The organism is Fibrisoma montanum (assembly GCF_003583365.1).
Lineage (GTDB): Bacteria > Bacteroidota > Bacteroidia > Cytophagales > Spirosomataceae > Fibrisoma > Fibrisoma montanum.
In genome coordinates this window covers 1,095,567-1,153,237 of sequence record NZ_QXED01000001.1, presented here as the reverse complement: position 1 = coordinate 1,153,237, position 57,671 = coordinate 1,095,567, and the positions used below count along the sequence as shown (strand labels likewise).

At 49.6% G+C, this 57,671-nt stretch carries 56 protein-coding genes and 2 tRNA genes (1 of these 58 only partly in view); 39 read left to right on the top strand and 19 right to left on the bottom strand.

What is annotated here, in order from left to right; all coding sequences use genetic code 11:
- The gene (locus tag DYU11_RS04960; RefSeq protein WP_119666496.1) at positions 1–3,063 is read right to left on the bottom strand and encodes a serine hydrolase domain-containing protein; all 3,063 of its coding nucleotides are present in this window, start codon (positions 3,061–3,063) and stop codon (positions 1–3) included.
- A gap of 262 nt (positions 3,064–3,325) precedes the next feature.
- On the opposite strand from DYU11_RS04960, the gene DYU11_RS04955 reads away from it, so the two are divergent.
- A complete protein-coding gene (locus DYU11_RS04955; RefSeq protein ID WP_119666495.1) occupies positions 3,326–3,826 on the top strand; it encodes a rhodanese-like domain-containing protein in 501 nt (166 codons plus the stop codon).
- Between the two features lie 40 nt (positions 3,827–3,866).
- On the opposite strand, the gene DYU11_RS04950 is transcribed toward DYU11_RS04955, so the two are convergent.
- The gene (locus DYU11_RS04950) at positions 3,867–4,130 is read right to left on the bottom strand and encodes a hypothetical protein (RefSeq protein ID WP_119666494.1); all 264 of its coding nucleotides are present in this window, start codon (positions 4,128–4,130) and stop codon (positions 3,867–3,869) included.
- A gap of 146 nt (positions 4,131–4,276) precedes the next feature.
- Complete coding sequence (locus tag DYU11_RS04945; RefSeq protein WP_119666493.1) at positions 4,277–5,104, bottom strand: T9SS type A sorting domain-containing protein; 828 nt, start codon at positions 5,102–5,104, stop codon at positions 4,277–4,279.
- A gap of 177 nt (positions 5,105–5,281) precedes the next feature.
- Here DYU11_RS04945 and DYU11_RS04940 point away from each other — a divergent pair, with 177 nt between their 5' ends.
- The 5 genes from DYU11_RS04940 (at position 5,282) to DYU11_RS04920 (ending at position 10,597) form a co-directional block, all read left to right on the top strand.
- Positions 5,282–7,177, top strand: coding sequence for a sensor histidine kinase (locus DYU11_RS04940; RefSeq protein WP_119666492.1), 1,896 nt, complete (start codon positions 5,282–5,284; stop codon positions 7,175–7,177).
- 32 nt (positions 7,178–7,209) lie between these two features.
- Positions 7,210–7,890, top strand: a complete 681-nt coding sequence (locus DYU11_RS04935) for a response regulator transcription factor (protein WP_119666491.1) — start codon at positions 7,210–7,212, stop codon at positions 7,888–7,890.
- A 67-nt stretch (positions 7,891–7,957) separates the two neighbouring features.
- Positions 7,958–8,965 carry a porphobilinogen synthase gene (gene hemB, locus DYU11_RS04930; protein ID WP_119666490.1) on the top strand — a complete coding sequence of 336 codons (1,008 nt, stop codon included), beginning with the start codon at positions 7,958–7,960 and terminating at the stop codon, positions 8,963–8,965.
- Positions 8,966–9,094: 129 nt separating this feature from the next.
- The gene (locus tag DYU11_RS04925) at positions 9,095–10,432 is read left to right on the top strand and encodes a dihydroorotase (protein WP_119666489.1); all 1,338 of its coding nucleotides are present in this window, start codon (positions 9,095–9,097) and stop codon (positions 10,430–10,432) included.
- Positions 10,433–10,513: 81 nt separating this feature from the next.
- Positions 10,514–10,597, top strand: a tRNA-Leu gene (locus tag DYU11_RS04920).
- Between the two features lie 292 nt (positions 10,598–10,889).
- On the opposite strand, the gene DYU11_RS04915 is transcribed toward DYU11_RS04920, so the two are convergent.
- From DYU11_RS04915 to rpmG, 9 genes are all read right to left on the bottom strand, one after another.
- A complete protein-coding gene (locus DYU11_RS04915) occupies positions 10,890–11,909 on the bottom strand; it encodes a hypothetical protein (protein WP_147367887.1) in 1,020 nt (339 codons plus the stop codon).
- Between the two features lie 141 nt (positions 11,910–12,050).
- On the bottom strand, positions 12,051–13,067 hold the full coding sequence (locus DYU11_RS04910; RefSeq protein WP_119666487.1) for an aspartate-semialdehyde dehydrogenase: 1,017 nt from the start codon (positions 13,065–13,067) through the stop codon (positions 12,051–12,053).
- A 119-nt stretch (positions 13,068–13,186) separates the two neighbouring features.
- Entirely contained in the window at positions 13,187–13,744 is a 558-nt protein-coding gene (locus DYU11_RS04905; protein ID WP_310589463.1) for a 5-formyltetrahydrofolate cyclo-ligase, read from the bottom strand.
- 59 nt (positions 13,745–13,803) lie between these two features.
- The gene (gene bshC, locus DYU11_RS04900) at positions 13,804–15,354 is read right to left on the bottom strand and encodes a bacillithiol biosynthesis cysteine-adding enzyme BshC (RefSeq protein ID WP_119666485.1); all 1,551 of its coding nucleotides are present in this window, start codon (positions 15,352–15,354) and stop codon (positions 13,804–13,806) included.
- Positions 15,355–15,423: 69 nt separating this feature from the next.
- A complete protein-coding gene (gene rimO, locus DYU11_RS04895; RefSeq protein ID WP_119666484.1) occupies positions 15,424–16,734 on the bottom strand; it encodes a 30S ribosomal protein S12 methylthiotransferase RimO in 1,311 nt (436 codons plus the stop codon).
- A gap of 207 nt (positions 16,735–16,941) precedes the next feature.
- Entirely contained in the window at positions 16,942–17,418 is a 477-nt protein-coding gene (locus DYU11_RS04890; protein ID WP_229365696.1) for a hypothetical protein, read from the bottom strand.
- A gap of 12 nt (positions 17,419–17,430) precedes the next feature.
- Positions 17,431–18,387 (bottom strand): signal recognition particle-docking protein FtsY, encoded by a 957-nt coding sequence (ftsY, locus tag DYU11_RS04885; protein WP_119666483.1) that lies wholly within the window; start codon positions 18,385–18,387, stop codon positions 17,431–17,433.
- A 172-nt stretch (positions 18,388–18,559) separates the two neighbouring features.
- Positions 18,560–18,715, bottom strand: a complete 156-nt coding sequence (locus DYU11_RS04880; RefSeq protein ID WP_009284938.1) for a DUF4295 domain-containing protein — start codon at positions 18,713–18,715, stop codon at positions 18,560–18,562.
- Between the two features lie 5 nt (positions 18,716–18,720).
- A complete protein-coding gene (rpmG, locus tag DYU11_RS04875; RefSeq protein WP_119666482.1) occupies positions 18,721–18,903 on the bottom strand; it encodes a 50S ribosomal protein L33 in 183 nt (60 codons plus the stop codon).
- Between the two features lie 158 nt (positions 18,904–19,061).
- Between rpmG and DYU11_RS04870 the strand changes: the two genes are divergently transcribed.
- On the top strand, positions 19,062–20,288 hold the full coding sequence (locus DYU11_RS04870; RefSeq protein ID WP_119666481.1) for an NADH-quinone oxidoreductase subunit D: 1,227 nt from the start codon (positions 19,062–19,064) through the stop codon (positions 20,286–20,288).
- A gap of 13 nt (positions 20,289–20,301) precedes the next feature.
- Here the strand turns inward: DYU11_RS04870 and hpt are convergent, their stop codons facing one another.
- Positions 20,302–20,829: a hypoxanthine phosphoribosyltransferase gene (gene hpt, locus DYU11_RS04865; RefSeq protein ID WP_119666480.1), complete on the bottom strand. Its 528-nt coding sequence runs from the start codon at positions 20,827–20,829 to the stop codon at positions 20,302–20,304.
- A 207-nt stretch (positions 20,830–21,036) separates the two neighbouring features.
- Between hpt and DYU11_RS04860 the strand changes: the two genes are divergently transcribed.
- Positions 21,037–22,257: a tetratricopeptide repeat protein gene (locus DYU11_RS04860; RefSeq protein WP_119666479.1), complete on the top strand. Its 1,221-nt coding sequence runs from the start codon at positions 21,037–21,039 to the stop codon at positions 22,255–22,257.
- Positions 22,258–22,344: 87 nt separating this feature from the next.
- Here DYU11_RS04860 and DYU11_RS04855 read toward each other — a convergent pair whose 3' ends face one another.
- Together DYU11_RS04855 and DYU11_RS04850 are read right to left on the bottom strand one after the other, a co-directional pair.
- On the bottom strand, positions 22,345–22,812 hold the full coding sequence (locus tag DYU11_RS04855) for an Lrp/AsnC family transcriptional regulator (RefSeq protein WP_009284933.1): 468 nt from the start codon (positions 22,810–22,812) through the stop codon (positions 22,345–22,347).
- Positions 22,813–22,984: 172 nt separating this feature from the next.
- Positions 22,985–23,272 (bottom strand): TIGR03643 family protein, encoded by a 288-nt coding sequence (locus DYU11_RS04850; protein WP_119666478.1) that lies wholly within the window; start codon positions 23,270–23,272, stop codon positions 22,985–22,987.
- 68 nt (positions 23,273–23,340) lie between these two features.
- Between DYU11_RS04850 and DYU11_RS04845 the strand changes: the two genes are divergently transcribed.
- Positions 23,341–23,508 carry a DUF2256 domain-containing protein gene (locus tag DYU11_RS04845; RefSeq protein WP_119666477.1) on the top strand — a complete coding sequence of 56 codons (168 nt, stop codon included), beginning with the start codon at positions 23,341–23,343 and terminating at the stop codon, positions 23,506–23,508.
- A gap of 44 nt (positions 23,509–23,552) precedes the next feature.
- On the top strand, positions 23,553–25,259 hold the full coding sequence (locus DYU11_RS04840; protein WP_119666476.1) for a glycoside hydrolase family 10-like protein: 1,707 nt from the start codon (positions 23,553–23,555) through the stop codon (positions 25,257–25,259).
- 29 nt (positions 25,260–25,288) lie between these two features.
- On the opposite strand, the gene DYU11_RS04835 is transcribed toward DYU11_RS04840, so the two are convergent.
- Complete coding sequence (locus DYU11_RS04835) at positions 25,289–26,518, bottom strand: 4-hydroxy-3-methylbut-2-enyl diphosphate reductase (protein WP_119666475.1); 1,230 nt, start codon at positions 26,516–26,518, stop codon at positions 25,289–25,291.
- Between the two features lie 117 nt (positions 26,519–26,635).
- On the opposite strand from DYU11_RS04835, the gene DYU11_RS04830 reads away from it, so the two are divergent.
- Complete coding sequence (locus DYU11_RS04830; RefSeq protein WP_119666474.1) at positions 26,636–27,109, top strand: flavin reductase family protein; 474 nt, start codon at positions 26,636–26,638, stop codon at positions 27,107–27,109.
- Here DYU11_RS04830 and DYU11_RS04825 read toward each other — a convergent pair whose 3' ends face one another.
- Positions 27,110–28,633, bottom strand: coding sequence for a GH3 auxin-responsive promoter family protein (locus DYU11_RS04825; protein ID WP_119666473.1), 1,524 nt, complete (start codon positions 28,631–28,633; stop codon positions 27,110–27,112).
- 71 nt (positions 28,634–28,704) lie between these two features.
- Positions 28,705–29,607 (bottom strand): glycerophosphodiester phosphodiesterase family protein, encoded by a 903-nt coding sequence (locus DYU11_RS04820; RefSeq protein WP_119666472.1) that lies wholly within the window; start codon positions 29,605–29,607, stop codon positions 28,705–28,707.
- Positions 29,608–29,780: 173 nt separating this feature from the next.
- On the opposite strand from DYU11_RS04820, the gene DYU11_RS04815 reads away from it, so the two are divergent.
- From DYU11_RS04815 to DYU11_RS04675, 28 genes are all read left to right on the top strand, one after another.
- A complete protein-coding gene (locus DYU11_RS04815) occupies positions 29,781–32,222 on the top strand; it encodes a penicillin acylase family protein (RefSeq protein ID WP_119666471.1) in 2,442 nt (813 codons plus the stop codon).
- A gap of 15 nt (positions 32,223–32,237) precedes the next feature.
- On the top strand, positions 32,238–32,603 hold the full coding sequence (locus DYU11_RS04810) for a hypothetical protein (protein WP_119666470.1): 366 nt from the start codon (positions 32,238–32,240) through the stop codon (positions 32,601–32,603).
- Between the two features lie 51 nt (positions 32,604–32,654).
- Positions 32,655–33,251 carry an OmpH/Skp family outer membrane protein gene (locus DYU11_RS04805; protein ID WP_119666469.1) on the top strand — a complete coding sequence of 199 codons (597 nt, stop codon included), beginning with the start codon at positions 32,655–32,657 and terminating at the stop codon, positions 33,249–33,251.
- A gap of 195 nt (positions 33,252–33,446) precedes the next feature.
- Positions 33,447–33,908 carry an SsrA-binding protein SmpB gene (gene smpB / locus DYU11_RS04800; protein ID WP_119666468.1) on the top strand — a complete coding sequence of 154 codons (462 nt, stop codon included), beginning with the start codon at positions 33,447–33,449 and terminating at the stop codon, positions 33,906–33,908.
- Between the two features lie 103 nt (positions 33,909–34,011).
- Complete coding sequence (locus DYU11_RS04795; RefSeq protein WP_119666467.1) at positions 34,012–34,527, top strand: HNH endonuclease; 516 nt, start codon at positions 34,012–34,014, stop codon at positions 34,525–34,527.
- 251 nt (positions 34,528–34,778) lie between these two features.
- Positions 34,779–36,560, top strand: coding sequence for a 30S ribosomal protein S1 (rpsA, locus tag DYU11_RS04785; RefSeq protein WP_119666465.1), 1,782 nt, complete (start codon positions 34,779–34,781; stop codon positions 36,558–36,560).
- Positions 36,561–36,739: 179 nt separating this feature from the next.
- A tRNA-Cys gene (locus DYU11_RS04780) sits at positions 36,740–36,810 on the top strand.
- Between the two features lie 273 nt (positions 36,811–37,083).
- The gene (locus DYU11_RS04775; RefSeq protein WP_119666464.1) at positions 37,084–38,421 is read left to right on the top strand and encodes a c-type cytochrome; all 1,338 of its coding nucleotides are present in this window, start codon (positions 37,084–37,086) and stop codon (positions 38,419–38,421) included.
- A gap of 43 nt (positions 38,422–38,464) precedes the next feature.
- Complete coding sequence (locus DYU11_RS04770) at positions 38,465–41,569, top strand: TAT-variant-translocated molybdopterin oxidoreductase (protein ID WP_119666463.1); 3,105 nt, start codon at positions 38,465–38,467, stop codon at positions 41,567–41,569.
- Positions 41,570–41,605: 36 nt separating this feature from the next.
- Positions 41,606–43,033, top strand: coding sequence for an NrfD/PsrC family molybdoenzyme membrane anchor subunit (gene nrfD / locus DYU11_RS04765; protein ID WP_119666462.1), 1,428 nt, complete (start codon positions 41,606–41,608; stop codon positions 43,031–43,033).
- 77 nt (positions 43,034–43,110) lie between these two features.
- Entirely contained in the window at positions 43,111–43,644 is a 534-nt protein-coding gene (locus tag DYU11_RS04760) for a DUF3341 domain-containing protein (protein WP_119666461.1), read from the top strand.
- Between the two features lie 12 nt (positions 43,645–43,656).
- A complete protein-coding gene (locus DYU11_RS04755) occupies positions 43,657–44,262 on the top strand; it encodes a c-type cytochrome (RefSeq protein ID WP_119666460.1) in 606 nt (201 codons plus the stop codon).
- 98 nt (positions 44,263–44,360) lie between these two features.
- Positions 44,361–45,671: a quinol:cytochrome C oxidoreductase gene (locus DYU11_RS04750; RefSeq protein ID WP_119666459.1), complete on the top strand. Its 1,311-nt coding sequence runs from the start codon at positions 44,361–44,363 to the stop codon at positions 45,669–45,671.
- A 17-nt stretch (positions 45,672–45,688) separates the two neighbouring features.
- A complete protein-coding gene (locus tag DYU11_RS04745; protein WP_119666458.1) occupies positions 45,689–46,810 on the top strand; it encodes a cytochrome c oxidase subunit II in 1,122 nt (373 codons plus the stop codon).
- 22 nt (positions 46,811–46,832) lie between these two features.
- The gene (locus tag DYU11_RS04740; RefSeq protein ID WP_119666457.1) at positions 46,833–48,716 is read left to right on the top strand and encodes a cytochrome c oxidase subunit I; all 1,884 of its coding nucleotides are present in this window, start codon (positions 46,833–46,835) and stop codon (positions 48,714–48,716) included.
- Positions 48,691–49,710, top strand: a complete 1,020-nt coding sequence (locus tag DYU11_RS04735) for a COX15/CtaA family protein (protein ID WP_119666456.1) — start codon at positions 48,691–48,693, stop codon at positions 49,708–49,710. Before DYU11_RS04740 ends, DYU11_RS04735 begins: the two co-directional genes overlap by 26 nt.
- A gap of 1 nt (position 49,711) precedes the next feature.
- On the top strand, positions 49,712–50,590 hold the full coding sequence (gene cyoE / locus DYU11_RS04730; protein ID WP_119666455.1) for a heme o synthase: 879 nt from the start codon (positions 49,712–49,714) through the stop codon (positions 50,588–50,590).
- A 6-nt stretch (positions 50,591–50,596) separates the two neighbouring features.
- Positions 50,597–51,187, top strand: coding sequence for a cytochrome c oxidase subunit 3 (locus DYU11_RS04725; RefSeq protein ID WP_119666454.1), 591 nt, complete (start codon positions 50,597–50,599; stop codon positions 51,185–51,187).
- Between the two features lie 15 nt (positions 51,188–51,202).
- On the top strand, positions 51,203–52,000 hold the full coding sequence (locus tag DYU11_RS04720) for a cytochrome c oxidase subunit 3 (protein ID WP_119666453.1): 798 nt from the start codon (positions 51,203–51,205) through the stop codon (positions 51,998–52,000).
- A gap of 18 nt (positions 52,001–52,018) precedes the next feature.
- A complete protein-coding gene (locus tag DYU11_RS04715; protein ID WP_119666452.1) occupies positions 52,019–52,354 on the top strand; it encodes a cytochrome C oxidase subunit IV family protein in 336 nt (111 codons plus the stop codon).
- Positions 52,355–52,357: 3 nt separating this feature from the next.
- Positions 52,358–53,068, top strand: coding sequence for an SCO family protein (locus DYU11_RS04710; RefSeq protein ID WP_119666451.1), 711 nt, complete (start codon positions 52,358–52,360; stop codon positions 53,066–53,068).
- Positions 53,069–53,079: 11 nt separating this feature from the next.
- Positions 53,080–53,622 carry a DUF420 domain-containing protein gene (locus tag DYU11_RS04705; protein ID WP_119666450.1) on the top strand — a complete coding sequence of 181 codons (543 nt, stop codon included), beginning with the start codon at positions 53,080–53,082 and terminating at the stop codon, positions 53,620–53,622.
- 10 nt (positions 53,623–53,632) lie between these two features.
- Positions 53,633–53,914: a CAMCR motif-containing small membrane protein gene (locus tag DYU11_RS04700; RefSeq protein WP_119666449.1), complete on the top strand. Its 282-nt coding sequence runs from the start codon at positions 53,633–53,635 to the stop codon at positions 53,912–53,914.
- Positions 53,859–54,236 carry a DUF983 domain-containing protein gene (locus DYU11_RS04695; protein ID WP_119666448.1) on the top strand — a complete coding sequence of 126 codons (378 nt, stop codon included), beginning with the start codon at positions 53,859–53,861 and terminating at the stop codon, positions 54,234–54,236. Before DYU11_RS04700 ends, DYU11_RS04695 begins: the two co-directional genes overlap by 56 nt.
- Positions 54,237–54,359: 123 nt before the next feature.
- Positions 54,360–54,950: an RNA polymerase sigma factor gene (locus DYU11_RS04690; RefSeq protein WP_119666447.1), complete on the top strand. Its 591-nt coding sequence runs from the start codon at positions 54,360–54,362 to the stop codon at positions 54,948–54,950.
- Complete coding sequence (locus DYU11_RS04685; protein ID WP_119666446.1) at positions 54,919–55,791, top strand: hypothetical protein; 873 nt, start codon at positions 54,919–54,921, stop codon at positions 55,789–55,791. The genes DYU11_RS04690 and DYU11_RS04685 overlap by 32 nt, the downstream gene beginning before the upstream one ends.
- Positions 55,792–55,838: 47 nt before the next feature.
- Complete coding sequence (locus tag DYU11_RS04680) at positions 55,839–56,804, top strand: outer membrane beta-barrel protein (RefSeq protein WP_229365694.1); 966 nt, start codon at positions 55,839–55,841, stop codon at positions 56,802–56,804.
- A gap of 4 nt (positions 56,805–56,808) precedes the next feature.
- Entirely contained in the window at positions 56,809–57,639 is an 831-nt protein-coding gene (locus tag DYU11_RS04675; protein WP_119666444.1) for an NAD(P)-binding domain-containing protein, read from the top strand.
- Here DYU11_RS04675 and DYU11_RS04670 read toward each other — a convergent pair.
- Positions 57,628–57,671, bottom strand: partial view of a glycosyltransferase family protein gene (locus DYU11_RS04670; protein ID WP_119666443.1) — the end only. It continues 1,102 nt past the right edge of the window; 44 of the gene's 1,146 nt are visible here — the last part of the coding sequence; its start codon lies off the right edge, out of view; the stop codon is at positions 57,628–57,630. The two genes, DYU11_RS04675 and DYU11_RS04670, sit on opposite strands and share 12 nt — an antisense overlap.

Here is a 57,671-nt window from a genome sequence, read left to right as displayed (position 1 = left end):
CTACTGTATGGAGCTGTAAATCAATTCGTGTATCCGGCGCCGTAACTTGGTTGTGTTGATGGAGTTGTTGCCGGCCGTTGGGTGAATACGATTGGAGAGAAACACAAAGATCAACTCCTGATCAGGGTCTACCCAGACTACGTTGCCCGTAAAGCCGGTGTGGCCAAATGACCGTGGTGAGGCCTGTTCGGCCAGGTAAACACTACTATGCGTTTCCGGATTGGGTTTATCCCAGCCCAGAGCCCGATGACTGCGAGAGCTAAGCGTTTGGGTAAAATATGGCACCGTCATCGGCTGAAGCAAACGCTGATCGCCATACACGCCTTTTTGAAGGTTCATCTGCAACAGCGTGGCAATGTCGCGGGCATTACCAAACAACCCCGCGTGGCCCGATACGCCCCCCTGCACAGCAGCCATCTGATCATGAACTGTTCCTACCAGCAACTGATTGCGGTAATACGTGTCCTGCTCCGTAGGCGCACAACGCGGATTAGTCAGGCGCTGAAGTGGCGTAAAACCCAGCGAGTGCAAACCGAGGGGTTTGTAGAGCGTTTCTGTAACAAACTTGTCCAGCGGTTGCTTAGTCACCCGCTCCACAATTTTCTGCAGCGTCAGGAAGTTAAGATCACTGTAAACATAGGCAGGCTTACCCGATTCGTCGGTCTTACGCGACATGGGCGATTGAACAACCCATTTCCATACCGAATCTTTTAACGCCGGAACGGCCCAAAGTGTAGGGGCAATTTGCAGCGTGTGCAGACTGTCATGAACGGCACTATAGTACTCGGCTTTCAGGCCACCACCCACCGTACGGGTACGATCCCAGGTGGTTGGATAAAACGAAACCATGCCCGACTGGTGCCAAAGCAAGTCCTGAATAGTGATATTCTGCTTGTTCGTACCCCGAAGCTCAGGCAGATAAGCCGACGCCTTTTGCGATAAATCAATCTGTTTCCGGTCGTAAAGTACCATCACCGACTGGAGCGTGCTAAGTACCTTTGTCAGGGAGGCCAGATCGTATAAAGTTTCGTCGGTGACCTTCTCAGAACCGGCCGCGTAGGTCAGGCTGCCGAAGTTCTGGCTGTACACGATTTTTCCTTTGCGGGCTACGAGAATCTGACAGCCTGGAACGACCCGATCTTTAACCGCATTTTTGGCCAGCCCATCAATTTTTGATAACACGGCCGATTTCATACCTACGCTTTCCGGCGTACCAATCGACAGGCGGCCTTCGGGCGACAAGGTTTCGCCCAGACCAGCTTTCAGATGGCCGGTTGAAATAGGCAGAATACCGCGGGCTCCCAATCCACCGAACAGGACCTGTGGCACCACCCGCTGCATTTCATCAAAGTCCTGGTACGCGCACAACAGCGCATCGGCCCCGCTGAACTGATTCAGGCTGTAGGGCGATCCGAAGGCCGTTACGATTACCTTGGCCCCCCGTTGTTTTAATCGGGTGATCAAGTCAAGCGAAGTTTTAGTGATACCGTATTTCCGGTACGGCGACTCGCTCATGCGGTGGAAGCTGACAACAACCGTATTGGCATCGCCTATCTGCGTCAGAATGTCGTTCAGCTCGGCTTCGGTAGCCGGTTTGTCTGGTGAAGCGATGTGCCGGAACGGGGCATATTGCGTTAACGTGCTCTGGAAGGAGTTACCGGCGTTTGCCCCGATAGCCACAGAGGCCAGCCGGAGCGTATCCAGCCGTGACAGAGGCAACAGGTTCTGCTGGTTACTGACTACAGTGACGGCTTGTTCGCAGAGTTCCTGTTTCAGCAATGTAGCGTCCGGCGAATTCAGGTCGGCGGCTAAGCCGTTGAGGTCAATTGGCTTATACTTGTCCAGACCCGCCCAATACTTGGCCTGCAAGATTTTACGAACTTTTTCATCGATGAGTTCCTGCGAGATCACACCAAGCTGAACGGCGGTCAGGATCCGTTGTGTCGCTTCTTTGACGTTCTCCGGGTATAGCAGGATATCATTACCGGCAATCAGCGCCTGCAGGTTTATGTCTACGTTTTTGTGCGACCGGCTTACCCCCCCCATGTTCAATGCATCGGTGAATACAAGTCCCCGGAAGCCCAGTTCTTTCTTGAGTAATTCGGTTACTACTTTTTCCGATAGCGTTGCCGCCAGGGCGGGGGTGTTGTCAACAACAGGTACATAGAGGTGCCCTGTTACGACGCCCATCAGACTATCGGCAATCAGTTTCCGGAACGGATACAAATCAATGTCGCGAAGCTGCTCCGACGATCGGCTGATGGTCGGCAACGTATGGTGCGAGTCGGCATTGGAATCGCCATGACCCGGGAAATGCTTGGCGGTGGCAATGATGTGCTTACCCTGCAGGCCGCGCATATAGGCGGAGGCCTTCAGCGCTACGTTTTCTTTTGATTCCCCGAAAGACCGCACACCGATGACGGGATTGGCCGGGTTGCTGTTGATATCCGATACTGGAGCGAAATTGATGTGGATACCCAGCCGCTGGCATTGCCGGCCAATTTCGGCTCCCATGCGGAAGATAAGCTCATTATCACGAATGGCACCCAGCGCCATTTGCTTAGGAAAATCCATCGCGCTGTCCAGGCGCATGCCCAGCCCCCATTCACCATCAATGCCGATCAGCAGGGGCACCTTGGACAGAGACTGATAGCGGTTTGTCAGCATCGCCTGCCGATACGGGCCGCCCTGAAAGAAAATTAAACCACCAATATGATTGTGTTGAATCAGGTGCTCGATGTACTGGTTGTGGTTGGCATTGCGGTTAGAAAACGCAGCTACCATGAAAAACTGCCCAACCTTCTGTTCAGGGGTCAGTGTGTTGAAGACACTATCAACCCAGCGTTGTCCGCTATCGGGCAACGTAAACACTTCGACCGGTTTCGCATACGCACGAACGCGATAGGCCGTGGAAGTGACGGGCCGTATGGATTTAATACGTTCAGATGTCACAGACAGCCGATGCCAGATGACACGTACTGGATTTGTTACACCAAACGCAGTTAATAAACTGACGGACAGCAGACCGACAACGAGTATCGGCCGGACAATCTTGTTCCGCATGAGTACTCAGTAAGTAAAAAAGTACAAGTCAGCTACCTAATTCAATTATCGGGAATCATAAAAGTAGCCAATGTACATTGTAAATGATAGCCAATAGTCAAATTGTCTAATTTTTTAACGAAAAAATGTAGTATTATAGTTTACCCAAGGACCTTATTAACTTAATAATGCAATTTATGGTTTGTTCAAAGTTAGGATAAGGATTGCTTTGTTAGTGAAAAATGAAAGCAAAAATTAGTTAAATACAACTAGAATAATTTGTATGAAGCGATATTGGATTATGATTGGTGCGTTGCTGATGGCTGTGCCGATCGTGTTTGCACAAACGGAAAATGGTGCGTTCAAAGCAATGCTGGAGACAATGTACAAGAAAACAGTACCGTTGGTGAGTGTGACCGAACTAAAACGAATGCAAAACGTAGTACTGCTCGACACCCGCGCCCGGACCGAATATGACATAAGCCATCTACCTAATGCCCGGTGGGTTGGCTACGACGACTTTGACCTGAAGCGTGTTGCAGACATACCTAAAGAGGCAAACGTAGTGCTGTATTGTTCGGTTGGGTACCGTAGTGAGCGGGTAGGCGAAAAACTACAGGCGGCCGGATACCGACACGTACACAATCTGTACGGTAGTTTGTTCGAGTGGGTAAATCAGGGAAATCCTGTCGTTGACAATGCGGGGAAACTAACCCAGCGAGTGCACGCGTATTCGCGCCTTTGGGGCGTCTGGCTGAGAAAAGGGAAGAAAGTATACGATTAACGTAGGGCCAGGGGCTGCTTAATCGGAACGAAGCCCTGTACTACTGAGCAACTACAGTACTGTAGATGAGCCGCGCGGCCGATTTGCTGATGGCACACACAATTTGGGTGCCCAGATCCGTATCGTGTTGTGCCGATACCGTTGCCTGGTTCCGGCAGGCCGAGGGCCTGATCGATGCTGTGGTGTGGGCTTTCTTAGCCTTTAACCGCTTGTGCGCAGCGAAAATATTACGTGGGTGCCCCATGCTGTATCCTTCACCGCACACGGCCAAAACCATCATTCCAGCGATCAGTAGCTTTTTCATGACACATTCGTTCTACATTGATACCACAAAGATATAGGTTTAATTTGGTATCTTGCAATACATAGTACCTTGTTTTTTGTTAAAAATTAAAAAAAGCCGGGCAAATAGCATCACCCGGCTTTTCGGGATAGGAATTCCAACGCTTATTAATCAATTACAACCCGTTTAACGGCACCGTCTTCGTTCTGAGTAACCGTTACAAAATACGTACCCGGCGTTTTCTTGCCCAGATCAATCTGGCCTACAAATTCACCTGAAAAGTCTTTAATCTCCCGGCGGGCTACCTCTTTTCCTTTAGCATTGGTTACGACAATACTGATGTCGCCTTTTGCTGGTGCTGTAAACCGAATGTTTAGCTGGTCGCGGTCCGGATTGTTCGGGTACACATCGAGGCTTCGAATCGTGGATGGTTTTATGTCCCGGTTGAAGCCCCGTGCCCATTCGTCAAATGGGCGAGCCAGCTGACGGTCCCAGTCCCGGGGAAAACGGAACTCCATTCGGTTCAGCCGATCGGCCAGCGAATCCATATTATTCCGGAAGTCGAAACCCCATTCGCGCATTTCCGGCGTATAATAAAAGCGGTAGTTACGTTCTCCGGGGCGATTGGGCCGACGCGCATACGCATCGGGTGCGTTATCACGTCGGCGCGTAACAACGCGGTCGCCGTCATGGTCTTCTACGATAATGGTCAACTGACGCCGGCGGCTATCCTTGCGGGCCGTTCGGAGTGAATCTACCAGTTTCATCACGATGTTGTCGCGCTCGGCGTCAGACATACCCTCAGCCCGATACGTCCGTTCCAATTCGCGAACCTGACTGCCGTCGCGCTCAATGATCCGGACGCGGAATTGCTCCTTGTTCGCTTTACCAGCTTTAGCGCTGGGCTTCTGTTGTGCCTGGCTTACAACGCTCAGGCAAGTGGCCAATAACAAAACCGGGACGAACCGGCATACAAAAACAGATGTTGTTTTCATAGGGTTATTGATGACAAAAGGGACCGTGCGAATCTCAGAAAAACGTTGATAGCCCGGCTGTTAAAGTTTGTTAAATGCCTAACGGTAGCTGGTTAGGTTTGTAATTTTACCTGCTGCTGAATCCGTTTTCTCAATAGATGCCGGAAAACGGCAAAGGTTGCACGAGCGCTTAAAAAAATGTCTAAACAACGCATACGCTGGATTGTAGCGCTGATGGCGGTGGGGCTGCTGGGGCTGGTTGGCCTGCAGTCGTACTGGATTGGTAGTGCGCTGCGACTTCAGAAAGAGCAATTTGATTATAAAGTTACCGATGCCCTGCAGGAGGTAGTTCGTACGCTGGAACGTCAGGAGATTCTGAACCTGGCCCAGAAACGTATTCAGGCCCACGATCAGCAGAATCGGTTGATGGCTATTGCCAAAAAATCCGACGAAACGTTGCCGGAGCCGGCGGCTCCAAAACCGCGTAAACCAAAGCCCGATCAGGTTGCGATCAGCGACAAGACCGCCATGCCCCAGTCCCGCGATAACAACCCGACGGCTTTGCGCGGGGCAGAGCCGATGGGAGCTATTGTGCAATCCGACGTACTGCATTCAACCGCCCGCCCGTTATCGGCAGAGCAAATGGTTGTGGTCGAAGAGTTTTTCCGGCAGCAGGAGGAGTTGATGGTGGCCGGCGACTGGCAGGCCCAGCTGGAACAGCAACGCCAGTTTGAACTCTGGGTCGATCACGTCATGAGCAGTGAGCTGACGAATATTGATGCACAGTTGAAACAATCGGCTCGTCGGCAGGATTCGTTGCAGAAAGCTGCCAAAAAGCAGCAGACTGCCCGGCTGAAACGTCGGCAGCAACAGCATCGGCCGGACACGGCTGTAGCGCAGAAAAGCCCGGCGAACACCAAAACGGCAGCCGGCTTTACCCACCGAACCGAAGAGCAGTCGCAAATGATCAAGGACGTATTGAAAGGGCTGTTGTTGTCGGATCGACCAATTGAGGATCGGGTCAACCGGCTTGCACTGGATACGCTTTTGCGGCAGGCCTTGCAGGAGCGGGGTATTGCTATTCCGTTTGCTTATGGCGTCCAGATCAAATCCAGGCCTTCGTTTCTATTCACGTCGCTGGGTATGGAGCCAAAAGAGTTCAACGCCAGTGGCTACAAAACGGCCTTGTTTCCCAACAACCTGCTCGAAACGGGAAACTATCTGTACATCTACTTCCCAACCCAGAAGCAGTTCATTCTGAACCGGCTGGGTTTCACGTTTGCGGCTTCGGCGGTGCTGATTCTGGTTATTCTGGCTTGTTTCTATATTGCCCTGAGTACGATTGTCCGGCAGAAAAAACTGGCCGATATCAAGAATGATTTCATCAACAACATGACTCACGAGTTCAAAACGCCGATTTCAACCATTTCGCTGGCGGTTGAGATGGCGCAGGAGCAACTGGGTCATACCGATACACCGGTAGCTGATCCGACTGGCAGCCCAACCACCCGCCTGACCCGGTACATGGGTATTATTCGCGATGAAACCCGCCGATTGGGGTCGCACGTCGAGAAGGTCCTGCAAATGGCACTGCTCGACCGCGGGGAAATAAAACTGAAGCTCTCGTCGGTCAACATTCACGATGTCATCGAGAAAGTGCTCAACAACATCGGTCTTCAGATTGAACAGCGTGATGGTGAACTTGATCTTGATTTTGAAGCCGACAACGAAGTGGTCGAGGCCGACGAAGTGCATTTGACCAATATCGTATATAACCTGGTTGATAATGCCATCAAATATTCGCCCAACCAACCGCACATTACATTGAAAACCCGTAGCCTGCCCGAGGGGGTCAGCATCACCGTAGCCGACCAGGGCCTGGGCATGACTAAAGATCAGACTAACCGTATCTTTGAGAAGTTTTACCGGGTTCCGACCGGTAACCGGCACGATGTAAAAGGATTCGGGCTGGGATTGAGCTACGTTAAAAAGATGGTAGAGGAGCACCACGGCCACATTCAGGTCGAAAGTCAGCCGGGCAAGGGTAGTTCATTTGAGGTTTTTATTCCATATACGCAGTCGGCCGGTGAGTAGGCAAGGACTGTTTCAACCGTTTTATTGTAGCAATGGCAAACATTCTGGTAGTCGAAGATGACCCTAACCTGGGGCAGTTAGTACAGGAGTACCTAACCATGAAAGGATACCCAACCGACCGGGCAACCGACGGCAATCAGGGGCTCCAGATGTTTATGGCAAACTCGTATGATCTGTGCATCTTCGATGTCATGATGCCTAAGAAAGACGGCTTCACACTGGCGAAAGAAGTCCGGATGGCGGGGCGCGAAATTCCGATCATTTTTCTGACGGCCAAATCCATGCAGGAGGATACCATCCAGGGGTTTAAGGTTGGTGCCGATGACTACGTAACGAAGCCGTTCAGTATGGAAGAACTGTTGCTGCGGATTCAGGCCATTCTCCGGCGCTACCAGCGTACGGCCGATTTGCCCGAACCATCAGTATATCAGATCGGGTCGTTCCAGTTCGATTATCCGCACCAGCTGCTGTCTCACAATGGTTCATCGCAGAAACTGACCAGTAAAGAATCTGAATTGCTGAAGCTGCTGGCGCAAAATCTCAACCAGCCGGTAAGCCGTAGTTTCGCGCTCAAGATGGTGTGGGGCGATGATTCCTACTTCAATGCCCGCAGTATGGACGTGTACGTAACGAAACTGCGAAAATACCTCAAGGAAGATGAAGCCGTGCAACTGGTGAACGTTCACGGCGAAGGTTTCAAATTAATTGTGTAAAAAACGGCGGGTATCGGAATAGATGGCTTCGTAAGTTTGTTCACTAAGCAATCTATTTGAGTCAGGTATGTCAAACGTACAGCGTATCGCCCAATTACAACTTACCCGTCGTCCGCGCCGGAATCGTCAGTCAGCCGCTATCCGCAACATGGTGCAGGAGACCCGGCTGTTGGTAAGCGACTTTATTCTGCCACTTTTTGTACTGGAAGGCGAAGGGATCCGCAGCGAAGTGCTATCCATGCCGGGAATCCATCGGTATTCAATTGATCTGCTTTTAGAAGAAGTAGCCGACTGTGTGGCCCTTGGCCTGACTACGTTCGCGCTTTTCCCCAACTTACCCGAATCGAAGAAAGATAAATACGCCACTGAAAGCTTTAACCCCGACGGTCTGTATCTGCGGGCGGTTAAGGCCATCAAAGATCGCTTTCCCGACGTAGTGGTTATGACCGACGTAGCCATGGACCCGTACAGTTCCGACGGCCACGATGGCATTGTCGAAAACGGAAAAATTGTGAACGACCCGACGCTCGAAGTGCTGGGCAACATGGCCCTCGCGCAGGCAAAAGCCGGAGCCGACATTGTCGGGCCGTCGGACATGATGGATGGGCGAGTGGGCTACATTCGCCAGGTACTCGATGCGGGTGGCTTCCACGACGTAGCGATCATGGCCTATTCGGCGAAATACGCAAGTGCTTTCTACGGACCTTTCCGTGATGCGCTGGATTCAGCCCCCCGTTTTGGTGATAAGAAAACGTACCAGATGAACCCTGCCAACAGCCGCGAAGCCCTGATCGAAGCTGAGCTGGACTACACCGAAGGGGCCGACTTTCTGATGGTCAAGCCCGCGCTGGCGTATCTGGACGTAATCAAATTGCTCAACGATAACTTCGACCTGCCAATTGCCGCCTACAACGTCAGCGGTGAATACGCCATGATCAAAGCAGCCGCCCGTAATGGCTGGCTCGACGGCGAGCGGGCGATGATGGAATCACTCATGGCGATCAAACGGGCCGGTGCGAACGTGATCTTGACCTATTTTGCCAAAGAAGCCGCTCAGGTTCTGAAATCCGCGTAATTGCGGCTCAAGAGATGGTACGAAGCCATGCTTTCCAGTATCTTTCGGGGAGCATGGCTTTTATATACCATAGACGCCGTCCTATTGTGTTGATCAGTACAGTAGGCACAAATCAGCTGATTTTAGCTTATGAGCAGTTTATTAATTCGCAATGCCCGATTGGTTAATGAAGGAGCAATCACTGAAACGGATCTTCTTGTAAAAGACGGCTTCATTGAGCGCATCGGTGGTAATTTGTCTGACCAACGAGTTGATCGGGCTATCGATGCTAAAGGCGCTTTTCTACTTCCTGGTGTTATCGACGATCAGGTTCATTTCCGTGAGCCCGGCCTAACCCACAAGGCAACTATCCGGTCTGAATCGAGAGCGGGCGTTGCCGGCGGGGTTACTACGTTCATGGAAATGCCCAATACGGTGCCCAATGCGCTGACGCAAACGCTGCTGGCCGACAAATATGAAATTGCTGCCCATACGTCGCTGGCAAATTATTCGTTCTTTATGGGGGCCTCTAACCAGAACCTTGACGAGGTGTTGCGAACAGACCCCAAGACGGTTTGTGGCATTAAAGTATTCATGGGCTCGTCAACTGGTAATATGCTGGTTGATAACGAACGGATACTGGACGACCTGTTTCGGCAGAGCCCAATGCTCATTGCCACCCACTGCGAGGACGAAGCGACTATCCGGGCCAATACGGAGCGGTACCGGCAGGAATACGGCGAGTCAGCAACGGCGGCTTTGCATCCCTTGATTCGCTCGGAGGAAGCCTGCCTGAAATCGTCTTCGCTGGCTGTTGAACTCGCCAGGAGGCACAACACGCGGCTCCATATTCTGCATATATCTACGGCTGATGAGTTGTCCCTATTTCAGAATGATATGCCTCTTCGTGAAAAACGGATCACTTCTGAAGTCTGTGTCCATCACCTCTGGTTCGACAGTCGGGACTACGACCGGCTGGGCAATCAGATCAAATGCAACCCAGCTATCAAAGGTCCCCATCACAAAGAACAACTGCTGGCTGCTCTGCTCGATGACCGGCTGGACATCATTGCGACAGACCATGCACCCCATACACGGACTGAGAAACAACAATCGTACTGGCAGGCACCATCGGGACTGCCACTGGTGCAGCACCCATTGTTAATGATGCTGGAGTTCGTTAAGCAGGACAAAATTTCGCTCGAAACGGTTGTCAGAAAGATGAGTCACGCACCCGCCGACTGCTTTCAGATCGATCGCCGTGGTTACGTACGCGAAGGGTATTGGGCCGATTTAGTTATAGTTGACACAGATCAACAAACGCCGGTTTCAAAACAAAATATCCTGTATCAATGTGGTTGGTCACCGATGGAGGGGTATACGTTCGGCTCTCGGATTACCCACACCATTGTATCGGGTGAACTGGTGTATGAAAATGGGGAGTTCTTGACGGACCGAGCCGGCGAACGGATTTCTTTTGACCGGTAAGCAGAAAAATTTTCGAATTCTCTTGCAAAAAGAGCGCTCCAACGTATATCTTTGCAGTCCCAAACAAAGGGGAAACGAGCTGCCGAAGTGGTGAAATTGGTAGACACGCACGTTTCAGGGGCGTGTGCCTTCACGGGCATGCGAGTTCGAGTCTCGCCTTCGGCACAACTAATTGGCCGTAATCAGTTTAAAACCTGGTTACGGCCTTTAGTTTTATGAAGCTGATACCAAAAAAGGCCTTACGCATTATACCCGGCCATTCCGTATCCATTATAACCTGTAACTAGAAGGGGCAAACCCGACAATGAATGTATCGCTGAATCAGTGGCTATGCAAAGTGATTGCAAACCGTTGGGTACGAGTGTAGTATAAGGGGTCTTCTGAATTTACCAGTAGTTTCTCAGGTAGCAAACTCATCACGGCATCCCCGGGCTGTTATGCTACGGCTTTTGTTGACTTAATACGTAAAGGTAAAATTGTCAATGTAGTCGGTGGAGCCAGTTGACCGTTGAACTCGTCTAAGGCGAATAGGCAGGTTGTTGCCGTTAAAAATGTAGTCATAACTAGACTGTACATTACTGCCTTTCACATAACCTGGACCGCTTTCCTCACGACTATAAAACGTTAGCGTGCTGTTGAGGGGCAGTTTCTTCCCTATGTCCAGCCAGCTAATCACTGTGAATTCAAATCCGCCCCGAATTAGAAAATGAGCGGCTGCATACGCCGGATTAGTGCCAAATGGATTGCGTACTTGCTGAGTATGTGTGATCTGTTGCAACAGGGAAGCCTGTTTTTTCTCCTGTTTTGCGTTAATGTAGGATGGCTCTACGTAGGAGAACGTAACGGCTTTCAAATTACCTTCTACGTCGTAATTGAACGTGTTGAGCGCAAACTGAACGTTTGGATATGCATTCCAAGGGGTAGGTAGTTGCGTAAGCTGTCCGGCAGGGGTAATTCGAAGAATAGGCTGGTCGGCAAACGGATTAGGATACCATTGGGGCAGTCCATAGACAACCAGATCACCGTTTTCCTTGCGAACTGGAAACGTCAGCGATAGTTGTACGTTTCCAGTTCGGCCATAATCAACCATGTGCAGCGCCGATAACTCGCCAGAACCGTTGTAATCCAGGGTCGCTATCCGACGTTGCAGGTTGGCATAAGAAGGCGTTGACGATGTGACATCTTTATGAAGGTACCCGTTAAATTCTAACTTAACCAGCCGATTGCCTGCATCGTAGCTATATTGATATTCGTAGCGATACCCTTCGGTTTTTGTGTCCTTATACGTTGACTGAACCACCATCGTCTTGATCAGCGTGCTTGAGGTGGGAGCGTTGGCATCCAGCATTTCGGTGCCGGGTGTCAGGATCGTGCTGGAGGCTGGAGTAGGAAGGGAATCAAGACTAAATGTTGGTTCACTATCGGGCTGACAAGCCACAAGCAGGCTGAAGCTAAACAAGAAGAGAAAAACTCTCATGTTGTCTGGTTGAGTAAAACAATGTGTCAGGATAAAATATACTTTCTTATTCGAATTGATTACCTGGTTATAATTTAAACAAACAAAAAACGTCCGTTCCACGGAACGGACGTTCTATAAATTAATTCTGTGGCTAACTCATTACACCGCTGAGCGTTCTATAACCTCAACCAACTCATGCTTCACCAGATACTCGGCGATCTGCACAGCGTTGGTTGCAGCTCCTTTGCGGAGATTGTCAGCTACGCACCAAAAATTCAACGTCTTGGGCTGTGTTTCGTCGCGCCGGATACGGCCAACAAACACCTCGTCTTTGCCGTGAGCCGTTAGCGGCATTGGATAGACTTTGTTTTGTGGATCGTCCTGAACAATAACCCCTTCTGCATTTGTCAGCAACTCGACTACGTCGGTCAGTTCAAATTCGTTTTCGAACTCAACATTCACAGCTTCCGAGTGACCACCAATCGTTGGAATCCGGACAGTCGTGGCTGTAACGCGGATCGAATCATCACCCATGATCTTTTTGGTCTCGTTGACCATCTTCATTTCTTCCTTGGTGTAGCCATTGTCGAGGAAGACGTCGATGTGCGGCAGTACGTTCAGGTCGATTGGGTGGGGGTACACCTTTTCGGTTTCCTGCTTGCCTTCACGTTCAGCAAACAACTGATCTACAGCCGCCTTACCGGTCCCCGTCACGGACTGGTACGTCGAGACAACGATCCGCTTCGCTTTATAGTGGTCGTGCAGCGGCTTTAGCGCCACTACCATCTGGATCGTTGAGCAGTTGGGGTTCGCAATTATTTTATCCTCTGCCGTTAATGTATTGGCGTTGATTTCGGGCACAACGAGCTTTTTGGTCGGGTCCATGCGCCAGGCCGACGAATTATCGATGACTGTAATGCCTGCTTCGGCAAACTTCGGTGCCAGCGCCAGCGATGTGCTGCCACCTGCCGAAAAGATCGCAATGGCAGGTTTAGCTGCGATGGCATCCTCAAAGCTGACAACCGTGAACTGTTTACCCTTGAACTCAACCTGTTTACCGACCGAACGTTCGGAAGCAACGGGAATGAGTTCGGTCACGGGGAAGTTGCGTTCTTCCAACACTTTCAGGATTTCGCCACCGACCAGGCCGGTAGCCCCTACGACTGCGATTTTCATATTATTTATGCCAATTTATTGTGAAATTGACCGCATCCGGCGGCCTGACGCAAAGGTACGGCGAAAGTTTTGCTTTACTAAAGTGAATCGTCGAAAATTGGACAATAGCAGGTCGAAGGTCAAAATGCGTGAACCTGTTCAGGGTCAATACAGAAATTTAAAGCCACATCGCTTGGCTCAGTATCGGAAATCAATTTTACCGGCTCAAACAACGACAGGCCAATTTTAAGACAATCAGGACGACACTCGCTCAGGAATCGATCGTAGTAACCTTTGCCATAGCCAACTCGGTGACCTCTCTGATCAAATGTGAGTAAAGGCACCAGGACCATGTCTAAATCTTCAGGATTGATCGGTTGGCCCACTGAAATCGGCTCCGGAATGCCCCAACGATTTTCGCGTAGTTCAGTCTGGGGCGTAAGCAGGCAATGGGTCAGCCGGTTCGTAGTTATATCGGTCACGGACGCTACTACCCGAACCTGAGGAAAAGCCTGCCATGCACGATGAACAATCAGCCAGGTATTAACCTCATTTTGCCGCTGAATTGGGAGAAATGTGTGCAGGTAAACACAATTCGTTGCGTTGGCGAGCGCCAGGCCAACGTATTGGTCGACTCGACCGCTGTTGAAAAAGTAATCAAAAAAACCGTTGGCAATCTGTTCACTACGTTTGGTCACGTCTTCGGCCGACAGCGCTCTGCGCCTGGCCAGAAATCGTTTTCGTAGCTCCGTCTTGGTCATGATTCCAGACAAAGCTGCATACGGAAGTCGAACGGATCGAATACGGTAAGCAGCTTTTGCAGAAAGGCTTTGTCGTTTAACTGGAAGGTCAGGAAGTTTTCGGTCCGCTCCTGCATACCCCCGTTGGGAAACAATTCATGTTTTACGGCCAGCAACTGCCGGATGCCAGTTTCCTGATTGCGTTCCTCGGCTCGTCGCAGTTTCTTTTCCAGCCGGGCTACTGCGTTGGCGAACCGCTTGGTTTCAGCCAGTACAGCCCGTTCGAGCGTTGGGTCAACCACAGTTGCTTTGTGCAGAATACCATCCAGTGCCTTATTCACCTGCACGTTTTCCTTGTCAAACCGGAGAGCATGGGCTGTATGTTGTTCAATGAACTGGCGTTTCAGCGAAACTTCATCGGCGAACAGGTCCTCGGGCATCAGGCCGAGTTTATGGATTCGCTTGGCACTTACCGCCGGAACGTACATGGCAAAATTTCGCGGCATCAGGATTGGAAAAGGCGTCTGGTAGTGATCAAATACGCCTTTTAGCTGAAGCCAGTACGGAATTTCGGAGGGGCCACCGATATAGGCAAGGTTTGGCAGGATGGTTTCCTGATACAGCGGCCGTAAGACTACGTTTGGGCTGAACTGCTCAGGGTGTTCGTCAAGAAGCTTCACCAGATCGTCTTCTGTAAAGTACTGCTTGGTATGAACCACCCGGAATCGTCCGTCGTCCAGTCGTTCAAGGCGCTCCCGAAGCTGGTCGTTCAAAAAAAACAGATTGATATCGCGAGGAGTAATTACCGTTTTGTAGCCTAGGTCGGTCAGGCGCTGCGTCTGCTGCTGTACCAGTTCACTGGATTTATGATTAAAGAGTTCGTCGCGCATGATTGGCGCAAAAATCCGCTTCAAACTGGCGTCGTCGGCATCGAGGCTAAGTAAACCCTCTTTACCAAAAAGCTCGTGAACGTAGTAGCGAACAGCATCGGCCAGTGTCGTGTGCTGCAAATAAGCGTTTTCAAAGAGTGTCAGCTTTTCCGGAATCTGTCTGAACAACGCTTTCAATTCGGCGGGGTTCATTCGTCCAACCGCTCCTCTCTGCTCCGTTTGCCAGGCATAATGCTTACCAAATAGCGTAAAGTGGTTGATCTCCGCAAAATCGTGATCCTCACTCGCCATCCAGTAAATCGGTACAAAATCATAGTCAGGATAGGCTTCCTTCAACCGTTTTGCCAGATTAATCGTGGTTACGAGTTTGTAGATGACAAACACCGGTCCTGTAAAGATATTCAGCTGGTGCCCCGTCGTAACGACGAACGTATTAGGCTGTAGTAAGCGCGAAAAGTCAGGCTTATTGTCAATATGCTGGTATTGACGCTCAAGGCTATCTACCAGTACCTGACGCCGTTGCTGATCAAATGAGCGATTTTTTATTTGTTGCTCAAATGAAGCCAGATCAGGAAAACGGCTGTAGAACGGCTGTAAGCTGTCTTTTCGGGTGATGTAATCAAGGAAAAGGGAAGAAAATTGACCAATTTTTGACAGCGGTACGTACTGACAATCCATACGGAGTGGGGTTTACTCGGCAAAACAACTGAAAAACCCGCAAGGTTCGTACCCCGCGGGCAATACCAATCAGGCTACAACTTCGCCGTATAAATCAAATTCGTGGGCCTCTGTAATGCGAACCTGAGCAAAATCACCAACCCGGACGTATTGCGTGGCTGGGACCAGTACTTCGTTATCAACTTCGGGCGAATCGGCTTCGGTCCGCCCGATGAAGTAGCCGCCTTCTTTGCGGTCAAAGAGTGTCTTATAAATCCGCCCGACTTTCTTCTGGTTCAGCTCGTACGAGATACCTTGCTGAAGGTCCATGAGTGCATCGGCCCGTTCTTGTTTAACATCCGCCGGAATGTTGTCGGGTAAGGTGAACGAATGCGTGTTTTCTTCGTGCGAGTACGTAAATACGCCCAAACGATCGAACTGCATACGTTCAACAAAATCGTACGTTTCCTCAAACATGGCATCGGTTTCACCGGGGTGTCCCACGATCAGCGTCGTACGGAGCGTTATGTCCGGCACCTTAGCCCGAATGGTTTCCAGCAAAGCTTCCGTTTTCTCCCGCGTGATGCCCCGGCGCATGATTTTGAGCAGTTCGGTCGATCCGGTCTGCAACGGCATGTCGAGGTACTTGCAGATGTTTGGCCGCTCCTGCATTACATCCAGTACGTCCAATGGGAAACCCGATGGGTAGGCGTATTGCAGCCGTATCCAATCGATGCCCTCTACATCGCTAAGCCGGGCCATCAATTCGCTGAGGTTCCGTTTTTTGTACAGATCCAGACCGTAGTAAGTCAGATCCTGGGCAATCAAAATTAACTCTTTAGTACCGCGCCGGGCCAGCGACCTGGCTTCAGTCACCAGCTCGTCGATGGGTCGGGATACGTGGTTACCCCGCATTAACGGAATTGCACAAAATGAGCAGGGCCGGTCGCAGCCTTCGGCAATTTTCAGGTAGGCGAAATGAGCCGGAGTTGTCAGCAACCGTTCACCAACGAGTTCATGCTTATAGTCAGCTTTAAGGGTCTTGAGCAGCCGGGGCAGTTCATTCGTGCCGAACCAGGCATCTACCGTCGGAATTTCGACTTCCAGTTCATCCTTGTAGCGATGCGACAGGCAGCCCGTTACATACACCTTATCTACCACGCCCGCTTCTTTGGCGTCGACGTAGCGCAGGATCGTATTGACGGATTCTTCCTTTGCGTTGTCAATAAAGCCGCAGGTATTGATGACGACAATGTTAGCGTCGTCTTTCTTCGATTCGTGCGTCACATTATAGCCATTGCCCTTGAGCTGCGTAAACAGCACCTCCGAATCAACCAGATTCTTTGAGCAACCTAGTGTGACGATATTAATTTTGTTGGTACGTAAGCCTTTCGTTTTCAAAACTGTAATTGTACAATGCCGTGATTAGTCAACGGCAGTTTGGGCCGCAAAGTTCGGTACGAATAGGCAGGGATTTGTATCGAACCGGTAATTTAATGCCACACAAAATCACTCCTTCAGTTTGTCGGAGCAATGCAATCGCCGGACAATCAGCCAGGCAAAAGGCATGGATACGAAACCAAAAATTATCATAGCTGTCATCAACTGCTAAAATGCAGCCTGATGCGTAATCTCCAGAGAAGTTTGGGACAAGCGGTTTTTCTCCACCGTTATTGGATTAATATTGTTCTGGCCGTCGTAAATATTGGCATATAGCCCCTTGGGTTCACGTATCAGAACTGAGTATTGACCGGCAGGCAGACTGACGCAAAACCGGCCCTGCTTGTTAGACTTTACTGTCTTTACTGGCTTCACTCCATTGGTGGATTCGACAAAGCCCTCGGGTGTAGACTTAACTTTTGTGTTATTCAATACCGGATAAATAACCACCTCCCGGACTACCGGCTGGCCGTTTGGTGTCTGCTGGCCAGGGCTGGGCATGAAATTACCCCGCTTCTCAATAACAGTACCGCAGATGCCCTGCTTGACTTGGGCCATAGTTCGGGACTTCTTAGAAGCCGGCTTTTGTCCAAAAGAAGACCTAAGTGTCAGTATGAGTAACAGGCACAGCCATAGACGTAGCATAAACAATAAGGCTTATTTCTTAAAGAACGAATCCACAAACTCCATCTTGTTGAACGTTTGCAGATCGTCGATTTTCTCCCCGACGCCAATGTACTTGACCGGAATCCTGAATTGATCCGAAATGCCAATCACCACGCCCCCTTTCGCCGTTCCATCGAGCTTGGTAATGGCCAGCGCCGATACTTCGGTGGCTTTGGTAAACTCAGTTGCCTGGATAAATGCGTTCTGACCGGTTGAACCATCAAGAACAAGCAGCACTTCGTGAGGTGCGTCCGGAATCACCTTCTGCATCACTCGCTTGATCTTGGTCAGTTCGTTCATCAGATTCACCTTTGTGTGCAGTCGGCCGGCGGTGTCGATAATTACCACATCCGCTCCCATATCGACTGCTTTCTTGACGGCATCAAACGCAACGGCCGAGGGGTCGGTGTTCATGCCGTGCTCAATGACGGGCACGCCCACGCGGTTGCCCCATAACTTAAGCTGATCGACGGCAGCCGCCCGGAACGTATCGCCGGCTCCCAGTACCACCTGCTTACCCCGCTTGTGGAATTGGGCTGCGAGCTTGCCGATTGTTGTTGTTTTGCCAACACCATTGACCCCTACCACCATAATAACGTACGGTTTCTTGCCGGCCGGAAGGGTAAAGTCGTCGCTTACGTCAACGGTTTTATTGTCGGAGAGCAGAGCCGCAATCTCCTCGCGGAGAATCCGGTCGAGTTCGTCTGTACCAAGGTATCTGTCGCGGGCTACCCGTTCCTCAATGCGCTGGATGATCTTGACGGTCGTTTCAACGCCTACATCCGATGAGATCAGAACGCCTTCGAGTTCATCGAGAACCTCTTCGTCGACTTTTGATTTACCAACGACCGCCCGGCCCAGCTTCGAGAAAAAACTGTCTTTTGTTTTTTCCAGCCCTTTGTCAAGCGATTCTTTTTTCTCCTTGGAAAAGAAGCCAAATAATGCCATAGCTGTAGTTAATTAGTTCGTAGGTCGGCCCGCTGCTGTTCAGGCAGTCTCTTTTCCGGTAGCACGACGTACGGACTGCTTGCAAACAAAACTACAACAAAAAAAGTCCCTTGTGGGGACTTTGAATGTCTTGTGTACGTACGGGAAGCTGACGGAACACTGAGCGACAGGATTATCCTTTCAGCGCAGCCTGTACTTCGTCAACCGGAACCATTTCTTCTTTGAAGGTGTAAGCGCCGGTCTTCGGCGACTTAACGGCCTTAATAACTTTAGCAAAAGCCTTACCGTTATCCTTCGTTTTCAGGGTTGCAACTACCTTTTTTGCCATGACGCTTACTTAATTTCTTTATGAACAGTTACACGTTTCAGGAACGGATTGTATTTCTTACGCTCGATGCGGCTCGGCGTGTTCTTGCGGTTCTTCGTAGTGATGTACCGCGACATACCAGGTACACCGCTCTCTTTCTGCTCAGTGCACTCCAGAATTACCTGTACTCTATTACCTTTCTTTGCCATTTCTGTACGTCGTTTTCCCGATAGGATCGCAAAAGTACGAAAACCGATTTAATCGGACAAAATCTTTCTGTAAAATGTAATGATTTGTAGCCGGTTAAGGTTCCACAATCAGGAAGTTTTTGGCGTAACGGCATTCGCTTTCGACCTTTGTATTGCACATGACAGCCTCAACACAAACCATAGAATACGAATATGCACCGGGCCACTTTCGGGCGTCGGAGCCGAACATCCATCAGCCTGAGTTGCTCGACGAAGGGCAGATGATCCTGAACATGGGGCCACAGCACCCCTCAACGCATGGCGTACTCCGGTTCGAAGTTGTGACCGACGGTGAGATTATTGTTGACGTAGTACCTCACCTGGGCTACCTGCACCGGTGCTTCGAAAAACACGCGCAATCGCTGCCGTTTAACCAAACTATACCCTTTGTTGATCGACTCGACTACCTCTCGGCCATGACCAGTGAACACGCCTGGGTGATGGGTGTCGAACGAATGTTGGGGATTCAGGGCGATCTCCCGAAACGGACCGAGTACATTCGGGTACTGGTGGCCGAGCTTAACCGCATTGCCGCTCATTTTGTCGCTATCGGTACGTATGCGCTGGACATCGGCGCTTATACCCCGTTTCTGTGGCTCATGCGCGACCGCGAACACATTCAACGGTTGCTGGAGTGGGTAAGTGGCGCCCGGATGCTTTATAATTATATGTGGATTGGTGGCCTATTCTACGATCTGCCGGTTGGCTTTGAAGAACGCTGCCGCGAATTCACGAAGTACCTCATCCCGAAGTTGAATGAACTTCAGCAACTCGTTATCGACAACGAGATTTTTGTAAAACGAACGGCAAATGTTGGCGTATTGCCCCTGCCGGTAGCAATAAACTACGGCTGTACTGGGCCAGTTCTGCGTGGCTCAGGGCTGCGGTACGACCTGCGCCGGGTCGATGGCTATTCGGTTTATCCCGAGCTGGAGTTCGACATACCGATTGGAACCGGGCAGGTCGGTACGGTGGGCGACTGCTGGGACCGCAACAACGTACGGGTGCTGGAGTGTCGGGAGTCGTTACGCATTATTGAACAATGCCTCGATCAACTGACTGGCACGCACAAACGTACCCGCGACTACGATCCGCAGGCGCTTGTGCCCAAGAAAATTCGTCCCAAAGCGATGGACTTCTACGCACGGGCCGAAAGTGCAAAAGGGGAGCTTGGCTTCTTCTTTCGGACCGACGGTAAGTCCGACGTACCGGTTCGGGCCAAATGTCGGTCGTGCAGCTACCACAACCTGTCCGTCATCAGCGAAATCAGCCGGGGCGCTATGCTGGCCGATCTGGTGGCTATCATCGGTTCGATCGACGTCGTGATGGGAGAAGTGGATCGGTAGGCCGACGGAATGATCAGGCCAGTACCAGAATGTCTTTCGTATTGCGGCCTAAACCGTCGTAGTCAAGGCCGTAGCCCAGAACAAAACGGTTTTCAATCTCAAAACCAACGTAGTTAAGGTGGAGCGGCTTTTGAAGGGCTGCCGGTTTAAAGAGCAACGTAGCGATGGCTATTGAAGCCGGATTGTCGCCGTTGAGTTGATCGCGAATCTCGCTGATGGTAAACCCCGTATCAACGATATCTTCAACAATGATCAGGTCGCGATTGGTCACCGATTGCGACAGACCCAGAATCTGACGGAGCTGCCCGGTTGATGTAGTCTGGTGGTAGGATGCTACGCGAATGAACGTGATCTCACAGGGAATCGTTAAATTCTTCAGCAAATCAGCCGCAAAAATGAAGGCTCCGTTCAAGACGACTACAATCAATGGCTGTCTGGTGGCGTAATCCTGGTTAATCTGTTCGGCTAGTTCGAGAACGCGTGCCTGGATGGCACTGGCGGTAATGAATGGTACGAACGTCTTATCGTTTATCGTTAACATTTTTTGCCCTAGGGAGTGATCAAAGATACGGCGGGCGGGTCAGTAGGCAAAAGATAACCGAAAAATAAGCGGGAGCAAACGGACTTTTCGCTGATTACGTTCTATAGATAACGATAGCCGGGCGGTAGCAGCCCCTGGCCCGTTGATATAAATTTTTTAGCGCAATTTGTTGTTAAGCAAACAGACAGAAAAGGCTGTAAACAATCGATGAAAAAACTAGTGTTGACGGTTTGGCTAATGGGACTGGCCTTTTGGGCGCAGGCACAGGCGTTGTATGACCCGTCGGCGTTTGATAAAAAATACGGTGGGTTGCTAAAACACCCCGGTGTACAGATTGAAGCTGCTGAGGCTATCAATCAGATGTACAACTATAAGTTCTACGAAGCCGACAAGGAGTTTCGGTGGCTTCGGGTGCGGTACCCAAGTCACCCAATGCCGTACTTCCTGATGGGGCTGGCTGAGTGGTGGAAGATCGTGCCTAATACGGACGTAACGGACTACGATGATCGCTGCCTGGCGTATATGGATACGACGATCACGCTGGCTGAACGCCTGTACGATGTAAGCGAAAATAAGCTGGAACCATCATTTTTCCTGGCGGCTGCCTATGCGTTTAAGGGACGCTTGTATTCCGAACGGAAAAAGTGGGCCAAAGCAACCGTTGCCGGCAAAAATGCCCTCAAGTATTTCGATAAGTGCAAAAACAACAGCGAATTCAGTCCGGAGCTTCTGTTCGGTGATGGGATGTATAATTACTATTCCCAGTGGATTCCCGAGAATTATCCGTTGTTAAAGCCGATTCTCATGTTCTTCCCAAAGGGGAACAAGACGCAGGGCATCAAACAACTTGAAACGACCGCTAATTCGGCGTTTTATACCCGGATTGAAGCCCGGTATTTCCTGCTGCAGATCTACAGCATGGAAAATCAGTACGATAAAGCCTACGATATGGCAAAGTACATGACCGAGCAGTTTCCGGATAACCCGTTCTTTGAGCGGTATTTTGCCCGTTCGGCTTTCGTTCGTGGTCGATTGGCCGAAGCCGAGTCCGCTTCGAAAGATATTCTGACAAAGATTGAACGGGGACAGGCTGGTTACGAGGCCGTTAGCGGACGTACTGCCGCGTATATCCTGGCTTATATTAACCATTTGTACTATAAGAACTTGCCGGTAGCCCGGGAAAACTATCAGAAAGCGATCGAGTACGCTAAGCAGACTAACTCGACCGATGCGGGCTATTATTTATCGTCGGTACTGAATTTGGGCAAGATTGCCACGGAAGAAAAGAACTTTGATCTTGCCCGTACATACTTTAAAGAAGTAATGGATAAGGCAGATCGAAAATCGAGCCAGTTCAAAGAAGCTAAAAAGGCGCTGGACGAGTCTAAAAAATCACGGCGCGAGGAGCGTAGGAAACGAAGAGAGTAACATCAGGAAAAAAGGATGAGGGGGCGAAAGGAGAGAGAAGTTTGTAGCTTCTTCTGCTCCTTTCGCCCCCTCATCCTTTTTTCCTGATCAAGGAATCGGCAACACTTTACTTTCCTTAAAGGTCGACATGATGACCATCGTTTGCGTACTGGCTACCTCACCAATCTCATTGATTACATCAAGCATCAGGGCCTGATACGATGAGATGTCTTTAGAAATTACTTTCAGCAGGAAGTCTCCTGATCCTGTAATGTGATGACACTCAATGATTTCAGGAATGGTGTTTGCTTTCTCCACAAACGCCATGGTGGTGTCTTTCTTATGACCAACCAGCGTAACCATCACGAACGTTGTTACGCCTAAGCCAACCTTTTCGCGGTTAAGCTGGGCGTGGTAGCTTTGAATTATGCCCGAAGTTTCGAGCTTTTTTACACGTTCCAGGGTAGGGGCTGGCGAAAGGCCTATTTCTTTAGAAAGCTGGGCGTTGGTTATCTTGGCATTGGACTGCAGAATCTCTAAAACCTTGCGATCTATTTGATCTAACTTGTGGCTCATAAACGAAGTAATGTTGAAATAATGTTGCAGAATGGCACAAAGCTACTATCTTTTGAGCGAAAAATAATCTAAAAAGATATTGGTTTTCTGCTAAAAACAAAATAATTCGTGCCTATTCCGTTTTTTAACGGCACAAAATTAAGCCGAATAGGTTGTTGGCCAAATGCTGATATTAACGTTTAGTTACCTTGTTAAGCGAAATGTTACGTTGACGGGATGACTTAAAACGATGATCATCAACGGCTGACAACGCTCGGTGCTTGGCGGACCGGCCCTGCACGCGGGCGCGCCATAACCGCCACGAAGCAGGTTTCAACTCTTGGCGCATTATGGTGATCACCTCTGCTTCAGCCAGGCCGAACTGGGCTTCGATGGCGTCGAATGGGGTTCGGTCTTCCCAGGCCATTTCAATAATTCGGTCAATATCAGCAGGGCTTAACTCGTTGCGGGTACTTTTCATGCTAGTGGTAACCCGATGGGACAGGTCATGGTTCGAACTTTGATAACGAACACCCGGTTACCCTCAGCATGAAAATGCGGAAGAAATATGAGCTACCGACCAAAATCTGTCCGGTCTGCGGGCGTCCGTTTGTGTGGCGAAAAAAGTGGGAGCGCGATTGGGATAACGTAATCTATTGCAGCGACCGTTGCCGGAATACGGCCAAACACCAAAAATCAACGAGCCAGTCCGCATAGTTGTGGTCAACTGTCGTTATTTTTGAGACTAATTCTATTACTGCATGTACCGTTCTGTTGTCTGTCTTGCGTTGCTTTTAGCCGTGTTTTTCTGGAATGGCTGCCGCCGTCCCAAACCGGTTGTTACAAAGAAACCTCCCGTAAGCCGTCCTAAAGCCACCGCTGTTAAGCCTGATCCAGCCAAACCGGCCTCTACTACTGCAGTTGCGGCCAAACCCGTACCGACGCGGCCGCCAGTTGTTGCTACGACGCCGGTCGACACCGTCGAAACCGAAGAACTGACGGCGTTGGTGCCGCTGCCGCCAAAACGTGAATTCCGGGCGGTCTGGATTGCAACCGTAGACAATATTGACTGGCCCAGCAAAAAGGGGCTGTTGCCGGCCGATCAGCAGCAGGAAATTGTGGCGCTCTTTGATCAGCAGCAACAAATGGGATTAAATGCGGTAGTAGTGCAGATTCGGGCAGCCGCCGATGCGTTTTACGCTAAAAGTTCGGAACCCTGGTCGGAGTGGCTGATGGGGCAACAGGGATTAGCCCCGGAGCCTTTCTACGATCCGCTTGACTTCATGATCGAACAGGCTCACAGCCGGAACATGGAGTTTCATGCCTGGTTCAATCTCGACCGGGCTACGTTTAGTAAAACCGCCAGCGTGGCACCAAGCAATATTGTGTTCCGCAAACCAGGCTGGTTTCTGGAATACGGCGGACGTAAGCTTTTTAACCTAGGTTTGCCCGAAGTGCGGAGCTATATCGCCAGTGTGGTAGCAAACGTAGTACGGAACTACGATGTTGACGGCATTCATTTCGACGATTATTTCTACCCGTATGCAATTGCCGGCCAGGTGCTGCGGGATGATAGCACATACCAGGCTAACTACAACGGTATGAAAAAAGCCGATTGGCGACGCGACAACGTCAATCGGCTTGTTCTGGAACTTCGCGACTCCATTCGGGCCAATAAGCCGTACGTAAAATTTGGCATCAGTCCGTTTGGCATCTGGAAAAATCAGAGCAGCGATCCCGAAGGATCAGCTACCAACGGTGGGCAGGCGTATTATGAACTGTATGCCGACACCCGAAAGTGGGCCCGCGAGGGCTGGGTGGATTACATTGCCCCGCAGGTCTATTTTAGTACGCAGTTTGGTCGGGCACCGTACCGGACGCTGGTCGAGTGGTGGACCCGAAACTGTGGCAACCGGCATCTGTACATCGGTCACGGCGCGTATCGTGTGGGGCGGGGTTCAGAACGCGATCCAGGCTGGTACAGTGCGTCAGAATTTCCGGAACAACTGCGCTACAACCGACAGCAACGAGCCGTAGCGGGCAGCATCTACTTTAGCGCAAAGTCGCTGAAAACTAATCCGTTGTTTATTCGGGATTCATTGCGGCAGGGCTTTTATCGGTATCCGGCGCTGGTGCCGCCCATGCCGTGGATCGATAGTATTCCCCCCTTGCCGCCCCGCGATTTAAAAGCGGCCGATTCGTCGGATGGCATTGAGTTGTTCTGGCAGCAACCCGAACCGGCTACCGATGGCAATGGCGCTCATTACTACGTTATCTACCGCTTTGAGGGGAAAAAACCCAGGATTCACCTCGATGACCCGCGGCATATCCTGGCGGTGTGTCAGGGTGAGTTGTTAACGCGTTACGTTGATAAAACCGCCGACCCGTCGAAGAAGTACGTTTACGCGGTCACGGCTTTTGACCGGCTGCACAACGAAAGTCAGCAGATCGTCGTCAAAGTCAGGTAGCGGCTATCACCAGGTTGTGCATGGCCAGCCTAGGCCTGATAATCGTTCATGACCTCGTCTACCGAACGGGCTTCGGGAAAGAAACTGACCAGCTTGACCAGGATGCCTTCGACTACGGCGTCGGGGCAGGAGGCTCCGCAGGTGAGCAGCACCGTAATGGGTCGATCTGCCGAAAGGTAGTCTTCCGTAACAACTTCCTGCTTAGTGTGGAGATCAAAATGACGAATCAGCGAGTCTGACAGAATTTTCTGCTCCGATTCGATAAAATACGTAGGGAGCTGTTCTTCGCATAGTTCGACAATGTGCGACGTATTCGAGCTGTTGTAGCCACCAGCCACCACGGCAAAATTGGCCGGGTAGGTTAGCAGGGCATACGTAGCGTCCTGGTTGTCATTGGTGGCGTAGCAGAGGGTATCGCGGGTATTGGCAAACCGTTCGTCAACCTGATCGGGTGTCAGGCTGTACGTCTGAATCATCACCTGTTTCAAGTAATCGGCTATTCCCTGCGTATCAGATGCCAGCATGGTGGTCTGGTTCACCACCCCAATGCGCTGCAAATCACGACTCGGATCGAATTCATCGGAATACTGTCCGGCAAATTCAGTAAAAAACTGGTCGCGGGGGAGTTCGCCGGTGATGTATTTAGCCAGTCGTTGAGCCTGAGCCATGTTTTTAACCACCACGGTCGGCGCACCTTCTTTGCTGTGCGAAAACGTAGCCCGGGTTTCCTCATGCGATGGTTTGCCATGCACAACCACCGTATAATTTTTCTGACCAATCTGGCTGGCTTTGTTCCATACCTTCTCGACAAACGGGCAGGTGGTATCGTATTTTTCAATATCCAGCCCAATGGCGGCCAGTTGCTGCTGCGTTTCCAGCGTAGTGCCAAACGCCGGGATGATGACCACATCCTCGGGCGACAACTCGGACCAGGGCGTAAGCTGACGACCAGACGTATCCATCAGAAAGCGAACCCCACGGCTCTGCAAATCGGCATTGACGTCGGGGTTGTGAATCATTTCGCTCAGCAGAAAAATTCGCTTTCCCGGATTTTCGGCAATGGCTTTGTAGGCAATTTCCACGGCGTTCTCTACGCCGTAGCAAAAGCCAAAATGGCGGGCGATGTAAAACCGGATCGGGCCGAAATCAAGCAACGTTGGCGTAAAGTCGCGCTTCAGTTTATCGCGTTTCCGCCGGAATTCCTTGAGGGGCGTTATGATGCTGCTACGGTAGTATTCTGGGATATTGAATGATTTCATGGAGCCGGCCGTCAGTCAGTATGCTGATGTGTGACTATCAACGGACAAAGGTACGTCTATCTACTCAACAAAGTCGTTTTTGGCTTTGTTCAACTTCACAGAATAACCTGTTAACTCATGCCCAGGCGATTGTTGAAATATAAGAATTACGATGTACATGCGATAACGACCGTAGCCGGCAATCGGCGGAATGCCAACATTGTTACCTGGCTTACGCAAACCGCCATGGGTGGGAAGGTGGTAGCGGTGGCGCTCTACAAAGTGGACTACACCATCGAACTGGTTCGGGAAAGCGGCCTGCTTACCATCAATCTGCTGTCGACGGAGCAGACCAGTCTGATCAGAAAGCTGGGGCAGCAATCGGGGCGGGACCATGATAAATTTAAGCGGCTGCCTTATGCGCTGGACGAACGCGGGTGTCCGTATCTGACGGAAGCCATCGGCTACGTTCAGTGCAACGTACTTCATAGCACCGACGCCGGCGACCATGAACTGTTTATTTGCGAGGTCCTGAAACAGCATGTACTAAACCCCGATAAGACCGTGATGACGTATCAGTTTTTGAAAGAAAAGAAGCTGGTGAGAGGGTGATTACAATTCCAGCAGGTGCCCCAGAATGTCATCCAGATATTCGCGGGAGTTTGCCAGTCGGGGCACTTTGTGCTGGCCACCCAGTTTACCTTTGTGCTTCATCCAGCCGTAGAACGTACCGCGCGGTACAACGTGAACGATCGGTCGTTTCAGCACCATATCGTTGTAGCGTTTGGCGTCATAGTCCGAATTGACTTCGCGGAGCGTTTCGTCGAGTAGTTGATTGAAGCGCTGCTGGTTGTCGGGCTCCTGCGAAAATTCAATGATCCATTCGTGGCGGCCATTCGTTCCGTTGCTCATATAGACCGGCCCGGCGGTATAGTCGGCAATGACAGCGCCGGTGGCTTCACTGGCGCGGGTCACGGCGATTTCGGCGTTTTCGACAATCACTTCCTCCCCGAAGGCATTGATGAAGTGTTTGGTTCGTCCGCTGACTTTGAGCCGGTGAGGATAAAGCGAGGTAAACCGAACCGTATCGCCAACCTGATAGCGCCACAGGCCGCCATTGGTTGAGACTACCAGTGCATAATTCTTGTTCAGCTCGACCTCTTCGATCGTCAGTGCTTTAGGAAAAGGCTGGTTGGCTTCTTCCATAGGCACAAATTCGTAGAAAATACCGTAATCGAGCATGAGCAGCATTTCGCCTATGCGCGACAGATCGTCCTGAATAGCAAAGAACCCTTCCGATGCGTTATAGACTTCAAGGTAACGGACACTGGACGAGGGAAATACCTGCTGCCGGAACAAATCACGATACGGTTGGAAATTAACCGCCCCGTGAATGAACACTTCAAAGTTGGGCCATACTTCCAGAATATTCGATTTGCCGGTACGGGCAAGGATTTTATCCAGCAACACCAGCGCCCAGGTCGGTACACCGAGGATACTCGTTACGTTCTCCTGCGAGGTTACCTCGGCCATGCGCTCCATCTTGGCTTCCCATTCGCTCATGAGTGCAACGTCGAGCGATGGCGTACGGATGTATTGCGCCCAGCTCGGCAGGTTTTTCATGACAACCGCCGATACGTCGCCGACAACACCATCGGAACTGAACGGATTTTCGTGGAGACTGCCACCAATGGACAATCCCTTACCTTCGAAGGTACGGCTGTCGGGGTTGTTGGCAATGTACATTGCCATCAGGTCTTTGCCGCCTTTGAAATGCGCTTCGTCCAGAGATTCGGATGTAACGGGAATAAACTTGCTGCGGGCGTTGGTAGTCCCTGATGATTTAGAGAACCAACGTACCGGAGACGGCCAGAGTACGTTACTCTCGCCTTTCATAACCCGTTCAATGTAAGGAAACAGGTCTTCGTACGACGAAACAGGTACTCGTTGCTGAAAATCCCGGACCGTTTGTATGGAGTTGTAATGATGCCGACGCCCCCATTCAGTACGACGCCCCCGCCTGATGAGCTGGTTAAACACCCGCTGCTGCACCTCGCCCGGGTGCTTCTTCATGGCCTCAATGCGCGGCAGACGTCGTTCGAGGAGCCATTTAAGCGTGGTGTTGAGCAAAGTCATACTTTAATTTACGGACAATGCCGGACGTTGGTGTCGTATTACCTAAGAAACTTACGATTATACCGGATGTTTTACAAACTTTTTGCTCGGTCAGGATAATCCGTGATCAGTCCATCAACCCCCCAGCCCTTCAACCGCTTCATGTCGTCGGGGTCATTAACCGTCCAGGGAATCACCCGCATGCCTTGTTCCTGAAGCTTGGCAACCTTATCCTGACTAAGCAGCTTAAAGTAAGGGCTATAAATATCAGGTTTAAATCCCAACTCTTCCATGTTGTGTTCTGGGCTGCGCAGGTTCTGAACCAGAGCCGCCAGACGTACTTTAGGATACTTGCCGGCGTCGATCTGTTGTTTGTAGTGACGAAGCACCGCAAAGTCGAAGCTTTGAATAACAATCCGATCGGGGCTTACGCGTTTGGCCAGTACAGCCTGAACCAGATCAGCAAAGGGTGCCGGCTCGGGCTGACTCACGTTGTATTCGGAGGGCTCGCTTTTTAATTCGATATTATACGAAAAAGAAGGCAGTTGTTTTTGCTTGCGATACGCTTCAACCTGATCAATCACTTCGCTCAGCAGCGGCTTATGGGTCTTCAATTTCTGCTGCTCAGGATAGGCTGGATTACCGTTTGAGCCCACGTCGTACTGTTTAATGTCGGCGTAGTTCATCTGATACAGATTCAGGGTTTTCTGTTCGCTTTTGCTCACGGGCGTACCATCGGGTTTGATAGCAAAAGCCGCGTTGAAGTAAGGTTCGTGGGAAACAACCACCTGACGGTCTTTGCTGATCACTACGTCCAGTTCGAGGGTAGTAACGCCAAGATCAAGGGCTTTCAAAAAAGCAGGTACCGTATTTTCCGGCATCAGGCCCCGGCATCCGCGGTGACCCTGAAGATCAAACGGGGCTGGAGCACCAGACTGATTGACGTGAACCTGAGCAAAAGCAAGTAATAAAACCAGGGCAGAAACGTAGTACATTGGACATTAAGCGGAGTTTATCCCAAAAGTAAGAAAAGGATCGATTTGGTATTGTTACGTTTGTGCGAAGCCGGGTTTCTGTAAATCAACATAGGACGAAACGCATAATTTTTATTTACGAATTACAATTTGCTTTTTTACAATTCTAACCCGTAGCTGTTCTTAATCTACGAATGAAGTATTTCAAAGCTGCACTGTCGCTTACCATAACCTTAGTAATTGTCTGGGCTTTAAACCGCCCGTGGGGAAGCATTCCAGCCTTTGGTCCTTTGTTAAGCCCGTTTGTTGGGTTCTGGCAGAACGCCGAACCAGCGGCATCGCCTGATGAAACGCTTGACATTAACGGAACCCGTGCACCCATCACCGTGCTGTTCGATGACCTTGGAATTCCGCACGTATTTGCGCAAAACGATTACGACGCGTACTTCGCTCAGGGATATCTGACGGCTCGTGACCGGTTGTGGCAGATGGAATTTCAAACCCATGCCGCAGCGGGCCGGCTGTCCGAAATTGTGGGCGAACGGGCGCTGGACTTTGATCGATACAACCGGCGACTAGGGCTAGGCTATGGTGCCGAAAAGGCCGTACAGACCATGATGGTCAATCCAACGTCCCGCCAGATTGTCGAAGCGTACACGGCCGGAATAAACGCCTGGATCAGTCAACTAACGCCTGCCGATTACCCCATTGAGTACAAGCTGCTTGGGTACGCTCCCGAGCCCTGGGCTCCGATCAAGTGTGCCTACTTGCTCAAGCAGATGACCAGCACGCTCGCCAGCGGTGCCGATGACCTGGAGATGACTAACATTCTCCGCAAGTTTGGACCGGCTATCACGGCCGATCTGTTCCCCAGTTACCCGACGCGCGAAGATCCAATCATTCCACCCGGCACGAAGTGGGACTTTGCTGCGCTGCCTTTACCAAAACCACCAGCCGACAGCGGCCGGTTGCTCGATCAAACGGCTTCCCGCTTTGACGTACATATCCCAAGGCCGAACCGGGAGATTGGCAGTAATAACTGGGCTGTTGGCGCTCAGAAGTCAGCTACCGGCTATCCAATTCTTGCGAACGATCCGCACCTGGGCTTAAGTCTGCCGTCGATCTGGTACCAGATTCAACTCGTTACGCCTACCATGAACGTGTATGGCGCATCGCTGCCTGGTGCTCCCGGCGTAGTAATTGGGTTTAATAAAGATGTTGCCTGGGGGGTAACGAATGTGGGGGCCGACATACTCGATTTCTACACCGTCCGCTTCAAGGACGCAAGCCGACAGGCGTATTGGCACGACGGCCAGTGGAAGCCCGTCCGCCAACGTATTGAAGTAATCAAGGTGAAGGGTAAACCCGTGGTACAGGATACAGTATTGTATACGCATCACGGCCCTGTTGTCTACTCGCCGAATACCCAACCCTTCCGCGGAAACATCCCGGTTGGACACGCGGCCCGCTGGGTAGCTCATGAGCCCGCCAATGATCTGATGTGTTTTTATCACCTGAACCGGGCCAAAACCTACGATGATTATACCAAAGCGCTGGCACAGTACGCGGCTCCGGCACAGAATTTCGTGTTCGCCAGTAACCAGAAAGACATTGCCATTTCGCCAAATGGGTACTTTCCACTGAAATATAAAAACCAGGGTAAATTCATACTTGATGGCACGAACCCGGCTGACGACTGGCACGGCCGAATTCCCCCGGATCAGAATCCACGGGTAAAGAACCCCCCGCGTGGGTTTGTCAGCTCGGCCAATCAGTCATCGACCGATCCGAGTTATCCGTACTACATCAACTGGGAGTTTGCGCCATCAGAACGGGGCCGGCGGATTAACCAGCGGCTATCGGCCATGCAGCGTGCAACGGTCGACAGCCTGCGGCAATTACAGAACGACAATTACAATTTGAAAGCCGCGGATGCTCTGCCCATTTGCCTGCCGTTGCTGAAAGCTGATGCGCTGAACAGCAATCATCAAAAAGCCCTGGCTGTTTTGAAAACGTGGCGGCTGAATAACGACACCACCGAAATCGGCCCGACTATATTTAATGAGTGGATGAACCGGCTCATGCAAACCGTCTGGAACGATGAGTTTGGCGGCAACGATTCCGTACCCCTGCGCATGCCGTCGTTTGACCGAACTTTGACGTTGATGCAGCGCGACCCGAATGCCCGCTGGTTCGATAACGTCCGAACGCCCGCCCGTGAAAGTCTAATCGACGTAGTAACCCAGAGTTTTAGCGCAGCCTGCGACACCCTGGCAAAACAGCATGGTGCAATTGGCCGTAGCTGGGCATGGGGGCCGCACAAGGGCACTGACATTCGTCACCTGTTACCCGGGCTTGATGCTTTCAGCGTATTGAACCTGAACGTAGGCGGAGGAAGCGGCATTGTCAATGCAACCAGCGAACGCTGGGGGCCGTCGTGGCGAATGGTTGTTGCACTGGGGCCGCAGCCTAAAGCATACGGCTTATACCCAGGCGGCCAGTCTGGCAATCCCGGTAGCCCACTGTACCAAAATATGATTGAGAAGTGGGCAAAAGGTGAACTTTATGAACTTCTTTATCTTCAGTCGCCAACGGATGCTCATAAGCGGCTGGTGAAAAAACTAACCCTTAATTAAGGCCCTACAAATACAATGATACAGTTTCTGCTTATCGCTCTGCTTAGTTTGCTGGCTCAGTTTCTGCTGCCCTGGTGGAGTCTGGCGCTGGTAGCATTTCTGGTATGTCTGACTACCCGATCAAAGGCCTTATCGGCGTTTGGAGCCGGTTTTTTTGGCGTTGCCCTCGTTTGGCTCATCTACGCATTAGTCGTTCAATTTCGTACAGACGGTGTTTTGACGGGGCGAATGAGCGAGCTGTTAGTAAAAGCTAATCAGCCGGCGCTGCTGATCGGGGTGACAGTGCTGCTGGGCGGAGTAGTGGGCGGATTAGCCGGGCTGTCTGGTTATTACGTTCGTCAGGCGGTTCAAAATCAGGGCCGCATACACCCCGCCGAATAACTAAATCCTATACCTTTGTAGGATAAACTGTAACTAACTAATTATTTTCTCGTGAAGAATGCCTCATTAGTGCTGAACGTAATTTTAGCAATCGCAGTAGCCGTATTGTACTACCTTCATTTTAACGATCGGAAAACTGAGACCCAGCCGGTTGCTGCACCTGCCGAAGCAAAAGGTAAGGAAATCGTGTACGTGAACGTTGACTCCCTGCTGACTAAATACGATTATTTCAAAGACACTCAAAAAGTACTGGAAAGCAAGCGCTTCCAGTTAGAGAACGATCTGGCTACCAAAGGCCGTAATCTTCAGAACAAAGTAGCGTTCTTTCAGCAGCGCGCCCAGACGATGACGATGGAGCAGGGCCGTGCTACAGAAGCCTCTTTGCAGAAAGAGCAGCAGGATCTGTTGGCGTATCGTGAGCGGGCAGCCCAGAACCTTGCCGTTGAAGAGCAGAAAAAGAACCAGGAGCTGTACGATCAGATCTATGATTACCTCAAAAAGGTAAATGCTCAGAACAAGTATGAGTTTGTGCTGGGGTACACCAAAGGCGGTGGGATTCTTTTCGCTGATCCGTCGGCCGATGAGACCAAAAAGATTCTGGAAGGATTGAACAAAGAGTACCAGGCTAAGCAACAGCCTAAAAAGTAAGTTCATCCATTAGTCAACCTGTAAGGTTCAGCGCGTCAGGGTGTAGAGGCCGATTGGTATGCAGTTCGGCCTGCGTGATACCCCGACGCGCTGAACCTTTTTCTTGGTGTGAATTTCACCGCATCATAAACCTCCTTTCAACTTCCTGTGTTTTTGGTCGTACTTGGGTACATTTGCTCTCTTTGACCAAAATTTATGGCTTCTGCTGCGATTTCAAAACAAGTTGATATACGTAACCGCCGGGCTTCCTTCGAATACTCATTCCTGGAAACCTACACGGCGGGTATTGCGCTGACTGGTACCGAAATAAAGTCTGTCCGGCAGGGTAAGGTAAACCTCCAGGATGCCTACTGTCTTTTTCTGGGCGATGAACTGTTCATCCGGCAAATGAACATCTCCCTTTACACCGAAGGGACATACTATAATCATGAGCCCCTTCGTGATCGGAAGTTGCTGCTGACCAAGCGCGAAATGCGCCGGCTTAACGAAAAGCTGAAGGATCAGGGCCTGACAATCGTACCTGTGCGGCTTTTCACAAACGATCGTGGTTTTGCCAAGCTGGAAATCGCCCTGGCGAAAGGGAAAAAGCTGTACGATAAGCGGGAAAGCATAAAAGAGCGCGACGTCGAACGCGAAATGCAGCGGGAGCGGTATTAACGAATCTGCCTGGTTAAATCAATTTGTTAATATTTATTTCATTTCTTGCGCCCGTGTGGAAAACTCTGTAACTTGCTACAAAACAGAGGAGACTAACCGATATATGGGCAGGAAAGTATTAGTCTTAAATCAAGATTATAGTGCGCTTAGCATCTGTTCCGTTCCCAAAGCGTTTTTGCTGGTTTACCTGAACAAAGCCGAACTGGTCGCTGAATCCGAGCAATTCACGCTTCGTACTGTCAACGACGAGTTTCCCATGCCGTCGGTTATCCGCCTGCACCGCTACGTCAGCCTGCCGTACAAAGGCGTTATGCTTACCCGGCAGAATATCTTCAAGCGGGACAGTCATCGGTGCCAGTACTGTGGAACCCCCGAGGATCTTACACTCGACCACGTACTGCCAAAATCAAGGGGGGGCAAAACCAGTTGGGACAATCTGATCACCGCCTGCAAAAGGTGTAATTCGCGCAAGGGTGATTATACCCCAGAGGAAGCAAACATGAAACTACGCCAGAAACCGTTCAAACCTACGTTTCTGGTTTTTTTACGCGATTTTTCCGGCTCCCTTGAACAAAGCTGGATGCCATTTTTAAGCAAACGCGAGAAGGTGTTTGATTAGAAAGGAGTAAAGTAGAAAAGAAGGAGGGAAGAAACAGGAAACGCCAACCCGGCAACTTCCTGTTTCTTCCCTCCTTCTTTTATCCCTTCCCCCTTGATTCTCTGTAAATTTCGGTGTTCAGAAACTTTTTTGGCTGAAAGATTGCTTACCTTTGCAATCCTTTTTGGAAACATAATTTTCACAAACCTCAAAAGTCAGCCCGCCATTGACCCACGGGCTGATGTACCGAGTGGGTCAGGAAACATTTTTTTATGAGCAAAACGCAGAAACGCGAACTGCCGGATTTTGATTGGGACCGGGCAGACAACAAAGGATTTGGTAGCGGGTATTCGGCTGACGAGCGCAGCCGGATGGAGCAACTCTACGACAACACCCTGTCGCAGGTTAACGAGAAGGAAGTGGTGACGGGTACGGTGGTTGGGATCACAGACCGCGAGGTTATCCTGAACATCGGTTTCAAATCGGACGGGTTGGTACCGGTATCAGAATTCCGTGATATGCCGGACCTGAAAATGGGTGATGAGATTGAAGTTTACGTAGAAAATCAGGAAGACCCGAATGGCCAGCTGGTGCTTTCGCGCAAAAAAGCGAAGGTAATTACCGCCTGGCAGAAAATTCAGAAGGCTCTCGACGAAGACCTCGTTATCGACGGCTTTGTGAAGCGCCGGACCAAGGGTGGTCTGATTGTAGATATTTACAGCATTGAAGCCTTCTTGCCAGGTTCGCAAATCGACGTGAAGCCGATTCGCGACTTTGACATTTTTGTCGGCAAGAAAATGGAAGTGAAGGTTGTCAAGATCAATTATGCAAACGACAACGTAGTCGTGTCGCACAAAGTCTTGATCGAGAAAGACCTTGAAGCACAACGCGCCCAGATCCTGAACAACCTCGAGAAAGGTCAGGTATTGGAAGGTGTGATCAAGAACATGACCAACTTTGGGGTGTTCATCGATCTTGGTGGTGTAGATGGTCTGCTGCACATCACGGATATTTCGTGGGGTCGTATCAACCACCCGTCAGAAGTTCTGCACCTCGATCAGAAAGTAAACGTAGTTGTTCTGGACTTTGACGAGGACAAAAAGCGGATTTCACTGGGTATGAAACAACTGCAGGCTCATCCATGGGATGCCCTGTCGGAAGAGATCCAGGTGGGTTCACGCGTGAAAGGCAAGATCGTCAACGTAGCCGACTACGGTGCATTCCTCGAAATCATGCCGGGTGTCGAAGGGCTGATCCACGTTTCAGAAATGTCGTGGTCGCAACATCTGCGCAACCCGCAGGAATTCCTGAAAGTAGGTGATGAAGTCGAAGCCGTTGTTCTGACGCTGGATCGCAACGATCGTAAGATGTCACTGGGCATCAAGCAACTGACCGAAGATCCCTGGACGCGTCCTGAACTTCGGGCTAAATACGCAGTGGGAACTCGCCACAAAGGAGTTGTGCGTAACCTGACCAACTTCGGTCTGTTCCTCGAACTGGAAGAAGGGATCGATGGCCTGGTACACGTATCTGACCTGTCATGGACCAAAAAGATCAAGCATCCGTCAGACTTCATCAAGGTAGGTGAAGACCTGGAAGTAGTGGTGCTTGAACTGGACGTTGAAAACCGTCGTCTGGCGCTTGGCCACAAGCAGCTGGAGGAAAATCCGTGGGATACGTTCGAAACCTTATTCGCGGTTGGAACGATTCACCGTTGCACAATCCTGAGCAAGACCGACAAGATGGCGACGCTGGAACTGCCGTATGGCATTGAAGGCTTCTCATCGCTGAAGAATCTGGCGAAGGAAGACGGTACGCTGGCTGAAGTAGGCGAAAACCTGGACTTCAAAGTGACCGAGTTCTCAAAAGAAGAGAAGCGGATCATGCTGTCGCACACGAAAACGTGGCAGGAAAAGAATGAACCCGCGAAGGAGCAAAAGCCGAAAGCGGGATCGTCTGCCAAGCCGACACAGAGTCAGCCTGAACGCGGTGCTACATTGGGAGACCTGGATGCACTGGCTGCATTGAAAGAGCAAATGGAAGGCCGTAACTAACACAGCCTATTCATTACTATATGAACACCCCACTTTAGACAAAGTGGGGTGTTCTGCTTTAACGACATCATACAAGTATAAGTACTGTCGTAATTTTTACGCCAGCATCTTCACATCTATGTAATAAAATTGTATGTTTGCAGTCCCAAATTCAGGAGTCTTCATGCATTTGGGAAAAAGGTTCCGTGGCCGAGTGGCTAGGCAGAGGTCTGCAAAACCTCGTACAGCGGTTCGAATCCGCTCGGAACCTCACCCATAGTAAGCGCAACAGGTACGTTGCATACACGTATTGCCATCTGATCTACCTTTTTTATAGGTAATGAATCAGATGGCAATTTTTTTGCCTGAACATCCCATTAAACAAATAGTTATGAAATCGAAATGTGCTTAAAACGAGCCCGTAATGGGCTTACTTAGAATGTATATAAATAAAATTGAGGATTAAAAATATCTAAACCTCAATTTTTGCCTATCCAGCAATCGTGTCGTACTTTTGTGAGCCGGTAAAAAGGCATTAGTGAATATGTTGACAAACTCAATTAATATATCTTTTAAAATGAGTCGCTTATCGAAGCTTTGCGGGGCGCTATCCTTGTCTCTGGCGTTGCTGTTAGGGGGCCAGGCAGACGCGCAGGATTCGGTTGCGGCTGCAGGTGGTGGCCCTGCCGCAGCTACTCCAGCAGCCGCCAGTGGTGGCGACGCTGAAAAAGGGAAGGCATTGTTCACCAACAACTGTGCGCAGTGCCACGCCGTAACTGATGAAGTAGTGGTTGGTCCAGGCTTGAAAGGAGTTCGTCAGCGGACACCGGGTGAAGACTGGTTGATCAGGTGGATTCGTAACTCATCGGCAGTTATTGCCAGTGGGGATCCGTATGCCGTTCAGGTGTTTAACAAATACAACAAAATCCAGATGTCGAGCTTCCCGAACCTGACGGACGACGACATCAAAGGGATTCTGGCTTACGTTGATCAGGCAAGTGCTCCGGCACAAGCTTCAGTAGGCGGAGCTGGTCAGGCACAGGCTCGTGGCGGTGGTGGGGCATCTGCTGAAAACGGCGACGGTTCTGTAGGAGGTCCTTCTGAGCTTTTCACGTTTGTTCTGGTGGCACTGCTGGTAGTGATGCTGCTTGTTCTGGGTGTGTTGCTGGTGATCGTAACGATCCTGTCGCGGGCTGTTTCTCCGGTGGCTACAGGGGAGGGGGCTACAGCAGTACCTTTGGCACAGCGCCTGCGTGACGGTCTGACCAATGCGGTTAACAATTCGACAATCCGTTCGATTGTAATCTGGCTCTTCATTTTTGTGGTAACGAAAGAGTCTGTCGATGGGCTTTACAGCATCGGTATTCAACAGGGCTATGCCCCCAAGCAGCCGATTGCTTATTCACACAAGCTGCATGCCGGACAGTATAAAATCGATTGTAACTACTGCCATACAGGCGTTAACAAAGGAAAATCTGCTCATATTCCGTCAGCTAACATCTGTATGAACTGTCACGGGGTGATTAAGAAAGAGTCACCTGAGATTCAGAAGATTTACGCTGCTATCGAGCAAAATCGTCCGATTGAGTGGGTTCGTGTGCACAACCTCCCTGACTTCGCTTATTTCAACCACGCTCAGCACGTCAATGTTGGTAATGTCCAATGCCAGACGTGCCACGGCGAAATTGAAAAGATGGAAGTAGTAGAGCAGCGCTCCTCTCTGACGATGGGATGGTGTATTGACTGCCACCGTAAAACCGAGGTGAATACGAAAGACAACGCTTACTACGATAAGTTGGTTGCCCTTCACCGCAAGGAAAGCAAAGAGCCGCTTAAAGTGGCTAATATTGGTGGTTTGGAGTGTTCGAAGTGCCATTATTAATTCAGGCTCGCATAAAGGGTAATCATATCGTATCACAGCACGCATGGAAAATACAAACAAACGGTATTGGAAGGGTGTCGAGGAGTTGCGCAACGATCCAGCATTCGTAAAGAATGCTAACAGTGAGTTCGCAAATCCTGATGCAAATTCTGCTAGCGATCCGGATGGGTTGTTTGGAGGAAATACCCAACGCCGTGATTTTTTAAAAGCAATGGGCTTTAGCGTAGCCGCTGTTTCATTAGCAGCTTGCGAAGCGCCAGTGCGTAAGGCTACTACTTACTTAAATAAACCTGAACGGACTTTTCCGACAATATCTGACTACTACGCTTCTACATACGTAGATCGGGGCGATTACGCCAGCATATTGGTAGAAACCCGAGAGGGTCGGCCAATCAAAGTTGAAGGTAATCCGTCTTCATCAGTTACGTTTGGTGGAACAACCGCTCGTGCACAGGCATCTGTTTTGTCCTTGTACGACATCGATAAGCTGAACGGCCCTCGTCGCGGTGATGCTGCGATCGACTGGCCAACGGTCGATCGGGAAATCGTTAACCAGCTAAATTCGGTTGCGTCGCGGGGTGGTGCCATTCGCATAGTTTCGTCAACTGTCCTTAGCCCAACTACCAAGGCTGTTATCGCTGATTTTGTGGCCCGTTATCCGACGGCTCGCCACATCATGTACGATGCTAACTCGGCCTTTGGTATTATTCAGGCAAACCAGTTATCGTTCGGCCGCCCAGTCATTCCATCGTATGACTTCAGCCGTGCTCAAACGATTGTCAGTATCAATGCTGATTTTCTGGGTACGTGGATTGCTCCATTGGAGCACGCAAAGCCGTATGCATTGACCCGGAAAGTAGGGGCTATCGGCAATGGCAAGAAAGAAATGTCCCGGCACTATCAGTTCGAGACAGGCATGTCAATGACAGGTGCAAATGCTGACTATCGGACTGCCATCAAACCTTCGCAGGAAGGCCTGGTGGTGGCGGCACTATATAATCGGGTCGCTGCCAAATTAGGCGGTACGTCGATCAGTGCTCCGGCTGTCAACGTTGCAAACCTCGACAAAGCAGCCAATGATCTGGTTCAGGCTCGTGGTCGTGCACTGGTTGTTGCCGGCTCCAATGATCCGAACATTCAGGTTGTTGTTAATGCGCTGAATAGTCTGCTGGGTAGTTATGGTACAACAATTGATCTGAATACTCCGGTTAATTACCGCCAGGGGAACGATCAGCAGTTCAATGCCTTCGTTGATGATGTAAAGGGAGGACGAGTTGGAGCGGTCATGTTTTTTGCCGCTAACCCCGTGTATGACCATCCGCGTGGCGCCGAATTAGCTCAGGCACTACCGCGAGTGGCCTTGTCATTATCCTTTGCGGATCGGGCCGACGAAACGGCGTCACTTTGCAAGTACATTACGCCGGCTCCTCACTTCCTGGAGTGCTGGGGCGATGCTGAACCGAGACAAGGGTTCTATAGCCTCATGCAACCGGCAATCACGCATATTTTCAAGACACGTCAGTTTGAGTCCAGCCTGCTTACCTGGGCAGGTCGTCCAAATGATTACCAGACGTATCTGAAAAACTACTGGCGTACAAATTATTATCCTCAGGCAAGCGGTTTTGATTCATTTGACGCATTCTGGATCAAAGCCCTGAATGACGGTGTATTTGAGCCAAACAAAGGTCGTGCTGCGGCTGCTGGTGGGGCAACGTTCGCTGGCAACCTGGCGCAGGCTGCAACCGGTATTGCTCAGCGGTATAAGCCAACCGAGGGAATGGAGTTAGCTCTTTATGAAAGTGTTAACCTCGGAACCGGTTCAATGGCTAACAACCCATGGTTGCAGGAAGTACCCGATCCGGTTTCGAAAGCCTGCTGGGACAATTATGCGGCTGTTTCTCAAAAAACGGCCAATGATCTGGGCGTACAGCAGAATGATCTGGTAACCGTAACGGTCAATGATAAGTCTGTTGAGCTGCCGGTTCTGATTCAGCCTGGTCAGGCAGATAACACGGTTTCAATTGCCATCGGTTATGGTCGTGAGAAAGCCGGTAAGTCAGCAAACAATGTTGGTAAGAATGCTTACCCATTAGCTGGTATCGTCAATGGACACGTAGTGTTCGCTGCTTTCAATGCCAAAGTTGAAAAAGCGGGGGGCACCCATGAAATTGCTCAGACGCAGACACACGACACTGTGATGGGGCGTCGGGCTGTGGTTCAGGAGGCTAAACTTGCCGACTACCAGAAGAACCCCATGGCAGGCCGCTATCTGCCGAAAGTCGAAACGTCAGAAGGGCCGACTGACCCAACGAATATCACGTTGTGGCATGGCTACGGCAAACCGAATCATTCGTGGGGTATGGTCATTGACCTGAACTCATGTATCGGTTGTAATGCCTGCGTAGTTGGCTGTATTTCCGAAAATAACATTCAGGTAGTTGGTCGCGAAGAAGTTATTAATCGTCGCGAAATGCACTGGATTCGGATTGACCGCTACTATAGCAGCGATGCTGAAGCTGAAGATGTAAAAGGCCTGGAAACGGCTTCGGCAAATCCGGAAGTAACGTTCCAGCCGATGCTTTGCCAGCACTGCAGTAACGCACCCTGCGAAACAGTTTGTCCGGTACTGGCAACAACGCACAGCACTGAGGGCTTGAACCAGATGACGTATAACCGCTGTATCGGTACGCGTTACTGCGCCAACAACTGCCCGTACAAAGTGCGTCGCTTCAACTGGTGGAAATACTTTGACAATGATAATTTCGATTATCATTTCAATAATGACCTGGGTAAAATGGTGCTGAACCCCGACGTAACGGTTCGTTCACGGGGGGTTATCGAAAAGTGCTCGTTCTGTGTGCAGCGTATTCAGGAAGGTAAACTGACGGCTAAGAAAGAGCGTCGTCGGCCATTGCCTGACGAGATTCAAAGCGCCTGTGCACAAGCCTGCCCAACAAACGCCATCATTTTTGGGGACATGAATAACCCCGAAAGCACGATCTCCCAAATTCTGGAAAAAGAGACGACTGGCCGGGCCTTCCACGTACTGGAAGAAATTAACGTAAGACCGCAGATTTCGTACCTGACCAAGATCCGTAACAAGGACCAGGTGCCTCAGCAGGAAACTCGTCAGGAATCGCAGGTGTAGAGTAAATTTGATTAAACGACTTAATTAGAAAATTCCATGCATGTTACATCAGCCGTAAGAACTCCATTAGTCACAGGAGGCAAGACCTATGCCGACGTGACGGAGGATGTCAGCAGACAGGTAGAAGGCCGTCCTACTCGTGAATGGACGATCGCTTTTACCATCTCGGTGATTGTGCTACTCTACGGAACAGCCTGCGTGTTCTGGACCTGGTGGGAAGGACTAGGCGTCTGGGGATTGAATAAAACCATCGGCTGGGCCTGGGACATTACCAACTTCGTATGGTGGGTAGGTATCGGTCACGCTGGTACGCTTATTTCGGCGATCCTGCTGCTGTTTCGCCAAAAGTGGCGGACGGCTGTAAACCGGGCGGCTGAGGCAATGACGATCTTCGCCGTTATTTGTGCCGCCAGCTTTATCCTGATGCACATGGGCCGTCCTTGGCTGGCCTACTGGGCATTACCACTGCCGAACACCTGGGGCTCTTTGTGGGTAAACTTCAAGTCGCCCCTGGTATGGGACGTATTTGCAATCAGCACATACTTTACCGTATCACTTGTGTTCTGGTATATGGGTCTGATTCCTGACCTAGCTACCATTCGCGACCGGGCTCGTAGCAAAGTATCACGCTACATCTACGGAGCACTGTCTATGGGCTGGAATGGTTCGGCCAAGACCTGGGCTCGGTACGAATACATGAGCTTGATTCTGGCAGGTCTCTCAACTCCTCTTGTATTATCAGTACATACGATTGTAAGCTTTGACTTTGCTACGTCGGTAATCCCAGGTTGGCACACGACCATTTTCCCGCCATACTTCGTGGCAGGGGCTATCTTCTCTGGGTTTGCTATGGTGCAAAACCTGATGCTGATTATCCGGGTCGTTTTCAAACTGGAAGATTACATTACGGTTGAGCACATCGAGTCAATGAACAAGGTCATTACACTGACTGGTTCAATCGTTGGGGTAGCTTATCTGACAGAATTCTTCATTGCCTGGTATTCTCAGGTTGAGTTTGAAAGCTACGCCTTTATCAACCGGGCAACTGGTCCTTACTGGTGGGCTTACTGGGCCATGATGACCTGCAACGTAATTTCTCCGCAGCTTTTCTGGTCACGGACAATCCGTCGGAGCGTAGTATGGACGTTCACGCTGTCAGTTGTCGTAAACATCGGTATGTGGTTCGAGCGGTTTGTGATTATTGTTACCTCGCTGCACCGCGATTACCTGCCGTCGAGCTGGGCAATGTTTCATCCCACCTTGTTCGACATCAGTGACTATATCTTCTCGTTTGGTCTCTTTTTCACCTTGTTCCTGCTGTTTGCAAAGTTCCTGCCAGTAGTGAACATGGCCGAAGTAAAAGCCATCATCAAGTCTTCGTCTGAAAAGCTGCCAAAGTCAGTATCAGGTGTGGCCAAAGGTGAACGAGTGACGAACCCCGCATTTAACAAAAACGTAGAATAAACCAGTTCAAAGCAGGCAGTCTGTTAGTAAAAGTAAGCAAACTGCCTGCTGCAAACCCTAAGTGATAAACACTGAATATGGCAGATGTGAACGGTAACGGTAAGTTCCTGGTCGGCATTTATGATGATGACGACGTAGTACTGAAGGCCGTAAAAGATGTAAAACAGGCAGGTGTGCGGATTCATGAAGTTTACACACCTTTTCCCATTCACGGACTTGATGTTGCCTTAGGTCATCCTCGTTCTCGTTTGGGTATTGCTGCCTTCTTATTTGCTTTGTCTGGAACAACTACGGCGTTATTGTTAACTGCATACACCGAAGGGTTCGACTGGCCAATGATTGTGGGCGGTAAAGACTCTTATTCATTCCCGGTTTACATACCGGTTATCTTCGAGTTAACGGTACTGTTTTGTGCACTTGGGATGGTGGGAACATTCCTGGTTTCCAACGGTCTCGGGCCAACGGTGAAACCGTTGATGTTTGATCTGAGAACCACCGATAACAAGTTTGCAATGGCTATCGACTTAAGCAAGAACAAGCTTGCTGAAGGAGACATAGAGCAGCTTTTAAGAAGCTCAGGAGCAGCCGAAGTAAACGTCAAACAGTTTTAATCAAGATTAACAATGATCACCAAGCATACGGGCGTAACAGCGATAGTGCTCATCGGGTTGTTAGTTGGCGGAACTGCCTGCAAACGTGACCATGATGATACCGGGCTGGAATTTGCTCCTCAGATGTATGATCCGGTTGCCTACGAGCCGTATAAGCAGGTTCGAACCAACGCTGTAAATCCAACTGGATTGAATATGCGGGAACCGGCTCGTGGTACAGTGTCTCGTCCGAACTATCATATAAGATACGGTGAAAGCGACACGACCACAGTGGATTTGATGATTTACAATATCCCTAAAGACAGCATTGCGCTGGCTGAACGGGTTTTAACTAACCCTATTCCTGAGACAGAACGAACTCTGGAGGAAGGAAAGCTGCTCTATGGCCGTTATTGCATCCATTGCCATGGCGAAGGAGGTAAAGGGGATGGTCTGGTAGGTAAGGAGTACAAAGGGGTACCCAGTTACTCGGCCGATGCATACAAGAGCATGAATGACGGACATATTTTCCACGTAATCACGCACGGAAAAGGTCGTATGTGGCCCCACGGTTCACAAATGACTCCGGAGGAGCGGTGGAAGATTGTTCAATACGTTCACAAATTACAACAAGGATAATCTTTCAGACAGTTGATTCCATAATCCTGTATGTGATCTAATCAAAGCATGAGGAGTTGATATCAACGGTCAAACGTCTACATTCAATACTTAACTAAATGGCATCTGCTCACGCAATACCGTCACTGGATGAACAATATGAATTTACGCCGGCCGCAAAACGTCGACTGTTAATTGGCATTGGTGCTGGCGTAGCTTTAGTAGCGCTCGGTTCTTTTCTATTGGCATCCGGCGCTGGTGGTCATGAAACCCATGAAGTAACTCATGGCGTTGGCGCCAGCGCAGGTGACGAGGGAGCGCACCATGCTTTCAAATGGACAACCCGCTTGTGGGCAAACGTCTGGTTGAATGCAATCTACTTCACTGGTATCTCAGTGATTGGCATGTTTTTTATCTCGTACAACTATCTGGCACAGGCAGGCTGGTCGTCGGCGTTCAAACGGATTCCGGAAGCAATGCCCGCTTATCTGCCATTTATGGGGGTGGTTGTATTGGCAGTTTTCTTTATTGCCGGTCACGATTTGTTTCACTGGACGCATGAAGGGTTGTATGATCCTCAAAGCGAAGAGTATGATCCAATCATCGCCGGTAAGCAAGGGTTCCTGAACACACCGTTTTACCTGATTCGCGTTGTCCTGTATTTTACGCTTTGGTACGTATTATGGCGTATGCTGCGGAACTACTCGTTGCAGGAAGACCTGTACGGTGGAACCGATTATTACGAAAAAAGCATCAAGTTCGGGACAGCGTTCCTGGTTGTGTTCGCAGTAACGTCGTCGACGTCGGCCTGGGATTTTGTTATGTCAATTGACTCCCATTGGTTCAGTACGATGTTTGGCTGGTACACACTGGCGAGCTGGCACGTAACGGGTTTAGCTGTTATCACTCTAACAGTTGTAACCTTGAAAGAGCGGGGTTATCTGAAGATTGTTAATGAAAGCCACCTGCATGATCTGGGCAAGTTTATGTTTGCGTTCAGTATCTTCTGGACGTACGTCTGGTTTGCTCAATTTATGCTGATCTACTACGCTAACTTACCTGAAGAAGGCATCTATTATAGAGAGCGGTTCAGCGGGTATGGTGGTATATATCTGGCTCCATTTTTTATTAATCTTCTGTTAAACTTTGCTTTTCCATTCCTTGTTCTTATGACAAGGGATGCAAAACGAACATATATATTTCTGAAGATTGCTGCATGGGGGATCATCGTTGGTCACTACTTCGACTTCTACACGAATATCATGCCGGGGACAGTCGGTGAGAACGGAGGTTTTGGTCCAATTGAGTTTGGCATGATCCTGATTTTCGCTTGTGGATTTATATGGACGCTATCAACTCAACTGACAAAGGCGAATCTGATTCCTAAGAATCACCCGATGTTAGAAGAGGCTTTACATCACGACATTTAGTTTAACCCCGTAACACAATGGTATATATCATCGCTTTATTATCGGTAATCTTTCTGGGATTGGCGGCTTTAGTCGTGTCCCGGATGGCCGCTGTTGTAAAGAATGTCAACGGGCCAGTCGAAGAAGAACGAGTTGGTTATAGCAACCGAATTAACGGAGCATTATTTCTGATTTTTCTGGTTTTCGGTTTAGTTGGCGTAATATGGTCGTTTGCTCATGCTTCGAACTACTTCCTGCCTGAAGCGTCTTCTCCGCACGGTCGCCGTACCGATTTCTTGTTCTGGCTTTCAATGGGAATCATTACAGTAGCGTTTTTTATTACCAATGCGCTCTTATTTGTATTCTCGTTCCGGTATCAGTATCGTCCGGGGCGGAAAGCATCGTACTATCCTGAGAACCACAAGCTGGAGTTGATCTGGACTGTAATTCCTGCAATCGTAATGGCGTTGCTGGTCTTCACGGGCTGGCGTGCATGGCGGGACATCATGTCGGAGGCACCGGCAGATGCTCAGGTAGTTGAGCTGGTAGGAAAGCAATTTAACTGGATCGCTCGTTATCCCGGCGTTGATAACAATAAGCTGGGTGCTTACAACTACAAGCTTATCGACAATAACAACGACACTGGTATCGATTTCTCGGATCCGGCATCATTTGATGACTTTACATCAACTACGGAGTTGCACATTCCGGTGAATAAGCCAGTACTGTTGAAAATCCGCGCCCGAGATGTGCTGCACAGTGTTTTTATTCCTCACATGCGGGTTAAGATGGATGCTGTTCCTGGTATGCCAACTCGTTTCTGGTTCGTTGCCGATAAGACAACTGACCAGATGCGTAACGAGCTGGGTAATCAGGACTTTGGATATGAAATTGCCTGTACGGAAGTTTGCGGACGTGGTCACTTCTCTATGCGTATTCGTCTGATTGTCGAAGATGAAGAGTCATGGAAAAAGTGGTGTGCTGAGCAAAAGCCTTTACTCACTTCATATCCGGAATATGCGTCACGAATTCCTGCAAACTTGAAAGCGAAAGCTGCCAAGTATCTGCCTGCTGAAGAAACAGCAACACCATCTGATAGCACAACAGCTTCAACGCAACAAGGCGGGGGGGTATCAGTAGCCACCACATCGTTACGCTAATCAATAAACAACAAACAACATTATGGCGACCGTAGCACAGAACACAGCGACTCTTGCTCATGTGGAAGAGCACGAGCACCACGAGCCGCAAAGTTTTTGGCGTAAATACGTTTTTTCAGAGGACCACAAGACAATTGCAAAACAGTATCTGATCTCAGGTATCTTTTGGTCTGTTATTGGTATTAGCTTGTCAGTAATGTTTCGCCTTCAGTTGGGTTTCCCCGATATGAAGCTTGGATTCCTGCGCCCAATTTTAGGGAGCTGGATTGACGAAACGGGTAAGCTGGACCCTGATTTTTACCTGGCACTGGTAACTATGCACGGAACCATCATGGTGTTCTTCGTGCTGACAGCCGGTTTGAGCGGTACGTTCAGTAACTTCCTGATTCCGTTGCAGGTTGGTGCCCGCGACATGGCTTCGGGTTTCCTGAACATGCTGTCTTACTGGTTTTTCTTCCTGGCCAGTGTTGTCATGTTCGTGTCGCTGTTCTTTGAAACAGGTCCTGCTGCAGGTGGTTGGGTAGTTTATCCGCCATTAAGTGCATTACCGCAGGCGCACAAAGGCTCAGAAGCGGGTATGACCTATTGGCTTGTTAGTATGGCTTTATTCATTGTGTCGCAGTTGTTGGGTGGTATTAACTACATTACAACAGTAATCAATCTGCGGACACGGGGTATGTCGTTCAGCAAGCTTCCATTAACGGTGTGGGCATTCTTCCTGACGGCCGTTCTTGGCTTAATTTCCTTCCCGGTACTGTTGTCGGCTGCATTGCTGCTGATCTTCGACCGTAGCTTTGGAACGAGCTTTTATCTGTCTGAAATCTTCATTGGAGGTGAAGCATTACCGAATGTAGGTGGTAGCCCGATTCTATTCCAGCACTTATTCTGGTTCTTGGGTCACCCTGAGGTGTATATCGTACTGCTTCCGGCATTGGGAATGACGTCAGAAATCATTGCAACCAACGCCCGGAAACCAATCTTTGGCTATCGCGCCATGATTGCCTCTATGATGGGTATTGCATTCCTGGCCTTCATCGTATGGGCACACCATATGTTTGTGACTGGAATGAACCCGTTCCTTGGATCAATCTTTATGTTCCTGACGCTAATTATTGCAGTACCGTCTGCTGTGAAAGCGTTCAACTACATTACTACGTTGTGGCGGGGTAATATTCGCTTTACGCCGGCAATGTTGTTCTCGATTGGTCTGGTATCATTCTTCATTTCAGGTGGTCTGACCGGTTTGATATTAGGAAACTCAGCGCTCGATATTCAGTTGCACGATACGTACTTCGTTGTGGCCCACTTCCACCTGGTAATGGGAGCTGCTTCAGCGTTTGGTCTGCTGGCGGGTGTTTATCATTGGTTCCCCAAAATGTTTGGCCGGATGATGAACGATAAGCTTGGATATATTCACTTCTGGTTTACGTTCATTGGAATTTACCTGGTGTTCTTTCCAATGCACTACATTGGTATCGCTGGTTTCCCGCGTCGGTATTACGCCTTTACAAGTTATGACTTTACGAAGCATATCTTCAGCGATATGAATAGCTTCATAACCATAGCAGCGGTATTCACCTTTGCGGCCCAGTGGATATTTGTCTGGAACTTTGTGTACAGCATATTCAAAGGAAAGAAGGCTCCCCAGAACCCGTGGAAGTCAAATACGCTGGAGTGGACGGCCCCTATCAATCCAGGACATGGAAACTGGCCAGGCGAAATCCCGGCTGTGTATCGTTGGCCGTATGACTACAGCAAGCCGGGTGCGAAGGATGACTTCATTCCACAAAACGTACCTTACTCGCAAACTCCGGAATCAAATCTTCCGCATGAGAATGAGTTGATTGGCCTGGAGAAAGAGATTGAGGCTCAAAACTTAAATGACCAGTTTAAGCAACCTCACTAATAAACATGAACAGCGATTCCGGAGTCTGGCGCTTCTGACAGTCATAGTTATCTACCTGCTTATTCTGGCAGGTGGAATTGTCAGAGGAACCGGCTCCGGGATGGGCTGTCCTGACTGGCCGAAATGTTTCGGTCGCTGGATTCCTCCTACTGATATTTCCCAGCTACCGCCCAATTATCAGGAAATATACGGTGCAAAATTGAAGGGCGAAGTTGTATTCAATGCTACTAAGACCTGGATTGAATACGTCAATCGATTACTAGGCGTTTTTTCTGGCCTGCTTGTTTTTGCCACATTACTGGCATCTTTCCAATACCTGCGTAAAGACAAACCCGTTTTCTGGGGAAGCGTTGCTGCTTTTTTGCTAATTGGTGTAAATGGCTGGCTAGGTTCAAGGGTTGTAGCCACTGAACTGGCTCAGTACATGATCACCTTACACTTACTGCTGGCAATACTAGTTGTTTTCTCATTGCTTTTTGTGTTGATACGGTCAAACGCAACTCGTTTACGGAGTCAATCAAAAAGTAAGAAAGAGAGCTTGATCAACCGAATTTTAATAGTCACAATAGTCCTGTCCCTTGGCCAGTTGTTACTCGGCACTCAGGTCCGGGATGCATTAGACGAAGTGGTTCGCCGGTTCGGCTATAGTCAGCGTGAACAATGGGTTGAAAACCTCGACTGGCGTTTTTACGTCCATCGTTCATTTTCACTGGTAATTCTGGCGTTTCACGTAGCGGTTGTGTATCAACTGCATAAACTGCGCGAAAAAGGCGTTTTAGATCAGCTGTTCAAAGCATTAGTTGCACTGGTACTTGCTGAAATTACTACAGGTGCAATAATGGGCTATTTTTCAGTGCCAGCATTTGCGCAGCCTATTCATTTGTTTCTGGCGGTTGTCATGGTGGGGTTACAGTTTGTAACCTGGCTATTACTGAACCCCAGATTTATTTTACCTAAACGAGCCGCAGAAGAGTCTCGTTTAATATCAGTTTGAGATGGAGAGATTACTGTCTTTAGATATAATAGGCGATAAGGCCAAAGCCTATTTCGAGCTGCTGAAAATAAAACTAACATTAGCGGTTGTATTCTCAGGGGTGTTTGGATATGGCTTAGCAGCGGATCAAATCGACTGGTTAAAAATTGGGGTTTTGATAATAGCATCAATTGCTATTACAGGAGCTGCCAACATTATTAATCAGATTATTGAGAAAGATTCCGACAAGGTTATGAAGCGGACAGCGGGACGTCCGTTGCCAACGGGTCGACTGAGTGTTAATGAAGCAGCCGTTTTTGCCTTCATTTTATTCAGTATAGCCTGCTACCTGTTTGTAGTGTGTTTTAATGTAAGAGCTGCTGCATTGGCGGTATTATCACTACTTCTGTACGGGTTTGTGTATACTCCCCTAAAGCGTAAAGGACAAATCGCGGTATTTGTAGGTGCTTTGCCAGGTGCGTTTCCTCCAATGATTGGGTGGGTTGCGGCTACAAACCATTACGGATTAGAGCCAGGGATTTTGTTTGCTATTCAGTTTTTCTGGCAGTTCCCGCATTTTTGGGCAATTGGCTGGCTTGCTTTTGACGAGTATAAAAAAGCAGGCATTCAGATGATGCCAGGAAAAGAAAAAGACACGCAGACAGCGTTCAGAATCATGATCTATACGTTGTTTCTTATACCAGTTGGCTGGCTGCCTTATATGCTGGGAATGACTGGAATAAATTCAGCGCTTGTTGCTATGCTGGGCGGAATCTTGTTTCTGGCACAAACGTTTCACTTAATGAAGACCTGTACGGACAGGGCAGCATTGCAGATGATGTTTGGATCGCTGCTTTACTTGCCTATCGTACAGATTGTTTACTTACTAGATAAGGTTTAACTAATCATGAGTGACGTAGCAAATCATATAACCATGGTGGAGGAACCGGAGGAAACCCTCTCGATGAATCCCCGAAAGTTCATACTTTGGCTGTTCATTGTTAGCATAATTATGCTGTTTGCAGCCATGACGAGTGCCTATCTTGTACGTCGGGCTGAAGGAAACTGGATGGAATACACAATTCCGCCAGTATTTACCTACAGTTCGGTTGTATTGATTGTAAGTAGCCTGACGATGCACTGGGCGTATTTGTCCGCAAAAAAAGACAATTTTGCCAGCCTCAAGACCGCAATAACTGTTACTTTTGCACTTGGAATGGTATTTCTGTACATGCAATTCCAGGGTTGGGTTGAACTAGTTGACCAGAAAGTCTTCTTCGTTGGAAACCCCGCCGGGTCGTTCATGTACGTGTTTACGGGCTTGCATGCCTTCCACCTGATTACCGGACTCTTAGTTCTGGTATTTGCGTTGGTAGCTGCGTTTCGCCTGCGAATCCATGCCAAAAGCCTTGAGCGGATTCAGATTGCAGCCGCTTACTGGCATTTTCTGGACATTTTGTGGTTGTATTTGTTTATCTTTTTAGTCTATTTTCATTGATAATTACTTAGACGCATGGCGGCTACTGTGACGACCGAGACTGCACCTTCTGATTCAGCGCAGGCATTTGACAAGAAAACCTGGATGGGTGGTGTCGAGCCTATGAATGCCAGTTATGGCAAGCTGATGATGTGGTTCTTCCTGATTTCCGATACCTTCACGTTCTCGGCTCTGCTGGTAACGTACGGATTAATTCGATTCAGTTATCCGGCCTGGGATCCGGCTATTTATGGAGAAGTATTCAAATTCTCAAACATATACTGGCCTATACCTGAAAAGGTTTACAACGCTGTACCGTTCTTACATGGTGTCGATGCCCCGCTGGTATTCGTTGGCATAATGACATTTATTCTGATCTTCAGTAGTGTGACAATGGTATTGGCTGTTGAAGCCGGACACCGCATGGATCGTGCTGATGTCGAAAAATATATGTTATGGACAATCTTAGGAGGGCTTACCTTCCTGGGAAGCCAGGCTTGGGAGTGGTCGCACTTTATTCACGGTACGGAACAGGGAACCGTTATCAGAGAACTGGTTAGCGGTCAATGGGTAGAACGCACAATCTTCGGTGCTAACCTGGTCGAAAACCAATATGGGCCTCCGGCTTTCGCTGACCTATTCTTCTTCATTACGGGTTTTCATGGGACGCACGTATTAAGTGGTGTTGTACTGAACATACTCATCTTCTACCGTGCAGCGACCGGTTTATACGAGCGCCGTGGCCATTATGAGATGGTTGAAAAAGTAGGTCTTTATTGGCACTTTGTCGATCTCGTCTGGGTATTCGTCTTTACCTTCTTTTACCTGGTTTAATTAACCACCTTTTCTGATATGGCTAATTACGCACATAACAACGACGGTCATAACCACGGAGGCACGGAAGTAGCGCCCCCGCAAACGGCTGTAATCTGGCGCACTTTCTGGGTGCTGGCAGGAATAACCGCCCTCGAATTCGTAACCGCCTTTCTGTTTCCGGCAGGTACGTTGAAAGTCGCCATCTTTATAGGCATGACAATTGTCAAAGCCTTTTACATCGTAGGTGAATTTATGCACCTTAAGCATGAAGTTAAAAGCCTGATCTGGGCTATCCTCATACCAACACTGTTCGTTGTGTGGCTGTTAATTGCCCTGTTGGTGGAGGGTGGCTCCATTTTTCAACTGAGGTAACACATGACAAATAAAATGAAAGCCGGGATTCTGGTAGCTACGCTGCTGGTCCCGGCTTTGCTATATCTATTTCTTCGGTTCGGCACGCAAAATCACTACGTATTGCCACGTTACTTGCCGAAAATCGATTCAACATCGGGGGAGCCGCTGATGGGAAAAGTGATTGGCCCGGATGGTAGTGAACTGACAGATACCTTGTATAATCACATCCCGCCGTTTCGATTAATAGATCAGAATGGAAACGTGATTGATAATTCTGTGGTGAAAGACAAGATCTTTGTAGCGTCTTTTTTCTTTACCCGCTGCAACACAGTCTGCCCAAAACTTTCATCTCAGCTTACCCGCGTTCAGGATATTTTCCGGGAGAACCCTGATCTGGTGTTTCTATCGCATACGGTTGATCCGGAACATGACAAACCCGAACAACTGAAAGCATACGCTCAAAAATATGAGGCAATTCCCGGCAAATGGTATTTCCTCACTGGTAATAAAGCAGATATATATAATCTGGCTATGCGCGGCTACTATCTGCCAGCGGTCGACGCCGGGGTTAAGAATGGCAACCCGGACGAAACTTTTATTCATAGCGAAAAGTTGGTATTAGTAGATAAGGAAGGCATTGTCCGGGGTTTTTACGACGGAACCGATAAGAAAGACGTTGACCGGCTGGTGCTTGAAATTCGGGTGCTGTTAGACATCTACAGCAAACAATAAACTCACCAATCATGGAAACGCTGCAACCCGTTCAGGAGCAAAAAGCGAACCGACTCATTAATGTTCTTTCACTGGCAATACCCTTGGCAGTGGCCGTACTTCTGGGGATTCGCCAGAAGGTAGATCTGGGAAACTGGACAACGTATCTGCCTCACATCAATGGTGTGATCAACACAGCGACTTCTGTACTGCTGGTAGCTGGTTTGTACTTCATTCGACAGGGAAACGTATTAGCTCACAAGCGGACCATGTTAACCGCTTTTGCACTGGGTTCGTTTTTTCTGGTTAGCTACGTACTTTATCACCTGTCAAATGAATCAACTGCGTTTGGCGGAGAGGGCTGGATAAGGCCGGTATATTACTTTTTGCTGATTTCCCACATTGGTTTGTCAATCGTAGTGGTTTGGTTTGTACTCAGAGCCGTTTACTTCGCGCTTAGCGGGCAGATTGCAAAGCACAAGCAAACGGTAAAATACGCGTATCCAATCTGGCTGTATGTCAGTATTACTGGCGTTGTAGTTTATTTGATGATTAAGCCGTATTACGTTCATTAAATCGAAAGCGATGAAAAGTTGGAAAGTGTGGTTTGTTCTCATCGTTTTTCTGGCAATATCGCCTGAGTTAATGGCTCAATGCGCCATGTGCCGGGGAACGGTCGAAAGTACGGTTAGCAATGGTCGAAGCGTCGTTGCTTCGGAATTGAATATTGGTATCCTATATCTGCTGTCGGTGCCGTATCTGTTGGTAGCCGCAATTGGTTATCTGTGGTACCGCAACAGTAAGAAGGAGTATGGGCAACGACTCGAAATTGCAAGCCGCGTTAAACGGGCTATGTCCCAGATGTAGGCAAGGAAAAATTTTTGAGAAGCCGTTTTATTCATTGACCGGCTTCGACAAAATGTATGAATTTTGTCCTCATTGTGGGTTACGCTACGAAGTAGAGCCAGGGTATTTTTATGGCGCTATGTTTGTAAGCTATGCCATATCGGCAGGCGTGGCATTGGTAATCGGCTTTATGCTGTTCTACTTAGCCAATGATCCGGATGGCTGGCTCTACGTAGCGGTGGTTGCACCGGTCATGGTCATTATTGCCCCAATAAATTTTAGAATTTCGAGGGTTATCTGGCTGCATTACGTATCAGGTATAAAGTATCAGCCCGGCCTGTAGGCGAGCGATAAGGTGATTTGAGTGCCGGCTTTGACGATATTTGTCAGGGCCGGCACTTTTTTTTACGACTGATGCAACCTACCTCCTGCCGATCTGCATCTTACCGCTGAAACCTAAACAGACATGCTCCGAATAATACCTTTTTTCACGACTGAAGCGCAGCTGGTAACAGCACTGAAGCGGGGTGAAAGCCGGGCGCACAAGGTTGTGTATGAGCGTTACGCCGGAAAAATGATGGCGGTCTGTACCCGGTATTGTTCAAACCGGGCTGATGCTGAGGAGGTGATGATTGACGGGTTTATGAAGGTATTTGAGAAAATAAATCAGTTTCGGGAGGATGGGAGTTTTGAGGGCTGGATACGTCGGATCATGGTTACTGAATCGCTCATGTTTCTGCGACGAAACCGGCAGTGGCGGCAGGAAGTGGCCGTGGATGAAATAAGCGATGAACCAGATTATGAGTGGGCAGATACGGCTATTCATGAGAATGACCTGTTGCGTATGGTCAATCAACTGCCCGACGGCTACAGAACCGTATTTAATCTGTATGCTATTGAAGGGTATTCGCACGCTGAAATTGCCGAGATGCTGGGGATTTCGGAAGGAACATCAAAATCGCAGCTGAGCCGGGCAAGAACCTTATTGCAGGCGAATCTGAAAAAACTGGAAAAAGACCTTACCAATGAAAAAACATACCGAAAAGCCGCCTATTGACGATCTGTTTGCCCGCAAGTTGGGCAACATGTCGTTGACGCCGGGCAGCGATGCCTGGAAGGTATTACAGGAACGGCTCGGACAGAAAAAACAACGGGTAGTAATCTGGCGTAATCCGGACCTGTACAGGTATGCAGCCGCTGCTGCCTGCCTGATTTTGGTGGCGTTGGTGGGCTGGAAATACTGGCCCGCCGGCACCAGAATGCAGGTAAACGATCGGCAGGTTGCCGCGACCAGCGGAAAACCCGTTCAGCCAACGGAAAATCAGGCGTCGAACAAGGAAGAAACGAATGTTCCGTCTCCGCAAAATCAGCCTGCGAATACAGCTGGCAAGCAACTAGAGCAGCCGGTTGAGCAAATAGCGTCAGTTCGCAAGCCCAGCCGTTCAGCGGATCTGCCCAATAAGATAAAGAGCCGTCCAGAACCGTCGAATGTAAACGCTGGTCCGGAAAAAGCGCTACAAAGCGAAGAACCCGTAGTCGCGAAGAGCGAGCCGGCGAAAGGGTCGATGGACCAATTACCCGCGGTACGTAATGAACCTGTGGTTGTTGCCGCAAAACCGACCCCGACCGCTGAGCGGGTACTGGTTGTAACAATCGCTGAGCCTGATGCGCTCATTGCCGCTCGCCAGGCTGCACAGGAAACCGAAGAGAAGGTAGTGATGATGAACCCTGAGGAAACAAAAAAGAAAGGGGTTAAAAAACTGCTCGATCAACTACAGCGCGTTAAGCAGGGAGAAGTAATGACTGCCAAGAATGACAATGAGCAGGGTACGCTGCTGGGTTGGGCCTACCGGGGCATCAAACAAAGTTTTGAAAAAGATAAATCAGACAAGCAATGAAGCGGGTACTGCAAAGTATACTTTTAGTCTTAAGCGTTAGTGCCGGAATGCAGTCGCAGGCCGCCACCCTTGGTGATTCTTTAGTGATCCGGTTTGCCAACCGGACCCGGATGGTCATTTATGCGCCCGATAAAGCTGGTATTAAAGCACTCTCGGCCTATGATCTGAACAAAATTGTTCGGGATATGGGGATGCAGCTCGATACGTTGCCAGATGGCAAAACCGCCGTTTCGGTAAACGAGGTTGAAGGAGAAAAATACCTGAAAGACACTGTTCTGGTTATCACCAAGCGAAAAGGAGACGTAAACGTTGTCATTAAGGGAGGACGGCCAAATGCCGACAGTACCGACAGCGAAGACGACGACTACCGGCGCACACAATTGCGGTACCGCAATCGACGGAGTGGTTTCAACGTCCAGACTGACGTAAACATTGGGCTGAACACCCTGCTTACGGAATCGCAACTGCCCGCGTATCCAGCAGATCAGTATAGTTTACTTCCGTTGGGTTCCCGCTACATCAGCTTCAATATTGGTCAACATCCAACAATAGTCCGCGGTAAAGTAGCCAAACTGAGCGTGTACTATGGTTTTGAACTGGCCTGGAACAATTATATGTTCGAGGAGGACGTAGTGGCCCGACGAGGGCTGAATGGTGTGGAGTTTGTTCCGATCGCTGAGCCTATCAAAAAAACGAAGCTGACCGTTTGCTCAATCAATCTGCCCGTTGTGCCGCGGGTAACCTTTTACACCGGCTCCAATCGGAAAGCGTTTCACCTGGGCGTTGGTGGATTTGTTGGATACCGGCTGGATAGCTACACCAAAATCAAATTTGCATCCAGCGAAAAGGAGCGAGATCACAGTAACTTCTATCTGAACGATCTTCGATACGGGCTGATTGGACATCTGGGAATTTTACGGGCCAATCTGTTCGTTAAATACGACCTGAATCCCGTATTCATGGATGGAAGAGGGCCGGATGTCCGGGCACTTAGTTTTGGGATAACGTTATAAACGTGTGGGATTAAAAACAGTATCAATTATCGGTTGCGGTTGGCTGGGGGCACCACTCGCCCAGAAACTGCTGGCACAGGGATACCGCGTTAAAGGCAGCACAACGTCCGAAACGAAACTGGCCAGACTGCGCCAGGCAGGAATCGACGCGCATAAGCTGCTCCTCCAGCCATACCCCGAGGGTGATCTGACCTATTTGCTCGAAGCGGATACGATAGTACTCAACATACCACCAAAAGCCGGAAAAATGGGTGACGATTTCCACCCCCGGCAAATGCAGTACGTGGCTGAAGCCCTGAATGCGTCGCCGGCGCAGCACATTCTGTATATCAGTTCTACGTCGGTGTATCCTGAACTGAGCCGCGAGGTTGCGGAAAACGTTGTTATCAGCCCAGAACAGGCAGCCGCTCCGGCCTTGGTAGAAGCCGAACAAACCCTGCAGGCCTTTGCCGCCGAACGTATCGTTACGATTGTACGGTGCGGGGGCTTAATGGGATATGAGCGTATTCCCGGGAGGTACGTAGCTGGCAAGACTGTCGATACGGGCGCTATTCCGGTTAACTACCTCCACCGCGATGATGCTGTGGGTATTTTGTCGATGCTGGTTGAGCAGCCCCAGCCGGGCGTTTTTAATGCCGTAGCGCCACTTCATCCGACGCGTGAAGCGGTGTACCGAAAAAGTTGTACAGATTTTGGCTATGAGCTGCCCATTTTCACCGAGCCGTCAGATCCCCTTCCTTACAAAGTTATTGCCGTAGAGAAGCTGATTCGGGCTGTAGACTACCAATTCATTTATCCTGATCCGTTAAACTTCCTGTATAGTTCAGGAACGTAGCAGCCGGGTAACCCGCGGCCAGAAGAAGCCGC

Coding starts and splice junctions, on each gene's coding strand:
- DYU11_RS04735 (WP_119666456.1), top strand. CDS start 48,691: ATGACCAGTTTAAGCAACCTCACTAATAAACATGAACAGCGATTCCGG.
- DYU11_RS04700 (WP_119666449.1), top strand. CDS start 53,633: ATGAAAAGTTGGAAAGTGTGGTTTGTTCTCATCGTTTTTCTGGCAATA.
- cyoE (WP_119666455.1), top strand. CDS start 49,712: ATGGAGAGATTACTGTCTTTAGATATAATAGGCGATAAGGCCAAAGCC.
- bshC (WP_119666485.1), bottom strand. CDS start 15,354: ATGGATTGTCAGTACGTACCGCTGTCAAAAATTGGTCAATTTTCTTCC.
- DYU11_RS04690 (WP_119666447.1), top strand. CDS start 54,360: ATGCTCCGAATAATACCTTTTTTCACGACTGAAGCGCAGCTGGTAACA.
- DYU11_RS04795 (WP_119666467.1), top strand. CDS start 34,012: ATGGGCAGGAAAGTATTAGTCTTAAATCAAGATTATAGTGCGCTTAGC.
- DYU11_RS04935 (WP_119666491.1), top strand. CDS start 7,210: ATGGCAAACATTCTGGTAGTCGAAGATGACCCTAACCTGGGGCAGTTA.
- DYU11_RS04685 (WP_119666446.1), top strand. CDS start 54,919: ATGAAAAAACATACCGAAAAGCCGCCTATTGACGATCTGTTTGCCCGC.
- DYU11_RS04955 (WP_119666495.1), top strand. CDS start 3,326: ATGAAGCGATATTGGATTATGATTGGTGCGTTGCTGATGGCTGTGCCG.
- DYU11_RS04870 (WP_119666481.1), top strand. CDS start 19,062: ATGACAGCCTCAACACAAACCATAGAATACGAATATGCACCGGGCCAC.
- DYU11_RS04755 (WP_119666460.1), top strand. CDS start 43,657: ATGATCACCAAGCATACGGGCGTAACAGCGATAGTGCTCATCGGGTTG.
- rpmG (WP_119666482.1), bottom strand. CDS start 18,903: ATGGCAAAGAAAGGTAATAGAGTACAGGTAATTCTGGAGTGCACTGAG.
- DYU11_RS04880 (WP_009284938.1), bottom strand. CDS start 18,715: ATGGCAAAAAAGGTAGTTGCAACCCTGAAAACGAAGGATAACGGTAAG.
- hemB (WP_119666490.1), top strand. CDS start 7,958: ATGTCAAACGTACAGCGTATCGCCCAATTACAACTTACCCGTCGTCCG.
- DYU11_RS04925 (WP_119666489.1), top strand. CDS start 9,095: ATGAGCAGTTTATTAATTCGCAATGCCCGATTGGTTAATGAAGGAGCA.
- DYU11_RS04850 (WP_119666478.1), bottom strand. CDS start 23,272: ATGAAAAGTACCCGCAACGAGTTAAGCCCTGCTGATATTGACCGAATT.
- DYU11_RS04840 (WP_119666476.1), top strand. CDS start 23,553: ATGTACCGTTCTGTTGTCTGTCTTGCGTTGCTTTTAGCCGTGTTTTTC.
- rpsA (WP_119666465.1), top strand. CDS start 34,779: ATGAGCAAAACGCAGAAACGCGAACTGCCGGATTTTGATTGGGACCGG.
- DYU11_RS04720 (WP_119666453.1), top strand. CDS start 51,203: ATGGCGGCTACTGTGACGACCGAGACTGCACCTTCTGATTCAGCGCAG.
- DYU11_RS04725 (WP_119666454.1), top strand. CDS start 50,597: ATGAGTGACGTAGCAAATCATATAACCATGGTGGAGGAACCGGAGGAA.
- DYU11_RS04960 (WP_119666496.1), bottom strand. CDS start 3,063: ATGCGGAACAAGATTGTCCGGCCGATACTCGTTGTCGGTCTGCTGTCC.
- smpB (WP_119666468.1), top strand. CDS start 33,447: ATGGCTTCTGCTGCGATTTCAAAACAAGTTGATATACGTAACCGCCGG.
- DYU11_RS04860 (WP_119666479.1), top strand. CDS start 21,037: ATGAAAAAACTAGTGTTGACGGTTTGGCTAATGGGACTGGCCTTTTGG.
- ftsY (WP_119666483.1), bottom strand. CDS start 18,387: ATGGCATTATTTGGCTTCTTTTCCAAGGAGAAAAAAGAATCGCTTGAC.
- hpt (WP_119666480.1), bottom strand. CDS start 20,829: ATGTTAACGATAAACGATAAGACGTTCGTACCATTCATTACCGCCAGT.
- DYU11_RS04705 (WP_119666450.1), top strand. CDS start 53,080: ATGGAAACGCTGCAACCCGTTCAGGAGCAAAAAGCGAACCGACTCATT.
- DYU11_RS04680 (WP_229365694.1), top strand. CDS start 55,839: ATGCAGTCGCAGGCCGCCACCCTTGGTGATTCTTTAGTGATCCGGTTT.
- DYU11_RS04830 (WP_119666474.1), top strand. CDS start 26,636: ATGCCCAGGCGATTGTTGAAATATAAGAATTACGATGTACATGCGATA.
- DYU11_RS04825 (WP_119666473.1), bottom strand. CDS start 28,633: ATGACTTTGCTCAACACCACGCTTAAATGGCTCCTCGAACGACGTCTG.
- DYU11_RS04810 (WP_119666470.1), top strand. CDS start 32,238: ATGATACAGTTTCTGCTTATCGCTCTGCTTAGTTTGCTGGCTCAGTTT.
- DYU11_RS04695 (WP_119666448.1), top strand. CDS start 53,859: ATGGGCAACGACTCGAAATTGCAAGCCGCGTTAAACGGGCTATGTCCC.
- DYU11_RS04940 (WP_119666492.1), top strand. CDS start 5,282: ATGTCTAAACAACGCATACGCTGGATTGTAGCGCTGATGGCGGTGGGG.
- DYU11_RS04770 (WP_119666463.1), top strand. CDS start 38,465: ATGGAAAATACAAACAAACGGTATTGGAAGGGTGTCGAGGAGTTGCGC.
- DYU11_RS04910 (WP_119666487.1), bottom strand. CDS start 13,067: ATGAAAATCGCAGTCGTAGGGGCTACCGGCCTGGTCGGTGGCGAAATC.
- DYU11_RS04750 (WP_119666459.1), top strand. CDS start 44,361: ATGGCATCTGCTCACGCAATACCGTCACTGGATGAACAATATGAATTT.
- nrfD (WP_119666462.1), top strand. CDS start 41,606: ATGCATGTTACATCAGCCGTAAGAACTCCATTAGTCACAGGAGGCAAG.
- DYU11_RS04845 (WP_119666477.1), top strand. CDS start 23,341: ATGAAAATGCGGAAGAAATATGAGCTACCGACCAAAATCTGTCCGGTC.
- DYU11_RS04820 (WP_119666472.1), bottom strand. CDS start 29,607: ATGTACTACGTTTCTGCCCTGGTTTTATTACTTGCTTTTGCTCAGGTT.
- DYU11_RS04745 (WP_119666458.1), top strand. CDS start 45,689: ATGGTATATATCATCGCTTTATTATCGGTAATCTTTCTGGGATTGGCG.
- DYU11_RS04815 (WP_119666471.1), top strand. CDS start 29,781: ATGAAGTATTTCAAAGCTGCACTGTCGCTTACCATAACCTTAGTAATT.
- DYU11_RS04775 (WP_119666464.1), top strand. CDS start 37,084: ATGTTGACAAACTCAATTAATATATCTTTTAAAATGAGTCGCTTATCG.
- DYU11_RS04710 (WP_119666451.1), top strand. CDS start 52,358: ATGACAAATAAAATGAAAGCCGGGATTCTGGTAGCTACGCTGCTGGTC.
- DYU11_RS04835 (WP_119666475.1), bottom strand. CDS start 26,518: ATGAAATCATTCAATATCCCAGAATACTACCGTAGCAGCATCATAACG.
- DYU11_RS04945 (WP_119666493.1), bottom strand. CDS start 5,104: ATGAAAACAACATCTGTTTTTGTATGCCGGTTCGTCCCGGTTTTGTTA.
- DYU11_RS04915 (WP_147367887.1), bottom strand. CDS start 11,909: ATGAGAGTTTTTCTCTTCTTGTTTAGCTTCAGCCTGCTTGTGGCTTGT.
- DYU11_RS04950 (WP_119666494.1), bottom strand. CDS start 4,130: ATGAAAAAGCTACTGATCGCTGGAATGATGGTTTTGGCCGTGTGCGGT.
- DYU11_RS04715 (WP_119666452.1), top strand. CDS start 52,019: ATGGCTAATTACGCACATAACAACGACGGTCATAACCACGGAGGCACG.
- DYU11_RS04760 (WP_119666461.1), top strand. CDS start 43,111: ATGGCAGATGTGAACGGTAACGGTAAGTTCCTGGTCGGCATTTATGAT.
- DYU11_RS04890 (WP_229365696.1), bottom strand. CDS start 17,418: ATGCTACGTCTATGGCTGTGCCTGTTACTCATACTGACACTTAGGTCT.
- DYU11_RS04855 (WP_009284933.1), bottom strand. CDS start 22,812: ATGAGCCACAAGTTAGATCAAATAGATCGCAAGGTTTTAGAGATTCTG.
- DYU11_RS04740 (WP_119666457.1), top strand. CDS start 46,833: ATGGCGACCGTAGCACAGAACACAGCGACTCTTGCTCATGTGGAAGAG.